Below are 57,671 nucleotides of genomic sequence, written 5' to 3'. Positions count from 1 at the left end.
GCTTTGGTCATTGTACCTAAGGGATCAGTGACAAAATTTGCATCAGCATTAGCATTAGCTACTGCCTGACTATTCCTGGCAATTGCCAGAGTTTGGGTATCAGTTAGAGTAAAAATATCTACAGGAGCGTGACTGAAGTTATCCAAATTGACCCAGGCTTCAGATGTAGCTAGAGTTGCAGCTAACGTTGGTGTCGTAGTCACACAACAGCTTGTTACTACCGGAGTAACGATGAGGGAAAATCGTTGAGCAAGAACTTGACTAAATTTCATCACATTTATCTTTCCTGTGCGATCGAGTTTCAAGAAATCGCAAATTGCTGACTCAGGGCAACAAAGTCACGAAAAAATTGCGAATCCTAATGAATCGGCAATAAAACCAATACAAATCAATCATTTGTATTATTACACTAAACTGAAACTGTGTGTAGTGCAGGTCGGGTGTGAGATGTGGGGAAAATATCAGCACCACTACAGCAAAGTAGGTTGGGTTGGACGATAGCGAAACCCAACAGGCTCTCCCTGGGTTGGGTTACTCAAAAAGAATGCTCCGCCTACGTTCCAAGAACCCAGCCTACAAAGGTAACATGCTCCCGATGTAAACGTCTGGGACGAATTCTTAACAATGAGATTACCTGGTTTTAAATCAGTACGGATAATATTTATATCTAGAGAATAGTCATCTGAAATCGTGAGATGCCAGTTTGAGCGATAAGTGCATTTGCTTATTCCGCTAGGGATACATTTGCATCAAACGGAGTCAACTCCTTTTAACGCCAAAGCAAGCTGTTCAGCCTTCAAATGACTGATTCAGATTCGCCGTCAAGACCTAGGTGCAACGTCTTTGTAATTATGTACATCAACTCATTCAGACAATCATGGCAACCCGAAGTGGTAAGAGTCGCTTTGACAGAGTGGATGGGCAAAGGTTTGACTCGCTATTTTTTGATCGGGGTGGCGGCGGCGTTCTTTTGCTTTGTTGGTGATAGTTATCGACCCGTACAGGCAGAGGCGGAAAGCATCGTTGTTGATATGTCTGTATATGGTCAAGTTGAGTATGGAGACTTTTTCGAGCGGGCAGAGACGATTGCCAGCGACGAAATTCGTCGTCAATTTAGTCAAAACCCCGATCTTGCAGACATTCAGGTTGTGGTTGTCGGCGATCGCAACGGCGAACTTGTTCCCATTCTCACCACTACTGTGTCTCGTACTCAGTGGCAAGAAACTCCCCGCGTGAGTGTCTGGACTAAGCACTATCATGCCTCATACATGCTACTCCAGCATCATCAAGGGCAGCCGACAGAAACAGTGGCAAAAACTCCTGTTCGGGCGACTATCGGAACTCAACGTCCGAGTTCCCAAATTGATCAAGCCTTAGATGAAGGTCGTCTGACTGGGGCAGAGGCACAGGACTATTTAGATGAATTGAATTAGTGATTGTGATGTTTGGCAAGTTAGGTGTGACCGTTCACTGACACCAGAACATCTTAACGTTTCCCGATTGAGAAGTGTAGCGTCTTGCAAGGGAAACCCTTCCGGTTTGAAACTGGGCTGACTTGACGTGGCTGAGTTCAAGCCTAGAGCAGTTTTCAGTTCACAAGCGTTACCGACAACAGCGTCAATACAGATTAAGAGGAGAGTGCAATTGATTCACGACAACAGAAGCAGCAATAAGTCAAGCAATCGTCCGTTTCAGGACGTACTCCAAGCCAGAATGTCTCGGCGAAACGTACTCGCTCGTAGTGCAGCGCTGTCAGCCACTGGCTTCTTAGCAGCGCTGGCTGGCGATCGCTGGTTAGATCGAGGTGCGGCGGCGGCGATGACTCAAGGGTCTAGAACCGCTGCAACTCAAGGAGTTGGTAATGCGATCGCCAAAGCTCCAGGCAGCCGTTTGATCAACTTTACACCTGTTCCTGCTGTTAACGGTACAGGACCCGTACCCACCGTTTCAGAGGATTACCAGTATGACGTGCTGATTCCCTGGGGAACCTCGATTCAGCCCGGTGGTCCAGAATATAATGGTGACCCGACTACCCGCCCGACGGCTGCCGAGCAAGCGCAACAAGTTGGAATTGGTCACGATGGTATGTGGCTGTTCCCGATTGGAGATAGTAATGACCGGGGCATGTTGGCGATTAACCACGAGTTTGGTACTAATCCACATGTCCTTGGCAAGCGGACACCGGAGAGTCTGGAAGATGTGCGCCTCTCTCAACATGCTCACGGCGTATCCGTCGTTGAGATTCAAAAGATCAATGGCAAGTGGCAACGGGTTGGCAGCCCGAATGCTCGCCGCATCCATGTCAATACACCCGTAACGTTTAGTGGATCCGTTGCCAATCATCCACTGTTGCAAACACCAGCAGGCAATTCTCCAAAAGGTACAGTGAACAACTGCGCCAATGGTCACACTCCTTGGGGGACTTACCTGACTTGTGAGGAGAATTTCAACGGTTACTTCGGCGCTACAGGTAGCTGGACACCCACGGAAGCCCAAAAGCGCTATGGCTTCAGTACCCAAGGCTTTGGCTATGGCTGGTACAACTTTGACCCGCGCTTCGATCTCTCAAACCCTAGTTACAAAAACGAAGAGCATCGCTTTGGCTGGGTGGTCGAGATTGATCCCATGGACGCTTCTCAGACGCCCGTAAAACGGACGGCATTGGGTCGGTTTAAGCACGAAAATGCCGAGCTTGTCGTCGGACGAGGCGGTCGTGCTGTGGTATACATGGGCGATGACGAACGCTTTGACTATATCTACAAGTTTGTTTCAGAAAGCAACTGGCGATCAATGCGGGCACGGCGTATCAGCCCCTTAGACCGAGGAAAGCTCTATGTCGCCAAGTTTAATGATAATGGCACGGGTGAGTGGCTGGAACTCACCATTAATAATCCAGCTCTGGCGGCTCAGTTTGCCGACCAAGCTGAGGTGTTAACCTTTGCCCGTCTCGCTGCTGACACCCTGGGTGCCACGCCGATGGATCGTCCGGAGTGGATTGCTGCTGCTGCCAATGGTGATATCTATTGCAACCTCACGAATAATACCCGCCGTCAAGTTCCTGATGCTGCTAACCCCCTGGCACCTAATCCCTTTGGTCACATCATCAAGTGGCGAGATAGCGACAACCACGTCGGCACTACGTTCACCTGGGACATCTTTGTTCTCGCTGTCGATACCCACGATACCGAGAAAAGCGCCTTTGGTAGTCCGGATGGTCTCTGGTCTGATCCCGATGGCAGGCTGTTTATTGAGACTGATGGTACTCAGCCTGAAATCAATGGCGTGAAACCGAATGACCAACTGCTGGTTGCTGACACAAACACGGGTGAGATTTGTCGCCTCTTCACTGGGGTAACGGAGTGCGAAGTAACGGGTTTGACCAGAACCCCCGATCGCCGGACGCTATTTGCCAACCTTCAGCATCCGGGTGATGGTAATCCAGATTTGACCAACTTCCCGGCATCCCAAGGTAGCGGCAAAATCCCCCGTGATGCAACGGTTGTGATTACTCGCAAAGATGGCGGTATCGTTGGTTCCTAAGTTGGCACGCTCCTCGTATTCTGGTGAGCAGTGTCCACCCTACGGTAAAGGGTTGTGGCGCTCCCCCTAATGGCTGGAGCGTGCCATTCGTCCTAAGTTGGTGTAAGGTTGGGGGTTTTGTCAACTCCTGCTTAGCTTAGGGCGATCGCAGACAAAAGTTGTTCAACAGTATTTACAATTAGGTGATTTTATGAAACGCTTAGCTCTTGCTGCAACAGTGGCGTTAGGTTGGGCTGCACTTGCTGCACCTGCTAATGCTGCACTCTTTAGCTGGGATATTGAATATACCGGCTGGTGGGAAGAGGATGGCGGCGGCTCCATTTCGGGTACTATCTTCGCCGATGAAGACGATGCGGCTGATGGTATTGTGTCGGCTGATGAGTTGAAGGCTTGGGAATGGAACTGGAGTGGAAATGATGCCGTATCCGCATTTTCCATTTCTTCTGAGGAGGAGGGTGCGACAACGGATTTTGAGCCGAGTTTCTACGTGAATGATACTCTCAATCAGCCCATAGGAATGGATTTCGTTGATCCAGACAATCTCGACCAAGGCTCCTTTATTTCCGGTTCTGGCAATGAGCTTCTCGATTTGCAGGCTTTACTGGTTATTTCGTTTATGGATGGCGTTGAGTCAGTCTCCGTAGGAAATCCTACTGCAACAATTGGAACTGTGACTGTTTCAGAGCCTACTCCCGTTCCTGAACCCGCTACCGTTCTGGGCTTACTTGCTCTAGCAGGTATCAGTACGGCGACTTTTAAACGTCACAAACAGGACACTTAACTCAAAAACTGGTTGGAAATCCCCAAATAAGAACGAAGCAAGTTGGGTAACTTCACATCGGGTACTTCTTACCTGCTTCAAGGTGTTCTTTCGCCCAACGTTGAGGCGAAAATAAAGAAACAAAGCCCCTCCCAGTATAGTTCTGAGAGGGGTTTCCAGTTTTTGCAGCAAGCCCTAACTAGGGCAAATTTTGCCAATCATTAAGTTTTATAACAAAAGACACTAGATATATCCGTTACTGCCCCCTTACATTATGGGCAATTAACAGGACTTGATATAAACTTCTGGGAGCTGAAACCTTTGATCTGGAGACCCATTTATGGCAGCATCATCTTGGCGTCAAGGCTGGGACATCACTGACGAAGAACGAGAGGTTTACAGGAAACGTTCTCAGGCGTCGAGTCGAGCCAAAGCCAAAGCTGTCCGGGGTGAGGGACGAACACCGATTCATCCGATTAATGTACCTCGGCTCAATCCAGACGACCTGATGCCACAATTAGCCAGTAACGGCTGGCGATCGCTCTCTTTGTTCAGTGGTGGTGGCGGTTTAGACCTAGGCTTTGATCGAGCTGGATTTACCCATGTCGCATCCTACGATATCTTACCTGAATCTGGTGTTACCTTGAGGAACATTCGACCAGAGTGGACTGTGTTTGGGGGGGAACAAGGAGATGTTACCCAGGTAGACTGGCGAGACTATCGGGGCTTAGTTGACATAATCCATGGCGGTCCACCCTGTCAACCGTTTTCTGTCGCTGGTCGTCAGCAAGGAAAAGAAGACAGCCGGGATATGTTTCCAGAATTCATCCGGGCTGTGTTAGAAATTGAGCCAATTGCTTTCGTGGCGGAAAATGTTACAGCATTGGTGGGCAAAAAATTCAGCTCATATCTTAAAGAGGTTGTTGAACATCCCCTGCGTCAGAACTATACGCTAATTCGAGTTATCCTCGCAGCGCCATCCTTCGGAATTCCTCAAATGAGAAAGCGTGTATTTTTTGTGGGGTTTCGTCAGGAAAAAATGGCGTCAAATTACCAGTCCCCTCTCCCCACCCACAGTTGGCATCATTTGCCTACGGATAAAGTTAAACCTCATGTTCAGCTAGATCTATTTTCGCTCCTCGACCCGTCTGAAACGTTACAACCTTGTATGGGCGTGCGTGAAGCATTAGGACTACCTGATATAGGATTTGATGCGTTATCTCCTACCATTCGCAGTTCTCTCACCGGTCCCCGTCATACCACATCAGTGTTGAGTAGTGTTTCCGCGCAAAAGATTTGGGAAAAACTACAAATTTGGCCCAATGGAGTTGCTCTCAATCGAGAACAGGCGCATTTATTTGTACCAGATAATGGTCACTTTCGCTTATCTGTACCTGACTGTGCAATTTTGCAAGGCTTTCCTCAATCCTGGTCATTTGATGGTGCTGTTTATAAAGCCCTAGGTCAAATTGGCAATGCTGTTCCCCCACCAATGGCGTATAGAGTGGCTGTATCTATTGCTCAAGCTTTATCGTCAAGAACTTCCGCTACCAATTCCCGCAGACGCTGAGCATGATTTTCGGTAATCCGTTCCCAACCTTGAAAATAAGACGCCGGAATGTGAGGATTATTTAAGGTCGAACCTCTCTCGATTAAATAGCGACATCTATCCTTTAAGATAGCAAGCATTCGTTCAGGCGAATAGCCTTGAGTTAAGTCCATCTGGTTACGATATTGCTGGATGGTATACTATTTCTTTTGCAGACGACGAGCATCTTCAAGGGTATAAATCTGTTTTTGCCCCAGAATTTTGTAAAGCACATTAAAGGTTAGTAATTCAGGGGCAAGCTGAGCGAGTTTGTAGTCAGGTAAGATGTAAGATTCTTTTTCATGAATCCATTTTCCCATGGCTTGGGGAGAACCGTAAAGCCAATAGTTTAATTTTGCGCCATCCTTATTGTAGAAACCAAATAACCAGTGTTTATCTTGCCACTTTTGAATATGAGTTAACCCAAAATCACGAACAGTTGTCACAGAAGAACTTGTCGTTGATTTTAATTCAAAGGGGATATAGCGTCCATTGAAATAAAGAACAGCATCTGTACCGTTGCGAGTTGCTTTGGCAGGTTTCTGGAGTTGAAAGAGAGTGATCAGTTCGTTTTCTCGACGATCATCTTGAACCGTCATTTGAAAAATTACCGTGGTTGAGAACATGGCAAACGCCCGGATTATTCACCTAGCCACCCACGGCATACTCGATGAAATCTGGGGATTAGGGAGTGCGATCGCATTAGCTCCCTCTACTAACGATAACGGTTTACTTACGGCAGATGAAATCCTCACCATGAACCTCAACGCCGAATTGGTTGTCCTCAGTGCCTGCAATACGGGTCAAGGTCGAATTACCGGGGATAGCGTCATCGGTTTATCACGCTCCCTTATTTCGGCAGGTGTACCCAGTGTGATTGTATCCCTGTGGATAGTGCCAGATGCCCCACAGCCTCCCTGATGCAGGAATTTTATCAAAATCTACAAAACCAATCCTGACAAAGCCCAAGCGCTGCGACAAGCCATGCTGACGACAATAGCAAAACATCCTCATCCCAGAAACTGGGCAACCTTTACACTGATAGGAGAAGCCGAATAACGCATTATTCCTAATTTTTGCCCCATGCTACCCGTTAACCAAACCGAATCCATTATCTTAGATCTCGTCCACCCCTTAGACTCCCAGTTAGACAGCGAAATTATCGACCTATCCGCCGCCACAGGTCGCATTTTGGCTACTCCTGTAACCAGCCAATTAGATTTTCCCCACTGGGATAATTCGGCGATGGATGGTTATGCGGTGCGCTATGCTGATGTGCAGTCGGCTAATGAACAGCAACCAATGCGTTTAGAACTTGTCGAAGAGATTCCTGCTGGCTATCAACCGCAAAAAACCATTGCACCCGGACAAGCGGCGCGTATCTTCACCGGTGCATGTATGCCCCAGGGCGCTGATACGGTGGTGATGCAGGAACATACACAGCGCCAGGATAACCAGGTTTTAATCTTACAAGCCCCGAAACCGCAAGGTTTTGTGCGTCATCAGGCATCATTTTACCGTGCTGGAGAACCCCTCTTAGACGCAGGAATTCAACTGGGTGCGCCAGAAATTGCCATCCTCGCCGCCGCCCAATGTACGGAACTCACTGTCTATCGCCGTCCCAAAGTCGCGATTCTCTCCACGGGGAATGAACTGGTTACGCCGTACCAACCCTTGCAACCGGGTCAAATTGTCGATTCTAACCAATACGCCTTAGCCGCTTGGGTGACTCTCTGTGGCGGAATTCCCAAGGTACAGGGGATTATCCCCGATAAACCGGACGCCCTGAAGCAAGCCATTGCCCAAGCGATTCTAGCCGCCGATATTGTTCTCTCGACCGGTGGCGTCTCTGTGGGGGATTATGACTATGTAGATGAAATTTTAGCCCAACTGAATGCTGAAATTCATATCCGTTCGGTTGCAGTCAAACCCGGTAAACCGTTAACCGTGGCGACGTTTCCGCCTCCGAGTCAGGGGAATAAAAAAGGCTCATCGCATCCAGTCTTATATTTTGGTCTACCCGGAAATCCAGTCTCGGCTTTAGTCAGTTGTTGGCGATTTGTGCAACCTGTGATGAAAAAGCTTTCTGGTTTACCAATGCAACAATGGAAACCTAGGTTTATCAACGCCATCTCCTGTAGCGAACTCAAATCTGATGGGCGTCGAGAATCCTATTTGTGGGGTCAGCTTCAATTAGTTGAGGGGAAATACGAATTCAATCTGGCGGGTGGTAGTCACAGTTCGGGTAATTTAATTAACTTAGCCCAAACTACGGGTCTGGCGGTTGTACCCGTTGGTCAAACCTTAATTCCAGCCGGAGAAACGGTGCAAGTTTTGTCAGTGGGCTTGTAAGAATCCTTTAAGATGGGGCGGTTGTAGACGCGGAGCGGCTTCCCGTAGGGTAACCGCAGCTATACAAACAAAACCCGCCTGCGCGGGTTTACATTTGCCAATTTACTCTTTCTCTTCTATCTTCTGCCTTATTTATAAATTATGAATGTCAAGATATCGCGAGTAAAAAGCCTCATTAATTGTAATTTTGGTAGTGGCGTGGCACACCTTAATTGGTGGATTAGCATTGTAGGGGCGCAAGGACTTGCGCCCAGTTTAAACGTCAAATCTATTCCACAATTTTAGTAACGCACCAACCAAGGTGGTGCGTTACGGCGCATGAGTGTTCTGTGGGAAATAAAAGTGAATAAAAAACTATGCGCCTAACGCACCCTACACCAGTGCTAATCTATTTGTTCCAGCCGAGGGGTTGTTCAATCTCCAATTCATCAACTTTGGAAATCTGCTCACCCGGCTTGTTCACAATCTGCACGGTACTGGCTTGCAGTCCTTGTTCACCTTCCTCGGCAAAGAACCGCACACCTGTACCGATACTTAAGCGGTCAAAGTCATCATGGAGAACACTATTGCGGTGGAAATAGACTTCCTGACCTTCCACGGTTTTGAGAAAGCCGTACCCTTCTTCGGGAAATAACTTGGTAACGATTGCTGTCATTTCCTGAGTAGGATGAGACTTAACCTCATTCCGTTGCCGTTCGCTAAGTTCGATAAGCTGGCGGCGTGCCGACTCAAAGGCGTTACGGATCACGGTTTCTACCGGCTGGTACTGCGTTCCTTCTCCCGGATTTTCGACCACGGCAAGTTCGTGACCTGGTGGTACGGTCATATCGATTCGCACCCGATAGGGGGAACCGCTATTTGGTTGCTTGTGTGCCTGTTCAATCGCAATGCGGCAACTATTAATGTGGTCGCAAACCTGCTCTAACTTATCGACTTTTTCCCGGACTAATGTATCCAGGGCGTCGGTTTTTGGTACATCCCGATAGGAAATTTCTAAGGGAAGTTGCATAAATTATCAGTCCTCAATTCAGCTATTGCTGCTATTTACAATTACGCACGGACTGCTTGGGGCCAAAGTTCTTTAATCTCGGCGGGTAGAATGCCGATGATGTCTTCGATTTCACCCGTGGAAACGCGGTTAGACATAATCTTGAAAACAGCGCGTGCGATCGCCTCAGCATCAACGTTCGGTTCGATGGTTTGGAAGTATTCGCTGATGTGGCTCAAGAATTGGTCTTTAGTGCGTTCCTTACTGGGGTTCGTTGCTGGTTTCCAGTCTTCGTAGTAAAACCCAGTCAGTAGGATGGGCAACTGAACAGCCAATTGAGCGGCTTCGTCTACCATCAAGCGATCGCGCAAAGCGTGCAATGTTACACGCAATCCCTGGAAGGCTCTATGTTTGTCCTCCCAGCCTAGTTCTGCGGCTACATCATTGACCCAAGTATTGGTTTTTTGAACGGTGGTGTCAAATGCTGGTAATCCTGTCATAGACATATAATATCCTCCTGTATTTTATTGGTATTCAGGTGTCAGAGGTCTCTATTGCTATGAACCTCTGCAACATCACTGTAATCAGGTTAACAAAGGGATCGGGTTCAGGTTTTCTATCAAATTACATAGATTTGTCCTAGAAGGATCGGATGATTTTTATTAAAAAATTGTCGCTGCCTTTGCCTCTTCCTTAAGATTGATTTACAGCAGATTTCAGGTTGATGAAGTACAGCCTTAAGCAAGATCCCCGACTTCTTGGAAAAGTCGGGGATCTGTCTGTGTAATCAACCGACTACCCCCTGGTATCTGCTCTTTTGGTGGAGTCGGTTCGTCTTCGACTCTTACCCCATCCTTCCGTGTTGGCAAAACAGCCAAACTATTGCCCTTGTGGGTTCCTGCTGGTAGCCGTTCATCGGGAGAACCTGGATTGATCGGCGGTTCGTCTACTTGGATGACGTTTTTTTTGATTAATAATAAATCCTGTCCAGCTTGAGGGTGAAATTGTAACATCAGGAAACGTTGATGAGGTTGAATGCCAATGACAGGCTGACTCAAAACAGTTCCCCAAAGAATTAGGTTTAATACTATGCCAACCTGAGTATTCATAGATAATGTTCCTGACTCAACTCTAATCGCTTACGTTGAGTTCAGAATAGTTGGCAGAACTTTCCTTATGCCAACTGTATCCTCTAGAGGCTGGACGGTGGTGATTATCTCAACTAAACAGTTAGGGGAAGATGTCAGACTTAGGGGATTCCCCTAACTTTTTGAATAAAATAGAAGGAATAGGGAACAGGGAACAGGAAATGCCTTTGCCAGTAAGTCTTTATAGCACTACGCATTAAGGTTAGGACAAATGAAGAAAAATTAAAATCGCTCAATCGCTTGTCAGGTAAGCGTTTTTCTTCACTATTGCCCATGACACACCGAGCGAAGCCGAGGTGTTGCCTATTGCAAGAAAGCCTAGCGCGTAGCGCTATAACTCAAACGTTTTCCAGCTACCAACCTAACGGAATGATACTGACTTAAGGCTATTTCTGCGACGCTGCACTAGGATACCTCGCCTTTTGCTCAATCTGTGCGCGACACCATCACGGGTTCTTGATAAAGGGGTACAGTAAATGTCACAGTTGAACCTAAGTTTTCTCCCATGCTGAAGAAATGTACAACACCGCCCATGGTTTCCACTAGCTTTTGGGAAATAGCTAACCCTAACCCGGTTCCCCCGTAAGGACGATTGAGTCCACCATGCACCTGGCTAAAGGATTGGAAGAGTTTGTCTTGCTTATCCAAGGACACCCCAATTCCCGTATCCGCTACCCGCACTTTCACATGTCCAGGAAATTCCTGTCCTTGAAAATGGACTTTCTTGCGAATGACTTCGGCGCTGATGGTAATTCCCCCTTCATCGGTAAATTTAATGGCATTCCCTACCAGGTTTAGCATCACCTGTAGCAACCGTTGATAGTTCCCATACATAACAATGCCATCGTAGACGGCGGGAATTTCCAGGGTGAAGCTCAAATTCTTGTGATGGGCTTGCTGCGCGGTAAAATCATAGACCTTATTGAACAGATACTCTAACTCAACTGGACTAAACTCCAGCTCCATTTTTCCGGCTTCAATCTTGGCGATATCTAAGATATCGTTGATGATGTTGAGCAGATGTAAGGCACTATTATGGGCTTCCTGGATAAACTCTCGCTGTTCTTCTGGATCATCCGCCATCCCTTCCAGAATCAGCTTGAGAAAGCCAATCATCCCATTTAGGGGCGTCCGCAATTCGTGAGAGGTGCTAGCCAGAAATTCACTCTTGAGGCGGGACACTTCTTCGGCTTGTTCTCTGGCTAGTTCCAGTTCTTTATAGAGCGTACCATGAGCGATCGCGGTTCCCACTTGTTCGGCCAACTCCCGCACTAGCTCAATTTCCGCATCACTCCACGGACGGTGGCGATCGCACTGTTGTAAACTAATTAAGCCATTGGGTTCATCTTTATAGGACGTGGAAACCACCAGCAGGGATTTTTCTTGAAACCGACTCGGGGCGATTTGGTCAACTACAACGGGTTCGGAACTCCACATCGCTTGTTTCATTATCAGTTCCGACTCCAGTTCCAGCGTCATCCCCAACATTTCCTCTAATGAGTCTTGGCGATACTCCGCTTCCACCTTGACATCAATGTAGTCGGGTTTGTAGGAACAGATAATACAGCGACTGACTTGTAAAGCTTTCCCTAAACTGTCTACCGTTTGTTGCCAGATTGTATCTAAGTCTAACGTCCGGCGAATCCGGCGGGCAATTTGGGTGAGTAGTTTTTGATTGGGATCGACACTTAACGGTACCAGCGAATCGATCACTTTTTGCACCGAACCCTCAGGTAATAGATGACCTATCACCCAAACCTGAGTCGCCTGACCGTCTGCTTGTAAAATTGGGCTGATCACCAGTTCAAAGGGAAAAACGTGATCGCCATAACAGAAGTCGTGGATACAGCGTTCTGGGGTGCGGTTGTCTAGAATCCGCTGGATTCGATCCCGATAAGCATCTAGAGCAATGGGATGAAAGGTTTCGTTGAGGGGAACCCCAATAACCTGTTCTTGAGTTAATTCATACTGCTCGGCTTGTCGCCAATAAAAGGAGTGATACTGACCTGATGCATCTTGGCTACACATCAGCTCAACCTCTAACTCCTGCAAAAAGCTTGACTTGCCTTGTGCAGTAGTAGATTGCATAGTGGTATACCCGAATCGAGGATGGTGGAAATCAGCAGGAGCAATCATCTACAAGAAACCTGGAAACTACAAGCAGCGAAAGGATTAGCGCTCGCACCAAGACAGACATAAATGCAACCCCTTAACGCCCTGGAGCCTCAGGCGAACGATTAAAGCGACGAACCTCTTGGCTCTTAATCGTTCCATTCGCCTCGTGGCGGTACTGGTGGATTTCGTCTCAAGGTGCGGGTTAGCTCATCATCGCGATCGCGCTCTCCTCTTAGCCATTGACGAATGGCTGTTTCTATCACCTTAGACGGATCATTGGTTAAGTGTTTGATTTGGTCTAACAGTTGAGCATCCATCAGGATAGATATTTCTTCCTTGTCTGTTGAATGCTCTCGATGGACGGCATGATTATTCATTGTCATCAGTGTTTTAGTCTTCCCCTACACTACATTTTACGACAACTTGCTCTCTTGCCACCTGAGATTCGTGACGTACTTAGCCCCAAAAGGTTCTCTGGAGTTAGAGTATCAGGAGTATTGTCCCCATTTTTGGAAGAAACATTAAAATACATTAAGAGCCATCCATTCCGTGTTGCCAATTTTTTTTGTCACCCGATAATTCTATGACTGATGTTCCTGTCTCTCGCATTCGCAATTTTTCCATCATTGCTCATATTGATCATGGTAAATCCACTTTAGCCGATCGCCTCTTACAGACAACCGGGACGGTGAGCGATCGCAACATGAAGGAACAGTTCCTGGACAACATGGAATTGGAACGGGAACGCGGGATTACCATTAAACTGCAAGCCGCTCGCATGAACTATCAGGGGCGAGATGGTGAGCAATACGTTCTCAATTTGATTGACACCCCGGGTCATGTGGATTTCTCCTATGAGGTTTCGCGATCGCTGGTCGCTTGCGAGGGCGCATTGCTCGTGGTAGACGCCTCTCAGGGGGTTGAGGCTCAAACTCTGGCAAATGTTTATTTAGCCTTGGAGCATGACCTAGAAATTATTCCGGTTCTGAATAAGATCGACCTCCCAGGAGCAGAACCCGAACGAGTGATCTCAGAAATCGAAGAGGTCATTGGTCTCGATTGTAGCGGAGCCATCCTCGCATCGGCAAAGGAGGGTGTTGGTGTCAATGAAATTTTAGAATCCATTGTGCATCTGGTTCCTCCTCCCCAAGACACCATCAATCAGCCCCTGCGAGCCTTGATTTTTGATAGCTATTATGACCCCTACCGAGGCGTCATCGTCTATTTCCGGGTGATGGATGGTACGGTGAAAACCGGGGATAAAGTTCGCCTAATGGCATCCAAAAAGGAATATGAAATTGATGAACTGGGCGTGCTATCACCCACACAAATCCAGGTTGAGCAACTACACGCCGGAGAAGTGGGATACATAGCGGCGGCGATTAAAACTGTAGAAGATGCCCGTGTTGGCGATACGATAACTCTAGCAGCTGAACCGGCACAGACGCCCTTACCGGGTTACAAGGAAGCCAAACCCATGGTGTTCTGTGGCTTATTCCCCACCGACGCGGATCAGTACGAAGATTTACGCGAAGCCCTGAATCGTCTCAAGCTTAATGATTCGGCTCTCAACTATGAACCGGAAACCTCCAGCGCCATGGGGTTTGGTTTCCGGTGTGGTTTCTTGGGCTTATTGCACATGGAAATTGTCCAGGAGCGATTAGAACGGGAATATGATTTAGATTTAATCATTACCGCCCCGTCTGTGGTCTATCGAGTCACGAATATGGATGGGGAGGTTTTGGAAATTGACAACCCCAGCTTACTCCCTCCACCCCAGCAGCGGGAGAAAATTGAAGAACCTTATGTTCGCATCGAGATGATTACCCCAGAAACCTATGTGGGGACGCTGATGGAACTGTGCCAAACGCGGCGGGGTGAGTTTAAAGATATGCGGTATTTAACCCAAGGGCGAACCACCTTGGTGTATGAATTACCTCTGGCGGAAGTCGTGACTGACTTTTTCGATCAACTCAAATCGCGATCGCGGGGTTATGCCAGTATGGAATATCAGCTTATTGGGTATCGGGAAAACACGCTGGTTCGCCTCGATGTGTTAATTAATGGTGATCCAGTCGATTCCCTGGCAATGATTGTTCACCGTGATAAAGCTTACTCTGTTGGTCGGGCGTTAGTGGAAAAACTCCGGGAATTAATTCCCCGTCACCAATTCAAAATTCCCCTGCAAGCCTCAATTGGTAGTCGGGTGATTGCCAGTGAACATATCCCTGCACTACGGAAAGACGTACTCGCTAAATGTTACGGAGGAGATATTAGCCGCAAGAAAAAATTGTTACAGAAGCAGGCAAAAGGGAAAAAGCGGATGAAGTCTTTAGGTACAGTTGATGTGCCTCAGGAAGCATTTATGGCAGTATTGCGCCTCGAACCCCAGTAGGAAAGCTGGGGGATCTGGGGAAGCTGGGGTTGTAGAGACGCGCCATGGCGCGTCTGGGAGCTGGGGGAGAAGCAATTAAATTAGAGCTTATCCGAGGAGTATTGATGTCCATCTAAACAGTGATGATTTCCTTATTCCTTATCACCTTGCCATCTGCCTCTGCCATCTGCCTGCTGCCTTTCTTCAGCCAAGGGCTGACAAAAGCCAAGAGCAAGGATTAAATTGGATGGTTGAGGGTGCATCAAGATGAAAATGCTCAAAACTCTACGCTATCCCGCACGTTTAAGCCAAACCCATGTCAATCAAATTTAAGCATCTAACCGCTTCAGGTCAATTACTAAGTGCAGCTTTTTTAGTCATCATGCTGAATAGTTGCGCTCAGACTTCTTCAAATGAAATAGACTCCTCTTCTGCCTTAAGCAATTCCACAGAAACCAGTCAAGACGTAGCCTCTAACGCTGATGTCACCCCGCTTTGGTCAGATAGCTTTGCCGCAACGGATTGGCAGCAATCTTGGCAGCTTAAAAGTGAGAAACAATGGGGTTTAGAAAATAGTGAAGTGATTAAAGACGCCGACGGCAGATATGACCAAGTTCTGCGGGTGAAGTATCCGGCGGGTTCAGCGAGCCCTACAGTTTCTCGAAAAAATGATGCTCCGTTAGGGGGTACACAGTTTTATGCGGATTTAGGTTTACCTGCTAAAGAATCCCTGCGCTTGAGTTATTATGTTCGTTTTTCCGACGACTTTGACTTTGTTAAAGGGGGGAAATTGCCAGGACTTTATGGGGGTGACGGTGCTAGTGGCGGAAAAACGCCTGATGGAACCGATGGGTTTTCGACGCGCTTTATGTGGAGACGCAATGGAGATGGGGAACTGTATGCCTATCTACCCACAAGTGAAGAATACGGCTCATCAATTGGTCGGGGAAATTGGCAATTTATCCCTGGAACTTGGCATCATATTCAGCAAGAAGTTGTCCTCAATGAACCGGGTCAAGCCAATGGTCGGGTTAAAGTTTGGTTGGATGGAAACATGGTTCTAGATGAGCAAGGATTGACATTCCGTACCGTTGAAGACCTTAAAATTGATGGTATATTCTTCTCCACCTTTTTTGGTGGCGGTGATCCTTCTTGGGCAACTCCAAAAGATGTGTATGTCGATTTTGCTGATTTCTCGGTTTCAGAGGTGAACGAGTAGGGGACAAGTTTATTCAAAGTCGCCATATCACGAGAGTTTGGTTACTTGTCCTGATTCGGGTAAGCGATCGGGTTGAGGTGTTTAATATTACCATGGGTATAGCGTTTCCTGATCGGGTAAGTTACATTGCCTTGGGTGCAAGCTTTTATTTGCGACATGGGAACTGCTAGAAAACAGACTAGGTAGGATAAAAACGATGGGAACTTTATTTGAACTACCTGTAACGTTACCCAATCATACTCAGCTTCCTGAGTCAGATGGTACTTTTGTGAAGAACTTTCAAGAACATCCTCAAAGTATCCTGTTGACCGATGCGATCGCCCCCATTTTGCAACACCTTCACCCAGATGGGCAATACTGTATTGGTCAAGACTGTGGTATTTACTGGCGCTTGACTGAGCCGCCAGAACGGGGAGCCGAAGCCCCTGATTGGTTTTATGTTCCCAATGTACCGCCAACTCTTGACGGTCAGATGCGGCGTTCTTATGTTCTTTGGCAGGAAATTGTTTCTCCCCTAATTGTGTTGGAATTTGTCTCTGGGAGTGGTCAGGAGGAACGCGATCGCACTCCTTTCGCGGGTAAGTTTTGGGTTTATGAACAAGCTATTCGTGTACCCTTTTACGGCATCTACGAAGTGGCGAGAGGTAGCCTAGAAATTTATCATATGCTGAACGGGCGATATAGTTTACTACCTCCCAATGAACGGGGACACTACCCAATTCCGCCTCTACAGGTAGAACTCGGTATTTGGCAAGGTTGCTACAAAAACGTGGAACTTCCCTGGCTGCGCTGGTGGGATAACGAGGGTAATTTGCTCTTGACAGGGGAGGAACGAGCTGAACGCGCCGAGCAGGAGAATTTGCGCTTGCGGGAACAACTCAGGGCATTAGGTGTAGATCCGGAAACGTTGCTATAAGTCCTTTTCGGCGTATTTTTTAACCAGGAAGGCGCGAAATGTCGTCAAATGCCAAAAAGCGAAAGAAAAAAAACTTTGCTAGCTTTAATACCACAGCAGCCTTCAAGCAATTAAGCCTAACTGAATTATTACTCTGGCAGGTTGACAGCCAACCTGTTGCACCCAGTCCCTTTTTCCAAGAACGCTGGGCTAGATTACAATGTTTTGATTTACAAAAGTATGAAGAATCTAAAAAAATAGTGATTGATGCAATTTGTGAAGAAGCTATTCAACCCTATAAGAAGTTGAAAATATGGAAAGGGGCGGATCTAGACTCTGATATAACCACAGGAAATGTTGATTACTTGATTACTGAACGTAAGGCGTATATTGAATCTCCTTATCTCTGTATTGTTGAAGCCAAAAAAGATGACTTTGAGCAAAGATTAGCTCAGTGTTTAGTAGAAATGCAAGCGTGTTCCTGGCAAAATCGCCAACGCGAGCAGGAGATTGATGTGTTTGGAATCGTTACCAATGGAGATGGTTGGCGGTTTTATAAATTAACAACTGAAGGTGAGGTGTATGAAACATTACTCTATGGAATTGCTCATCTCGACGAGATTTTAGGGTTGCTGCGCTATATTTTTCAGCGATGTGAACAACATTTGTCTTAAGGTAGACTAAAAACAATACTATAGCCAAGGAAATAGTCAAATGCTGGATGTCCGAAACTTTTATAAGGCAACGAATCCGAGCAAAACTCTAGATATCACGAACATACAGGATCAAAAATACTACACTGATTTTTCAACAGTGCGTGGGGGCAAACTTATCGAAGAGTTACTCGATAAAATTACATTTTTCTCGGCTGACGAGGCAACCTGCGATTTGTTCACTGGACATATCGGTAGCGGCAAGTCTACTGAGTTGCTGCGCTTGAAGGCTGAGTTAGAACGGGAAGGGTTTTATGTGGTTTACTTTGAATCCTCTCAAGACTTGGAAATGGGAGATGTTGATATTAGCGATATTTTATTGGCGATTGCTCGTCAAGTGAGTAAAAGTCTGGAAGAGGTAAAAATTAATCTCAAACCTAGCTATTTTACTAAACTATTTCAAGATATTGGTGACTTTTTGCAAACACCGATAGAGCTATCAGCCGAGGCTGAACTATCGTTGGTTATTGGCAAACTGACGGCAAAAACTAAAGAGGCTCCGAAACTCCGGGATAAACTGAGGGACTATCTAGAACCGCGTACCAGTAGTGTTCTCCAGTGTCTTAATCAGGAACTATTGACACCCGCGATCGCAGCCCTGAATCGCCAGGGAAAAAATGGGCTAGTCGTGATTGTGGATAATCTGGATCGTGTCGATAATACTCAGAAACCTTCCGGGCGTCCTCAACCTGAATACCTGTTTGTGGATCGGGGAGAACAGTTGAGCAAATTGGGTTGCCATGTCGTTTATACGATACCCCTGGCGCTGATTTTTTCCAATGATGCTGAACGGCTCACTGAACGCTTTGGCGGCGATCCCAAAGTGTTGCCTATGGTGTCAGTGCGGTTACGGGATGGTAGCGAATGTGCGGAAGGGATGAAACTACTGCGTCAGATGGTGTTAGCTAGAGCGTTTCCAGATTTTGATCCACAGCAGCGTTTACAGGCAATACCAGAGATATTTGATAATCCGGAAACCTTGGATCGATTATGTCACGTTAGTGGCGGTCATGTCCGAAATTTGCTGAGGTTGCTGAATCGTTGGATACAACTAGAGAAACAACTTCCCCTGTCGCGGGAGCGTTTGGACGATGTAATTCGAGAACGTCGTAATCAGTTAAGCCTGCGAATTGATGACCAAGAGTGGGATTTACTGCGTCAAGTGGCACAAAGTAAGCAGGTGAGTGGAGACGAAAACTATAACAGACTGATTCGCAGTATGTTTGTATTTGAGTACCGCGATCGCGATGGGTCTTGGTTTGATATCAATCCCATTTTGCTAGAAGCTAAACAACTTCAGCTATGAATGAGCTATACCAACCTGATGAAAGTGCTGACTACGAGAACTCCTTGGCAGATTTAGCCTGGGCAATTGAGTCGTCTTTGGGTGAATTTTCGCTAATTTTGGCACGCTGTAATTTTGTCAGTTGGCAAGCCCAGATGGTGCAGCAACTGCAAGGGTTAGTCAGCGTGAAGATTCGCGTTATCCAGCTTCAAGCATCGGTTAAGCGGCTCTACCAAAGGATTCAGGCGGAATTGGGGGATGAACAGCCTGCTGCACTGATGATATTGGGGTTAGACGCCGTTGAAGATATTGATTACCTCCTGACGGCGGCGAACCAAGTGCGAGAAGAGTTTCGCAAAAATTTTCATTTCCCCATCGTCTGGTGGGTGAATGATGAGGTACTGCAAAAGCTGATTCGATTAGCCCCAGATTTTGAGAGTTGGGCGACAATAACCGAGTTTGCGATCGCATCTGACACATTGAGTGATTTTCTCTGGAAACAGATGGAGCGGGTGTTTACGGCGGTTCTAGAGGCGGGTGGGAGTGAGTTTCTGTCTAATGAGGCGATTCTGGGTACGGGTTATCGTCTGGAACTGGATTCAGCCAGCAGTGGTTTACACCTCAAACCCAGTCTTAATGCCAGTCTACAGTTTGTTTTAGGGCGAGCTGACTACGAGAGCGATCGCATTGATCAGGCGTTAACCCGATATCAGCAGAGTTTGCAGTTTTGGCAACAGGGAGGAGACAGTACCAGGAATTCTAAATTGAGAGCCGGACTCGTGTTATTCCATATCGGATTATGCTATTGTCGCCAAGCTGAATTAGAACGCCGGGAACGTCAGCATCATTGGCAAGAAGCGCTACGGTATTTCCAGCAGGGGATGGAGGTGTTTGAATCTCCAGAGTTAATGGCTAAGTTCATTAATCAATCGGCTCAAGTGTTGCAGCACTTGGAATCCTGGGATGAACTACAACGGTTAGCCGAGAAGTCCATCACCCTACATCAAACCTATGGGACTTTGGTGCTATTAGCTCAAGATTACGGCTTTTTGGCAGAGGTGGCGTTAGCGCGGTCAAAGGGGCAAAATGCCCATAAGCTGGCGCAGCAAGCGTTACAACTTCTGGATCAGGTTCCTATCCAGCAACGACGGCATCAGGGTTTATACTTATTACTCTTAGGGCGATCGCAGCAGCAGCTTGGTCAATTGGATTTGGCTGTTCGCAGTTTGGAACGTGCCAGAAGCGGAAGTCATGCCCAGGATAACCCACCGCGTTACATTCAGATTTTAGAACAACTGCGATCGCTTTATTTTGAACAAGGCAATTACCTCAAAGCCTTTCACGTTAAGCAAGACCAGCGTTTGATTGAGCGACAGTATGGATTTCGGGCGTTCATTGGCGCGAGTCGCTTGCAGTCTCCGGTAATCGAGTCCATCCCCTCGGAAATTACGGCATCTGGGCGTCAACAGGATGTCAAGCGCTTAATTGAGCGAATTAGCAGCACTCAGCACAAGCTCACTGTTATTTATGGTCAGTCCGGTGTGGGTAAAAGCTCGGTGTTAGAGGCTGGGTTAGTCCCAGCACTTAAACAGCAGGTGATTAACACTCGTGATCCTTTACCGATCTATATTCGAGTGTACACCGATTGGGTAAGGATGTTGGGTCAGAATTTGGCGAAAGGTTTGGGGGAACAAGAGATAGAAACACCATTGATGGAGTCATTAACTAGGGAAGGCGATTCAGCCGCTATTCTTGAACAGTTACAGGATAATGAATCCAGAAATCTGCTCACAGTGCTAATTTTTGACCAACTAGAAGAATTTTTCTTTTCCTGGCAAGACTCAGATCAGCGACGATTATTTTTTGAATTTATGCGCGATTGCTTAAATGTGCCCTTTGTTAAGGTGATCTTATCGCTACGGGAGGATTACCTACATTTAATCTTGGATGGATGTCGCCGGACAAAGCTGGAGGCGATTAACAATAATATTCTCGATAAAGATATTCTCTTCTATTTTGGCAATTTTTCACCGGATGATGCACGAGCCATTATCTACAGTTTGACCGAAAATTCTCAATTCCACCTAGAGACAGCATTAATTAATCGGTTAGTTAAGGAGTTAGCCGCAGAAGTGGGTGAGGTGCGTCCAATTGAGTTGCAGGTGGTAGGGGCGCAGTTACAAACCGATAGCATTACCACGTTAGAGAAATATCATCAGGTTGGTTCTAAGGAGAGATTAGTCGAACGGTATCTAGAGGAGATTATTCACGATTGTGGTGATGAGAATAAAAGTACGGCTGAGTTAGTCTTATATTTGCTCACTGACGAGAATGGCACTCGACCCCTGAAAACTCGTGGGGAACTAGCAGCGGATTTAACTCTAGCCGATAATTTAGATTTAGTGTTAGAGATTTTGGTGACATCGGGCTTAGTATTTGAGATTCCCGAATCTCCAGCTAACCGCTATCAATTGGTTCATGACTATCTGGTTGAGTTTATTCGTCAGCAGCAAAAAGCGGAAAACTTAGCAGAATTGAAACGGGAAAAAGAGCAGCGATTACTTGCTGAAGCCCAGCTTAAGCGGGTTGAACAGGCGAATCGTATCTTGGAGGATGCTAAACGAAAAGCAACACAGCGAATTCAGACCAGTTCTACAGTTATGGCATTCTCTATTTTGGGATTAGTCAGTATCAGTGTCTGGGCAACTCAAGCAAGTGTCAAATTAAACGATAGCCTGACTCAAATAAACCAGAAGGAAATAGCTTTAACTAAGGCAGATGAAGAAAGAAAAGCCGCTCAACTCGAGACCCAAGAAATACAGCAAAACCTACAAGCGGCTCAAACCAATCTTGTTCAAGTTACTCAAGACGTACAAAATAAATCTTCACAACTCAAAAAAGCAGACCGAAAAGAAAAAGAGGCACAACAAAGACTGAAAATTGCCACTCAAAGAGCAACGGAGGCGGAACAAGGATTGCAACAAGTCACTCAAAAAGAACAAGAAGTACGGCAAGGACTGCAAAGAGTGACTCAAAAGGAGAAAGAGGCACGACAAAGACTACAAACCGCGACAAAAGAAAAGACAGAAGCCCAAGCAGAGGCAGAACGCGCCCAGCGAGAACAACAACAGGCAGAGAGAGCCTTTGAACAGGCTCAAGCGAAACGTCAGCAAGCCGAAACTGAGTATAACCTAGCCCAGAAAAAACTGGATGAAGCGGAAGTAGGTCGCCAATTAGAGCAAGTTTCAACACTCGCTTTGCAACAGTTTCAGTCGGGAGAACTTGCCGCGTTACTGGCTGTCATGAGAAGTGGGCGAGAATTACAAAAGCTGGTGCAAGATGGTCGTTCACTTCAAGATTATCCGGCTGTTGGTCCAGTAAGGGCGTTACAGTCAATTTTGGAGAATATTCGGGAACGAAACCAGTTGCAGGGTCATCGGGGTTGGGTGATGAGTGCGAGTTTTAGTCCTGATGGGAAATATATAGCGACGGCTGGAGAGGACGGTATTGCTAAACTTTGGAGTTCATCAGGACAGTTAATTAAAGAGTTAACGGGGCATCAGGATAAGATTTGGTCTGTGCGTTTTAGTCCTAATGGACAATACATCGCCACAGTCTCTACCGATGGCACAGTAAAACTATGGGATATTTCTGGACAATTAATTAAAGAATGGAATACCAATCAAAGCGCCATCTTGAGTGTAAATTTTAGCCCAGATGGGCAGTATCTCGCTACAGCAGGAGAAAGCGGCACAGGAATTCTTTGGAACTTGTCTGGAGAACAAATAGGTGAGCCTTTTGGGGAGCATCAAAATAGTGTGACTAGCATACGTTTTAGTCCTGACGGGCAGCAGATTGCGACGGCTGGGGAAGATGGCACGGTTCAACTCTGGAATCTATCGGGGCAGAAAATTAGTGAGCTATCGACAACAGGTGATAGTCAGGCAATTTTCAGTGTCAGTTTTAGTCCTGATGGACAATATCTTACTACTGCTGAAGAAGACGGCATCGTCCGACTCTGGGATTTATCTAAAAAGCAGTTTGTTCGACTGACAGGTCATCAGGGGTTGGTTTTGAGTGTCAGCTTTAGTTCAGATGGCACGTATATTGCCACAGCAGGAGAAGATGGTACAACTCGACTTTGGGATCTATCTGGACAGCAGATATCTGAACCGTTTAGGGGTCATCTGGGGGCAGTTCTTAGCGTTAGTTTTAGCCCCGATGGACAGCAAATTATCACCGCAGGTAGCGATGGGATTGCTCGACTGTGGAACGTTTCCAAGCCAAAAATTGCCAGATTCGATTCAGAATTTACGACTAATCAGAATGGAACTACCAGTATAAATTTTAGTCCTGATGGGCATAAAATAGTTACGGCAGGAGTAAATGGGACTATAAAAATTTGGAATTTGTCGGAACAAGAAATTTATCGATTTAAAGCACATCAAGGTACTATTTGGGATGTGAGCTTTAGTTCCGATGGAAAGTATATTGCCACAGCAGGAGAAGATGGCATAGCCCGACTTTGGAACTTTTCCGGAGAAGAGTTAGCCAAGTTAGACGGTCACTCCGGATGGGTCACAAGTGTACATTTTAGCCCAGATGGAAAGTATATTGCCACAGCAGGAGAAGATGGTATAACCCAACTTTGGAACTTTTCCGGAGAGGCGTTAACTAATTTAGATAGTCAGCAAGGACGGATCTTTGCTGTACGCTTTAGTCCAGATAGTAAGCAAATTATCACAATAGGGGAGGACAGCATCGTCAAGGTTTGGAACCTCTCTGGTCAGCAAATTCAAAAATTAGAAGGTCATCAAAATGCAATCTTAAGCCTGAGTTTTAGCATGGAAGGAAACTACATTGCAACAGCATCAGCAGATGGCACAGCAAGACTTTGGAATTACAATTCTGGACAGCAGATAACTGAATTTAAAGGTCATCAAGGGTGGGTTAGCAGTGTCAGTTTTAGCCCAGAGCTAGAAATTGTGACAGCAGGGGAAGATGGTACAGTGAGACTCTGGAACCACTTTGGGCAACCCATTGCTAAATTAAAGGGAGATATCGGCAAGATTATGAGCGTAAGTTTTAGTCCAGATGGACAGCGTATTGCTGCTGTGGGAGAGAATGGTAGGGTAAAGCTATGGCGTCTTGAACAATTTGGATTAGATAAACTCTTGGAGCAAGGCTGTGATTGGCTTCAAGATTATATTGTAACTCATCCAGAATTCTCAGAAGTATGTTTAAACAATTAATAATTCAAGTCATTGAGATTACCAAGGGCTACCAATCATAGTAAATGCTGCCCAGTAATAAGGATGAGTGAAAGATTTATTATCTTGATCATTTAATCTGGGAGGTAAAGGAACAGGTTGTCTAGTTCCCCATAAATTTCCCCCTTCTAGGCGCACATCCCCGTGCAGCATAGCAAGCTGTGCTTGTCGTAAGGCTTCTGCTTTAATCGGAGCTGTTTGCAATTGCCGATAAAACTCGATCATCAGTGCCATTGTTCCCTCATCGCTAACATACCAAAGACTTGCTAGTACCGACTTAACACCTGCTTGTACTGCTAATCCAGACAAGCCCAACTCCACTTTCTCATCTCCCACGGCAGTGCGATCAGCACTTAGCACCAATAGTTCTATTGGTGAACTTCGATTACTCCAATTTAATTCGCGCAGTTGATCGAAGCGCAATAGCTCATTCCATAGTAATATATAGGAATCTTCTAAAGATCCAGGTTGGAAATCACTATGAGTAGCTAAATGCACAATTGATGCATCTTGGCTTTCTAACTGGAGAGAGGGGAGGGTAACTTTTTCATTCAAAAAATATTGTCCTCCTCGCAACTCGACAATAGTTTTAACTTCCAATGGAACAGAAGGCAGAGGATTAAGATTTAGGGACTTAGCTAGTTCACTAGATTCAGAAATACCCATAGCTAAAACAGGAGCGTTTTTAATGTCAACATAATCTGTATTTGTTAAAGATATGCTTGGTGTTAAACCAAGACTATATTTCTCAACCAAAAATTTTTTACCATCATGCAGTGCCGCAATTGGCAGAGAACGTAAGTCAGCATCCATGATGAAGGTAATATTCTGAATACCTTGGGTGTTTAATTCTTCGTCCAAAGGAGCCATCAACCAATTATAGAGTTGTTGAGCTGGCTGCAAATACCCGGTAGTCCTTCGTAGGATGGGGTTAGTAATTGATCTTCTTAATTTTGTTGCCTCTGTTGTTACTACTTCGAGTGTCGCATTTAGTACCCGTTTGCGGATGATTTTCCCCTGATATGTCAGCAAAAAAAGTTCTATAACTTCGTTTTTGTGCTTGGTTTTTTCTATTCTTATTTCAGACAAATAATTGGGTGATAATTTAGCAAAAATAAAAGCAGGTTTCACACCAGTATCTTGTTTAATTTGGTTTAAGATTCTTACATATTTTACTATTTCACTATTTTGAAATTCTGTTGGGTATTGGAATGAAACTTCACTCTCAATAGCAGGCTCTACTACTCTGAATTCTCTAAGCTGTAATCGCTCAAATAGACTTGCATTAGCAATATTTGATGAGCTATGTTCATTAAATTGAAGACGATTACGAATAGGGTCAAATGACTCAGTGACTCGAACAATTAAAATACTCTGACCTAATTCAGTTCCTGCTCTCAGGCTAGCTTCAACATTCTCAAATAGTGGGTTAGCCCGTAGTAACAGTAATTCGTCTTCCAATTGAGTGACATTGAGAGGTGTGCCAGTACCACGCCGCAAGCGGCTGCGGATATAATCTTCTTCAATCTGTCGTGTACCTTCAACCTGAATCTCTTTCAAACTTCCTTCAATAACCCGAATTTCCGCAACTCCTTTGTCTAGAGATTCTTCAACGATAACTGCTCTGGAAGTAATATAGCCTTGTTCTATGTACAGTTGGGAAATGGCATCAGCAACTCTTCTAAGTTCTTCGATAGTCACAGTGCGTCCTTCCACCAGTTCAATGATTGGTTTAAATTCCGCTTCACCAAAGATGGTGCTACCAGTAACTTCGATTCTCTGAACTTGAATAAGTTGCTGATCTTGAATGGTAACGAGTGAATCTGATACCGATTGAGCCAGCAGCGCCTGCACCTGCCCCGCAGCAATAACACCCACAAGGGCAAGTGCAACTAGAAATAGATTTATTCGTCTGACCATAGAAGTGTCTACGGTGTAGGATTATTCTCTAATCCTAACTCGACTTGTTTCTAACTTAACCTACCCCATAGCTATTCTTTGCAGACTGGAAATGGGAGCAGCCCTGTGCGCTTACAACCACGATTTATTGGTAAAAGTGTGCCAGTAGAGTAAGCTAGGAAAAGAGTCAAGTCCTGCCAGAAAGACTATCTCATGAGTATTCCAGTTGAATTTCTAGCTACAGCTCCACCCCTACGATGGGATGAAGCCGGAGGTATCCGTATTGGTCAAAGCCGAGTCACCCTTGACAGCTTACTCGCCGCCTACCACACTGGCTCCACTCCCGAAGAGATTGCTCTCCAGTACGATGTGCTTCACCTGTCAGAGATTTACGCGGCTATCACTTACTACCTCACCCATCGCCAGCAAATTGATAACTACTTAGAACAACGTCGCCAAAAAGCTCAACAGCACAGACAGGAACTGGCTCAAAACTATAACTTGGTTAATCTGAGGCAACGTCTCCTTACTCGCCATCAATACCCAATGAGTTGATATCAAGTGCGTCTTTTGACTGACGAAAACTTTAACGGAGCCATATTGCGTGGGCTGATCAGACGATTGCCCGGACTTGATGTAGTCCGTGTGCAGGATGTAGGGCTGATGCACGCTGATGATGCAACCATCCTTGAATGGGCTGCCAACGAGAAGCGCATCTTGCTCACTCATGACGTAGCAACCATTACCATGTATGCTTATGATCGCATCAATCAGGGTCTACCGATGCCTGGAGTTGTCGAGGTTATCGCGACGGCTCCGATTGGACAGATTATTGATGATTTAGAACTCTTCATTCTGTGTAGTCAGCCTGAAGAATATGAAAATCAGATTCTTTTTATTCCTTTTTCTTGAAAGCTGTCTCTGGCAACACATACTCGACAGTTACATCCTCCGTATTACGCAGAATTAAAGCACGATCGCTACTATTTGATAAATCAAGGTTTCTCAGCGAAGACTCTACTACGTTTTTCAAAATTACACTACTAATAGCAGATATATCCTCAGTTGAGTTGGATGATTTTTCTCGGAGTGTAAACCCGCTCAAATGTATATCCTGAATCCGATTCTGATTAGACTCTGCTTTTTCGGTCAAACGATGCTCACGAGGTCGAATGACCAGAACAGCTTCTGTATCAGGTTTACTGATATGCGCTTGTAAAATCGTTCGCCGCATTCCTTGCCCTTTAATAATCGTGTGACTGCGATTAATTTCAATGGGATAAAATAAATCAATTTCACCAATGGGTAAATTAATCTGTACTGGGTCTTCACCAGACAGACGATTAATTAACGCCTGGAGGGATTTAGCATCATCTTGACCATCATTGGGAATAATCCCATGATCAATCGCTTCAATAATTTGAGGGGGAACCGATTGACTCATCGCCCAGCTACTATTTGACCATAAACCTGCCACATCTTGTAAGGGACTGAGAAGGCTGGCAAACCAACATAAAATAATCACAAAACCAAATAACTGGGAGACATAAAGAAAACGAGACACACTCACTTTAACCAACCGTTCCAACCCCGATCCGGCGGCTGAAATACTTTGATTTCCTCGGTTTGACCACTTTTGTTGAGCAAGGTTCATCTGAGTCCAGATTTTGATAATACAGGAACTCCACTGGGCGATTAAAAAGACGGGTAAATGAATCGGTTTCAGCCGAGATTGTCGTCCCCAGAAAATGATGGTTAAAATTATCGGTCGAGTACAAAGAATCCAACATAGAATTAGTCCAGCGGCTAACCAATACCCTTGAACTAAACAAATTGATAACGAACCCGGCGTTATTAGAGTCGTCCAGTAACTAATCCGTTGATCCAGGAGACAGTACCACATAAACCATCCCGCTTTACCTGGACCCAAACCGATCGCGCGATCGCTGTTCCGCAGCATATTCCCATACCAGCGGCGCATATTCTGGTAAGCGCGATCCATTAATGACCCAGAAATCGTCTCAATGGAATAGACAATCACATCGGGGATATACAACATATCGTAACCCCGACGCAGTAACCAATACCACGTCGTTTTATCGTCGCCGGAGAGGAATTTAAACTGTCCCCACAACCAATCATCCAACGTATCCAGTTCTAACTGATCCGCAAATGTGGGATGCAGCGCCGCCTCCGCCCGAAATAGGGAAAAGCGTCCTGTCAAACACATCACTTTTTGCGACAGGGACACCGAACACATTTGATAATGACGCTGGGATAGGCGTAAATGGAACCACTCAGAAAATAGATACGATCCCTCAACAATGGGTAACTCATCTGTTGTCAGCGCCCCCATTTTGGGAAATAGGCGAAAAAATGGCAAACAGCGACGTAAGGTTCCAGGTGTCAGTTCAGAATCGCCATCCATTAAACCAACAACGGCATTTTGGGGTAGATTTAAACGCGCTAATTCTCGTAATCCATCCGCCATGGCTTTGCGCTTCCCTTCCCCGGTTTGTACCATTTGGATTAGGCGAATACAACTGAGTTCCGGATCAACGGATTTAAGTACCTTTAAAATGGCAGCATTTTCTGCATCACTGCTACTGGTAACCAGCAGTGTCAGGGGATGAGAGAGGCTTTGGGCTTCTTGGGCGATGACTCGGAAGACTCGTTCCGTGATCCAAGGTTTTTCCTTATAGGTTGGGACTAATAAGCAAACAGGCGGTAACTTATCCAGGGGAATGCGATCGGCTTGTTTGCGCCACCGGGGAAAAACCCAATGTAGATAAATCCGAGAACGAATCACTTGCAGCGCCCACCATGACCATCGCCAAATGCCAATCAGCCCCATACTAATTAAACCGGATATGCCTAATAGGTCTAATTGTTCTGGGTTACGCAGCAGGTAGAAGCCAATAAAACCGAAGGCGGAAAGACACAGCAGGGCGAACCAATTGAGATAGGACGAGATGTTTTGCCAACGAAATAATCGAATCATATAGCAATCCTATGTGAGTCGTGTCCAAAAATCTGATAATTTTCGGGAATGGGCAATGGGCAATGGGCAATGGGAAAGAGTTTCAATGCTTTTTTCTATTTTTTTATTTTTCACAACCTATTTAGAATTGCTATAGAGTTTTGGGGTGTAGAGACGCTTCCAAAGCGCGTCTTTAATTGTGTGTAGGGGCGAATTTTACTATTATCATTTGTCACCTCACCTAGATGTAACTAAACCCGCCCTGACCGAGTGAGATTACGGTTATCATGTTTTACCTCACAAAAGATGTAACTAAACCAAGACTTACGCAGCCACACCATAAGTAGTCGGACAAAAGAAAACGGTACTGTATTAAGTTTGGCAAATCGTCCTCAAACCCTTACTGTTCCCTGTTCCCTGTTCTCTGTTCCCTAATCTCAACCGTTAACTTTAATTGTGTCCACCCACTTATATATTGGTTAAGGTGCGTTACGCTACGCTAACACACCCTACCTATAGAGCCTTTGCGTAAGTCCTATAAACCTACAATCAAGGGAATACAGACAAAAAAAATTGAGATATAAATCCCAATTCAACGATTACCAAAAAGTTTCTTAGGAAACGTTAGCCTCGCTGCTTGTCCCAATCCACAAAACTGTTGGGAATTCTCATGTTGCGGTGGTGGTGGAATCCGCACAGTAATCCGCGTCAACGGTTGTCCTACTAATTTAGGCGGAATCGCAGGCTGTAGGGCTTGAACCTGGGTCAACTTATTAAGCTGCTGCATATTACTAATTGGCTGAATCAGGTCAATTTCACCCTTGACAGTTTTTGCATAACCTGCTAATCCTACAGTCACAGGTTTATCGGTATTAATTGAACTAGCTTGTTCAGCACTAACCACGGTTTCTACCCACAGATTATTGCAATCAAGCAACGTAACAATTGGTTCTAACTGATTAACCTGTTCGCCTTGTTCCCGTTCCGCTGTGTAGACAACACCCGCAAAGGGGGCTGACACATTTTGCACTTTCCGTTCGCTTTGCAGTTGTTTGAGATCGTTGACCAGAGAAGGAGCATTTTTTTGGAGAGACTGACTGTTATTTAGCTGCTGCTTGAGTTTAGCCAATTGCGCTTCCATCGTATTCACTACAACCGATTGCTGTTGTATCGTCTGCTGCAAACTAATCCGTTGATCGGACAGAACCCCGCCCATAATATTATTGCGATTACTGCGAGCAATACCCGCTTGGGCAGCATTGACTGCCTTTTGCGTCGCATCCAAGACAGATTGGGCTTGTTGGACTTCTGCTTGTGCCGATTGCCAGACTAAGCGCAACTGATCCGTTTCCTGTGCGGATACACCCCCTGCTTCTAATAGGGTTTGATACCGTTGGTAATCTAATCGGGCAGCTTCAGCTTTTGCCTGTGCCGCTTGAACTACAGCTTGCTGTTCTTTAATCGACTCTAAGCCCAGTTCTACATCCACTTGGCGCACCGCCTGATCTCGACGTTCTAGCTGCTGTAACTGCGTTTTCAGTAATGCTAGGGACTGTTTTGCCGATGCTAGCTGAGTTGCATTCACCTGAATCTGTCCTTGTAATTCGAGACTTTCAAGCTGATTGCGGATTTGTTCTTGTTCTTGGGCACGTTCTAGGCGGAGTAGGGCTTCTTGTTCTTGGGGACTGGGTTCTTGGCTAATCCGGGCGAGAAGTTGTCCTGATTTCACAACCACCCCTGGCTGGGCGTAAAATGCTTGAATATTTCCCGTAGTTGGCGCTTGTAGCCGCACAATTCGCCCGTTAATCGTGCTACCGTCTACAACTAAGTGACTGAGGCGATAGCCAATGGAGGCAATCCCCACACCAACTGCCCCTAATCCCAGCACCACAAACCCCGTTCCCACCAGGAAACGCCAGGATTGAGTAGATTTTTGGACTTCAGCCGTGGGTGAATCCTGTTCCTCCTCTGGGCGAACCAGTTCCGTCCAATCGGGTGCTGGACTAGGGGTTTTAAGATGGTGTCCTTGGACTAAATCAATCCCGACTTCTTCGACGAGTGATTGGGTAACCGCATCGCTGACAAATTTAGCCGCCACCTGACTCAGCGCCTGAATACCTTCGAGAATGGCTTTGGTTAAGACACGACTACTCGGTTCTGTTTTTAGGCGTTGGATCAGTTGACCATCCACTTTTACCAAATCAACCGCTAGTTGTTGACATTGAAACAGCGTTAATTCGCGACTGGCAAAGTTATCCAGAACGATCGCACAACCGAGACTTTTGAGTTCGCGGACAAATGCCCGAATTGTGGGAAAATCTTTGGCGATGGTTGATTCGGTTAGCTCAAAACTCAGTTGCTTGGGGTCAACTCCTGACTGATCCAGGAGGGTTTCAATATATTCGATTAGTTCAAAGTTATTTAATCCCTCTCCTGAAAGATTAATCGACAAGCATCGATCCGGCTGTTCCGCTAAGAGTTCTATCGCCTTGCGAATGACGGCGCGATCAGCCTTTTGCAGTTGTCCTTTATCCGACAACGTGGGTAAGAATTCCTGGGGTAAGTGCAGATTTCCGGCTTCGTCTCGCCAACGTAGGAGTATTTCATTGTGTAATACCGCACCAGTCTGAGTTTGATAAACGGGCTGAAACCACAGTTCTAATTTCCCGGTACTGAACGTATCAGTTGGAGCGAGGACAGACTCTGGTGAGTTTAAAGTCTCTAGCAGCATAAATTATGTTCAAGCAGGTAGATACAACTCAAGCACCGAAGTTAATGTCTCTGACGGCAAAATTGCCAGAGGATTGCTCAGGGAAACCTCCCAGCAACGTTGTGCCAGGTTACAGCCTCACTTCGATCCGTGAGGATCGAGCGACAACCTTTGAGCCAAAATAAATTTGGCAGTTTTGTTAGCGAATCAGCTAAAACTTTTGAGGTATGGCACGTCAACGCTCAAATCCTGCACCCTAAACCGCGTTCGTTTGCCTAAGATCTAGTTGTGTTAAGAAAGTTCAACCAATATCATAACCACAGGCAAGAGCGATTGTCAGGGGTTGGGCGTTGAATTTGTCTCAATTTCACGTCCTGAAAGGAATTAAGCGATTTTAAGCATGGCGAAGACTTGCCAGTATGAGTTTCAATGTAACATGGTAGAGCTTGCTACTTTACCGCACTAAAGCTTACGCGATCGTTACTATTCTGAAACACCTATGAGAATTCTAGTTACAGGTGGTGCTGGTTTTATTGGTTCCCATCTCGTTGATCGGTTAATGGAAGCAGGTCATGAAGTTCTCTGTCTGGATAACTTCTATACTGGCACCAAGCGAAATATCGTCAAATGGCTGAATCATCCTTACTTTGAACTGATCCGCCACGATATTACGGAACCGATTCGCGTCGAGGTTGACCAAATTTACCATCTGGCTTGTCCGGCGTCGCCAATACACTATCAGTACAATCCTGTCAAGACGATTAAAACCAATGTTATGGGTACCCTCTATATGTTGGGGTTAGCCAAGCGGGTAGGGGCGAGATTTTTATTAGCTTCAACCTCGGAAGTGTATGGTGATCCGGAAGTTCATCCTCAACCCGAAGAATACCGAGGAAATGTTAATCCAATTGGACCCCGCAGTTGTTACGACGCTGAAACTGAAATTTTAACGGAAAATGGCTGGGTTCCTTTTCCCCAATTACAGCCCGGAGTGCGAGTGGCGACTCTTAATCCCGATAATCAAGTCGAGTATCACGTCCCGGATGAGTATATTGTGCAGCCTTACGTGGGTAATTTGCTCCGGTTCGCCAATGCTAAATTCGATCTGTGTGTAACGCCAAATCACTGGATGTATGTACGCAGTAAAACCGGAAAATTGCAATTTTTGCGTGCGGATGAAGACCGACATTGGCATTCTTGGCGTGTCCCTACCGGGGGTGAGTTTCAGGGAGAAGAACCAGAATGGTTTGAACTGGGAACTGCACCGGAAAACGCGAAGGTTAGCATCGAGCGAATTCGGATGGATGATTGGTTAGAATTCCTCGGTTACTATATTTCTGAAGGCTGTGTTCATGTCCGACGACGAGGACGAGTTGTCGGTGGACGTGACTATGAGGTGGCTGACTATAACATCCTGATTGCCCAAGAAAATCCAGAGGGTCGAGCTAAAATAACCCACTGTTTAAACAACCTCGGCTTTAAGTTTTTCTCATCAGATGACCACCAATTCCGGATTTGTAGTAAACAACTGGCGGAGATTTTATGTCCTCTGGGTAAGTCGGGTGATAAATATATTCCGCGCCAGTTTTTATCGTTGTCCAAGCGTCAGTCGCTGATTTTGTTTAAGGCATTAATCATGGGAGATGGTTCCCAGCGCGGAGATGGCTATGTTTATTACACGAAATCAAAACAACTGGCTGATGATGTCCAAGAGTTAGCCATGCGTTGCGGTTATGCGGCGTCTGTTGTGTCTCATGCTGTAGGTCGTGATTTATATCGGGTGAATATTCGACCGATAAAAGACGCTCATTTAGTCACCCCAGAGCCATTTCGATATGCTGGCAATGTTTACTGCGTTAATGTGCAGAATCATGTGGTGTGTGTACGTCGCCATGGACGAGTTGCATTTTGCGGCAACTGTTATGACGAAGGGAAGCGAGTGGCGGAAACACTGGCGTTTGATTACCATCTGCAAAATGGTGTAGAAATTCGGGTCGCCCGCATTTTTAATACCTACGGATCTCGGATGCTGGAAAATGATGGGCGTGTCGTGAGTAATTTTGTGGTGCAAGCGTTAAAGGGTGAACCCCTAACGGTGTATGGCAAGGGTTCACAAACTCGCAGTTTCTGTTATGTGTCGGATTTAGTTGAAGGATTAATTCGGTTGATGAATAATGAGCATACCGGACCGATTAATCTGGGGAATCCGGATGAGTATACAATTTTACAACTGGCTCAAGCGGTGCAACAAATGGTCAATCCGGATACAGAAATTATCTTTAAGGATTTACCGAAAGATGACCCGCAACGTCGCCGTCCGGATATTACGAAAGCGAAGACGTTATTGGGTTGGCAACCGACTATACCTTTACAGGAGGGGTTAAAAACGACAATAGCAGATTTCCGCGATCGCTTAACGGCTGAAGGGTATTCCCTGGTTTCCGGTTAAGCGACTACAGTATTAACTCAAGGGGATCTACTAGCACACGAATCAATCCGCTAGATAGCCCTGAGTCTTACCATCTACCAGAGAGGATCAGCTCATGCGTGTTTGTGTTATTGGTACTGGATATGTTGGCTTAGTAACCGGGGTGTGCTTAGCCCATATCGGACACCATGTTATCTGTGTGGATAACAATGAAGAAAAAGTCAAATTAATGAAATCTGGACAGTCGCCCATCTATGAACCGGGATTATCTGAACTGATGCAAGCTTGCAGTAATGCGGGCAGTTTGGAGTTTACCTCAGATTTGGCGAGGGGTGTCGCTCATGGCGAGATTTTGTTTATTGCGGTGGGAACGCCAGCATTACCCAATGGTGAAAGTGATACTCGCTATGTGGAAGCCGTAGCCCGTGGGATCGGCAATCACCTGAATGGGGGCTATAAGGTGATTGTGAATAAGTCAACGGTGCCAATTGGTTCTGGGGATTGGGTACGAATGATCGTCATGGATGGTGTCGCTGATCACCAGAAGTCCTCTGGAGGTACGACGTCAGACACAAGCGTTGAGTTTGATGTGGTGAGTAATCCGGAGTTTTTGCGGGAAGGATCAGCGATTTATGATACCTTTAACCCCGATCGCATTGTGTTGGGCAGTAATAGCGATCGCGCTATTTCGATGATGCAGGAACTCTATGCGCCGATTGTGAAGCGGGAACCTGCTGAAGATAAATCCCTACCCCCGGTTCCGGTAGTGGTGACGGATTTGAGTTCAGCGGAAATGGTCAAATATGCCTCCAATTCCTTTTTAGCCACCAAAATTAGCTTCATTAACGAAATCGCCAATATCTGCGATCGCGTGGGCGCGGATGTGACTCAAGTCGCCCAAGGGATTGGGTTAGATACTCGCATTGGGGGTAAATTCCTGCAAGCGGGGATTGGTTGGGGCGGTTCCTGTTTTCCCAAGGATGTCTCCGCCTTGATTCATACAGCGGATGATTATGGGTTCGATGCTCAACTGTTGAAAGCAGCGGTAAGTGTCAATCAACGTCAACGTTTAATTGCGGTGGAAAAACTCCAGCAAGAACTCAAAATCCTCAAAGGGAAAACAGTGGGATTGTTGGGATTAACCTTTAAGCCGGATACCGATGATATGCGCGATGCTCCCGCATTGATTCTGATTGAAAATCTCAATCGGTTGGGCGCAAAAGTTAAAGCTTATGATCCGATTATTTCATCCAGTGGCATGAGTCACGGTATATCTGGTGTGCAGGTAGAAGGTGATCCCGATCGCTTGGCAGATGGTTGTGACGCTTTGGTATTAGTCACCGACTGGGAACAATTCAAGAGTCTGGATTATGGCAAGATGGCGAAGCTGATGCATAATCCCGTGCTTATTGATGGTCGTAATTTCCTTGATCCTAACGTGCTAGAAGACGCTGGGTTCCGCTATGTCGGAGTTGGGCGTTGACGGCTCCTCCTGAAGGGGTGTGGGGTGTGGGGTGTGGGGTGTAGGGTGTAGTGGCGTGGCACACCTTATTTGATGAATTAGAATTACGCCCGGAAACCGTAGGGGCGCAAAGACTTGCGCCCGATTCAATGGTCAAATCTATTCCACCATTTTAGCTGTGCCACGCCAGTAGAAAAATTGAACTCTATTAGAACACCACGGCTTTGTGCAGCAAGCTCTAACTACCTTTCCGAAGAGCTTGTCATCCCTCCAGCATTTTGACCCTTCTAGACGCTGGATGGAATCTGGTTGGTAGGGGCGGGTTCAGGGATTAATAGGGATTTTTTTCCCTAGTTTAGAGGTAAAACCTACCCTTTTTTTTAGGGTGAAATTTTTTCTTCCATTAACGAAAAATCTCCTCAATCTTCCCACCTCTGCCTCCTCTTTATTATTCTTTCATCAGCGAATAGTTGCACTATAGTAAATCGATACGCTAGCCGTCAAGGTCTTCCAGGCTTTCAATCGTTACAGTATCTACCCCCTTGGCAAATTCTTTCAATATGTTAAAACTGAGAAGTTAAGACGTAGTTGTAGAGGAATGCTCACTGGCAACTCCAATTCCCCAAAGGTTATGGAGCCTCTCTCAACAGACGTATTAAACTAGATATGGGCTGGTGATTCATCCCAGGCTGAATGAAAAATTACAGCGTAGGTAACCCATCGCCAGATTAGCTAAAAATTATTCAGGGGTGCAATTTTTGCTCTAAAAGCAAAAAATCCGTGAAAATACGGTCTACAAAATGAGTACCCATTCGGTAAAGTCAAAGTATCTGCATCTGTTATAGTGCTGCACCAGCCAACACCGTTAGCTGATTGAACCTTTGATAAAAGGAGGTTGATGAGAACGCGATCGCTGTTTCGGCAACGAGCGCAGGAATAGTCACTCTAGGCTTCGGGCGCTCAATGCCTTGTACCTTTGAGTGAAATTACTAGGGGACGGATTCAGGCTTTGCCCAAACCGTTCTATTTACAGCTAAACGTTTCTCGAATTAACGCCCTTGAATTGTTTAGTCAACTATCATTGACTCGGCAAAATTTTCGGGTGAGGATTAGTTCGTAGATGAACGGTTGCGCCAAGAGTACCCTAAAAAAATATGGTGGGAATTGACCTGTCAATTTTCTGGAATTCAGACGTAACCGAGTGGTTTTAGCTAAAGCAGGTGGATGTTTATAATCAAAAAGCGTCACTGGCTATCCTCCATTATCTATAAGACAAGATTCAACCTTCATTCAACCAAGGTTATATGAATCGCCAAGGACTAATTCCTTTGCTAAAGTGGCGACAGGGTGCAGGGCAAACATCAATCGGTCAAACGAACTCCGGTAATGAACTTAATAGTCCCTGATTCTCAACGATTCGGCTTGCTTAAGCCGCTGCTATGGATTAATCTGCTTAGTATTGGATCACTTATTGTTTTCTGGACGCTAGGATTACTTGAAATTAAACCCGCTCAGGCGACTCTACCTGGCTCAGAAGTCGCCAATCGGCAAGATATTGGAGAAGAAAAACCGTCCGGTGATTTCCAATTATCTCTGAATCAAGCCGATCGCCTGCATAAATCGGGTTCTGAACTAAACGAACATCCAGATCCAGCGTCCGTCTCTGCCCAAAAGGTGGAGTATGTCTCAAGACGAGATACTACTCTATCGACAAGCCTGAATTCTAACCCTTCAGTCGTAGCTGTTGAAGCCAATGCTATAGCGGCGAAAACGAATGAAACGCTTGACCAAACCGTTCCAGCGAGACACGAGGAACAACAAAATAACCACAATAGTTCTGCCCCCATCGATAGGGCAAAAGATAGGGGAACAGCAAGAACAGAAGAGGTAGAAACTAGAACATATTCCAACCGTATTGCTTCCGCCATCCCCAATCCCCCGATTCAAGCCAGTCTATCAACTCAGTCGGGTTTATCAGAACTCGCTTTAAACTCTGCTCACCAACCCTTGACGATTCAGGAAGACCCTCTGACTCCCGAATTGTCCTCTGATCAGAATTGTCACGATTCAACCACCTGTAACCAACCCCTTGCCATTGAAACCTCAGTCCGGTTTAGGGATACCTTCGACGTAAAGGTGGCGCAGCTTCCAACTCTGTTACAAAATTCATCTCCCCTCCCTGTACCGACAAACTCTATTCCTCTGGGTTCTACGGGATCTAACTCAGGACAGCTTCCTGCCTTTCCCACTCTCATTTCACCGAATGTGCAACCCCAGGGCGTGAATCCCTACAGCCAAACTTGGGGACAGCCCTCTTCCTTTACTCAAACACCCAACACCATCCCCACGCCCAGTACTGGGGCGGCGATGAATCCCAACTCCTATACCCAAACTTGGGGACAGTCCCTTTCTGGAACCCAAACGCCTACGGTTATTCCTATGCCCAATGCTGGGGCGGCTATGGGTAACAATCCTTATAACCAACCTGGGGGACAGTCCCTTTATGGAACCCAAACGCCTACGGTTATTCCTATGCCCGGTACTGGGGCAGCTATGGGTAACAATCCTTATAATCAACCTGGAGGACAACCCTCGTATTTTGTCCCCACTCCTAACTTTATTCCTGTGTCAACTCAGGGCTTTCCTGGGGGAGCAAATCCTTACAATCCAGGGGGGGGACAAGTTCCTTATCTGCCTCAACCTGTCATCTTAGTTCCTGTCCAAACTATGGGAATGCCTCTAGGAGGTAATCCCTACAACCCAGCCGGGGGACAAGTTCCTTATCTGCCTCAAACCTTTATCCTTGTGCCAGTACAACCCATGGGAGTCCCGATGGGGGCAAATCCTTATAACGTTGGCGGGGGGCAGGTTGCTTTCATTCCCCAAATGCCCCAAGTTGGGTCAATGCCACCCACTCAGACTCCAGTTGGGTTTAATCCCTATAATCCCGGTGCAGGACAGTTTTATTCCTTACCCCAAAATCAAGCCGTCCAATCCGTACCGATTAACCAAAATCCGCAAAATTTTAATGGCTATAACCCAGGTGTAGGACAGTTTTCCTATCTACCGCAAAACCAAGCCATCTTACCTGCACCTGTTAATCCCAATTCCCAAAATTTTAATGGTTATAACCCAGGGACAGGGCAATTTTATGCCTTACCGCAAAACCAAGCCCCTTTACCTGCACCCGTTAACCCAAATTCCCAAAGTTTCAACGGTTATAATCCAGGTATAGGACAGGTTTCCTATTTACCGCAAAATCAAGCTCCTTTACCCGCACCTGTTAACCCAAATTCCCCAAATTTTAACGGCTATAACCCAGGTGTAGGACAGGTTTACGCCCAGCCGTCAACGCAAGCCGCATTACCTCCACGGGTTAATCCCAATGTCAATCCATTGAATGGGACGAATTCAGTCGCACAGTCTCCTTTTGTCTCACCCAATCCAGGCGTTGTACCCGGTACTCCTAACCCAAACCTGCCCCCTCCAGTGGCGACTCCGGCTCCAGAGTTTGACCCAACTCAGCCCAATCAACCCCCCTCTTCCCTGCTACGCAGTACAGCATTGCGAGATCCTACCCTACAGTTTCAAGGAAGCTATGTGGTACAGGGTGACTCCTCTGTGGCGCGGGCGCGGTTGGCTGGCGTCTATCCTCTAACTCCCAAGGCGCTATTTGCTGCTACGTTAGATTTAACCAGCGAAGATAGTGGTTTAGCCGATTCTCCCAACCAAGGATTAAACATTAATGAACTCTATTTTGCTACCGCTCCGTTTACCGATTTGCCGAATTTGCGTTTTGTACTCGGTCAACTCGATTTAACCTCTTACTTTGATCGCAATAGCTTTGCTAAAGATGGCGTCACCCATTTCTTTAATCCGGTTTTTCAAACCAATCCAGCCTTAAGTGCCACCGGAATTTCTTCTCGTCCTGGCGTCTTGGTCAATTGGACATTAACTGACAATATTGAAGCGAAAGCGGCGGCGTTTTCATCATCGGGAAGTATTGGTGATTTTGCCTTAGATGGATTTGCTGGAGAAGTGGGTTTGCGCTATGGCAATGGCATTATTCGCGGCACCTATGCCACCGATCGCGACGCGGGTTCAGAGACAGGATTTAACGAAATTTTCTCCATCGCACGCGGGGACAATAATTTTGGACTGGAAGAAGATGATCGGGAAGAGGCGTATGGTCTCAATGCTGAATACTTTATCCCCGATTGGAATATGGGAATCTTTGGTCGCTATGGTCGGTATATCAACCGAGAGATTGACGAAGCCGCGACGACCTATAGTTTTGGCGTTAGCTTTTTGGATGTATTTACCCAAAATGATCGCCTAGGTTTAGGCTATGGGCAGGAATTATCAAATAATCAAGGAGAAGAAAATCCCGACGTTTTAGAACTATTCTATGATTTCCGATTTTTACCTAATCTCCGTCTAGGATTTACTATCCAACAACGGAATAACTTCTCCGAAACCGATGTCGGTGTCCGCTTAAAAACTGAATTTGATGTGATTCCCATAGATTGAAGAGAGATGAGGAAGCAGGGGAAGCAGAAGGAGCAAATAACCAATGACAAATGACGAATGACAAATGACAAATGACAAATGACGAATGACGAATGACGAATAACAAATGACTAAACTCATTGGATTAGGACTAGCTGGATTAGCCATTAGCGCACCGATGGTGTACACCATCCCGGCTGTTCGTGCCCAAACCGTACCCACAGCCGTTCGCCAAGCCTTTTCACTGCTGAGTCAAGGACGAGTTCAGGATGCGATCGCGGCATTTGAGGCAGCGGTACGGCGCTATCCGGATTCCTTGGATGCCAAGTTAGGGTTAGCGATCGCTCATCGACGACAGGGGAATCTTCAGCAAGCCTGGAATGCTTATCAACAAGTATTGGCACAAGACCCCACCAATGAATTAGCCTTAAAATCGGTGGGTCTATTCGGAACCTATCGATCAGAATGGCAGGTTCAGGGGATTGAAGCCCTCACGACATTGCTGAATCTCAATCCCAACGATATCGAAGCCCGTGGTTTGCGAGCCCAACTCTACGGCTTTCAGCAACGGTTTGCTGAAGCTTTGGCGGATTATCAAATTGTCCTACAAGGAAATCCCCCGCCCAATATTCTGCTTGGGGCGGCGGAAACGTTTACCAATAGCGGTAACCCGGAACGGGGATTGGAACTGTTTAACCGTTATCTGGCGACAGGCGGACAAATTACTGGGTATCCCGCCCTCGCTTACGCCCGCGCCTTACGAGAAACCGGAAATCCGGCGGCGGCTGTCCAGATTCTGGAAGGACAACTGCGATCGCCCCAACTCCTCTCTGATCAACAATTAGCCATCTTCACCCGAACGGCTTTATCCCAAGCCTATCTCGCCAATCAACAGCCAACTGAAGCGTTAAATGTCTTAACCCCCCTACAAGGGAATCCTAGTGCAACGTTACCCTTAGCACGAGCCTTGAATGAGATTCGCAATCAAACGGGTAACCAAGCCCTAACCCAACAAGTCGCGAATTTGTATCGTCAGGCGCTCGATCAAACCCCCAATCCCGAACCCAAACTCTTGCGGGAAATTGCTGATGTTTTTAGTGGGTTACCCAACGAACAGCAAACCGCTCTGAATCTCTATCGTCAATTAGTCAGTTTACAACCCAATGACCGCACTCTTTTAGTTAAACAAGTCGCCTTGGAACGGGAACTGGGGTTAATTTCCGAAGCCGAACTCAAAGCCCGTCTATTAAGCGCCCTGCAACCGCTCCCGGCTGATCCCAATGAACGCCAACTCATCGCCCAAGCCTTAGCCGGGATTGAACCCCCAGGACCGGAATTATTACCCATTTACACCAATCTCCTCCAATCTGGTGTCAACGTTCCTTTCTTAAATTTCCGCATCGCCCAGATTTTATTGGAAAACGATAACCTCGCCGGAGCAAGACAGGCGTTAGCCGCTTATGCAGCTACCCCCGCAGGCGCGGAAGACTTAGCCCCCCAATTGTTAGCCGCAGAAATTGAGCGTCGGGAAGGAAACTTAGAAGCCAGCGCCCAGCGTTATCAGGCTTTAATTGCCAGTAATCCAGCCGAACGGGATATTCTTAATGCGGCGATACGAGGGCTGGCTAATGTGCGGCTACAACAAAATCGTCCCACGGAAGCCCTCGGTGTATTTGACCAGTTAATCGCCCGTAATCCCCAGGACACGACACTGCAACTAGCGCGTGCTAACCTAGCCTACCAAGCCGATCTGATTTCGGAATCTCAAGCCCAAGCGGTTCTCAATTACTGGCTACAGACTCAACCTGCCACCAGTGCGCCGCCAGAACTATTTACCCTGGCGGGATCATTACCGCCATCTCCTGAACGCGAGGCACTTTATAACAGATTGCTACAGATTGATCCCACGAATTTGCCCGTACAAATCCGGTCAATTCAGCTTATCGCCCAACGCAGTCCAGAACAAGCCAGAGTTAGAGTCGCGCAATTAGTCGCCCGCGATCCTACTAACATCCGCAACTACTTCTTACAAGGACAAATTGGTCAAGCGATCGATGATTTAGAACTCGCGGAACAAGCCTATCAGTTAATTTTATCCGCACAACCAGCTAATCAAGAGGCATTATCAGCTCTAGCTGGCGTTCGATTTCAACAACGACGATTAGATGAAGCCAGCAATCTCTATTCTCAAGCCTTAGCCCTTGACCCGAATGATCAAGGAATTCGCCAAGCAATGATTGGACTGAAACGAGTTCAAGACTATCAGCTTGAGGCTTTAGCGGATTTGGAAGCGATGCAACTTGAACAACTTCAACAAGGAGGAACGTTAGATCCAGAATTATCGAATCAAATGCAACAAATTCAGGAAGACTTTTTACAACGACGAGGATTTCAACCCCCATGGGAACGGTTCTAGTTTGGCGCGTTATTCCCTATTCCCTATTCCCCATTCCCCATTCCCCATTCCCTATTCCCTGACAAATGACAAAGGACAAAGGACAAAGGACAAATCACTGGGTTCGTAGTAGGCACTTTAGTGCCAGAAGCGCTAAAGCGCTGACTACAAGCATGACTACAAGCGCTCTGTTACTGCTGTTGAATCTCACCAGTTGTGTGTCCATCGAATTCTCCGAACCTGAACAGCCGGAAGCGTCTGTATCCCCTTCCCAACCCTCAGTAACGGCTTCCCCCGTGGCTGATTTTCCCGTTTTATCCCCATCGCCGCCTATCCAGGATATACTCGAACAAAGCTGGGTCATCTACAGACAACAATTCATTCAAGAGGACGGACGAGTAATCGACTACGAAGCGAGCGATCGCTCCACCTCAGAAGGACAAGCCTACGCTATGCTCAGGGCTGTATTGATTAATGACCCAACCACATTTGCCCTCACCTTAGAGTGGGCAGAAGATAACCTGCATCGACTCACAGAAACAGGCGAACCTGAAGACAATCTTTGGGTTTGGCTGTGGGGTCAAGATGATGAGGGCAATTGGGGTGCCATTGATCGAAATTTTGCCAGCGATGCTGATATTGATGCGATTACCGCATTAATTTGGGCATACCGCCGCTGGAATCGCCCGGAATATTTAGAGTTAGCGCGAATCAAGTTGCGCGATTTGTGGGAATACTCCACCATCGCTGGACCCGATGGCAAGCGTTATCTCCTTCCTGGACCCAAGGAAGCCTTTGTCCCGTCGCCATCGACTATTTATCTGAATCCCTCCTATCTCGCCCCTTATGCGTTTCGCCTGTTTGCTCAGGTTGATCCCGAACGAGACTGGCTGAGTTTGATAGATAGTAGCTACTACGTCTTGGAAAACTCCTCTAAAGTTTCGGCGGTTGGGTTACCGAGTGACTGGATTGCTTTGGATTTACAGACCAATCAATTTCAGTCCATACCCTCACAAAGCAAACTGAAAAGCGTCTATAGCTTTGATGCGTATCGCGTCTGGTGGCGAATCGCTTGGGATGCCGAATGGTTTCAATCGACGGAGGCGTTAAATTATCTGGAAACAGCAACCCAATACCTTGAAGATCAATGGCAATCGTCCTCTCGCTTGCCTGCTCGAATTAACCTCGATGGAGAATCTTTGGTCAAATACGATGCCACCTCCCAATATGCCATGCTTTACCCAGCTATGCGCTTAATCAATCCGGCTATAGCTGAACAACTATTGGAGCGTAAACTTCTACCGCAATACAATCAGGGAATTTGGGATGATGAATCTGCCTACTATACCCAAAACTTAGCCTGGATCGCCCTAGTATCACCTGACCTGGTAAAGAATTCGCAATTTTTTCAATCCCAGCAGCAGTTTTCCAGAAACGCAATAAGGAAATGATACAGAGGTCGATAACGTCTGTCAAGGCTTGAAACCGTTAAAAATTTATTCGTAAGCACGAATAATCGCATCTTATATCAGGGTGGCATCGAGTCGAATACCGATTCAGAGGACTAGAAAAATGTCACCACCGTTTCTACAAATGACCGGGTTCAGTCAACCTGTTACTCGTTGGACTGAAGCGGGAATGCTATCTACAAACACGCCTAATTCTAGTGGATTTCGTTAGTCAACGATGTGGCTGGCTTGCCATCGTTTAGGGCAAGTTTGTCCGTAAACCCTTACGACGTACAAATGACCAATGACCAATGACCAATGACTATCTCCACCGTTAACTTGAATTTTTCCCACCTACTTATTCCCAAATTCCAGATAGTTGGAATCGCATAATTTAGTTCCCAAGCAATACTAACTGGGCATTTCCATCAACCGTAAGAGTTCTCCTATGAAACGCCTGTTTCGTCACTCCCAATCTCCAAATCCTTCCACCCATCGCGGACGTCAGCGCTCCACCCGTGTATCTACAGGAACGCGACTCGGATTGTTGCTTCTGTGTAGCGTTTTAGTCGTCGGTCTAGTGATCACTACTAACTTTGCCGTCGCTCAAAGCGACAGTAGCCTGCAAGAGCAGGAAGATCAGCTAATTCGCGAATATACCCTACCCACCACGCCCCAAAAGGAACCTGTTTACAAACCCGCTCCGGCGGCTCCTCCGAAAAAATCCACATCACCAACACGCAAGCGAACGACGCCTGCACCTAGTCAACCGCCGCCGCAGAGCCAGCCCACTCGTTCAGCGCCGACATCAACCGAACCCGAAGAACCTGCACCCGCACGTCGTTCTCCTGCACCCTCCTCACCCGATCGCGAGGAAGAAACGGCAGAGGCTGAACCCCTACCCACAGGCGAGTACGTCCTGCAATTCAATCGCTCTCCCATCGTCGGCAACCGCTTCCGCTTCCGAGGTGTGTATTCTGAAGCTCGACTCGGTTTTACCCGTCCCCGGGGCTGGAAAATCCAAGGGGCTAAAGCCCTAATTCGTTTCCAGCATTCACCCGCCCTGATTGCCAAAGACTCCAATCTCACAGTCCGAGTGAATGGCACGAGTGTGGGTTCAGTCCCCCTCAACCGCCAACAATCGGAAGTTGGCAGCGTCCTCTTCAACGTTCCATCCCGACTGATTCAGGACTATAACGAACTGACGATTGTCGCCCGACAAAGTAATGACGAAGAATGTAGCGATCCGGGTGACCCCACGCTTTGGACAGAAGTACTACCGGATTCAGAATTACAGTTTGAATATCAGCCTCAACCGATTCCGCTCAACTTTAGCCGCTACCCCTATCCTTTCTTTGACGACCTCAGTTTAGATACCAATCGCATTGCTTATCTTCTGCCCAAGGTTAACGACACCTGGTTAACCACCGCGTCTCGCTTTCAAGCGGGATTAGGCAGAATGGCTGAATTCCGTCCCATTGATACGGAAATCATCAACGATTTAGAGGATATAGAGTGGGGTCAACGGTTGGTCGTTATTGGCACACCCGCCGACCAACCCGCCTTAGCGGATTTGGATTTGCCTTTTAGCATCAGTGGCAACCAAATTTTAGATGGAAACCAAGTCGCTTTACCCAGTGACGTAGGTATCTTAATGATGACCACCACCTTAGATGGGGGGGTTCCCGTTTTAGTGGTGACAGGCAATGGGGCTGACGGTGTTGCCAAAGCTGCCCAGTTTTTAGTCCAGCCTGACAGCCGTAAATTTGGCACAGGTCAAGCTGTATTAGTGGATAGTCTCAAACAGGTAGACACACCATCACTCCGGAATTGGCCCGGTTATTTACCGGAAGAAAATTCCTTTACCCTCAGCGAAATTAAAACCAAAGAAAACGGTGATCCGTTCCAAGACATCACGGTACGTGGGTCAGCGGCACCCCCGATTCCAATTGATTTTCGCGCTTTGCCGGATGACCAATTTACGCGGGGGAGTTCTATGACCCTGCGTTATAGCTATAGTCCACAAATCAATCCCCGTACCTCGGCGGTAGAAGTCCTACTGGATGGCACGTTTATCGGTGGGGCGCGATTGACTTCAGAAGACGGCGCTACCCGAAAACGATTAAAAGTGGATTTGCCCCCGCATTTAATCAAGCCTGATTCCCAACTGGAAGTGGCATTCCGACTCAATCCCAGAGAACCGGGTGTATGTGGTAAAGTCACCGACCAACAATTGACAGGAACCCTCCATGCAGACACTAGCTTCAACCTGAACCGCCAACAATCGGTACAACTCCCCGATTTAGGACTGTTCCAGGAAGGTTATCCCTTTGCTGCACCCCAGGATTTGTCCAGAACCGCGATTGTGGTGTCGGATTCTCCAAGTAATACGGATTTGCTGACGCTGTTAACGGTTAGCGAACGTCTGGGACGACTGAGTAAGGCTGATTCGGTCAATCTGGATGCCTATACAACAACAACGTTGCCTACTGAAGTCCGCGAGGGACACCATTTGGTGGGAATTGGTACCAGAGAGCAATTTCCCTTCCCAGAGGTGTTTGATGGCAGTGGTTTCCGCTTACAGGATGCTTTTTCTCGCCAGTGGAATCAAGGCAGCATTCAAGCCTTACCAGATAACGAAGGCATGATTAAGGAAATCATGTCACCCGATAACAAGGAACGGGTGTTATTAGCGCTAACTGCACAGACGGCGAATGGGTTAGAACGAGTGCGGCAGGTGATTAGCAAAGATCCCTGGTTCTTCCAACTTCAGGAAGACACGGTATTGATCAGCAGCAATCAGCAAGATGCGGCTAGCTATGACCCGGATGCCTACACATTGGAATTCTTAGAACGTGCGCCCTCAACAAGTCGGATTGAAAATACCGGACTGTTGAGTAAGGTGTCGCGCTTTATTCAAGACAACTGGTTCTTCTTACCGGCTGGCATTTTCGCGATCGCGCTGCTGATGTATGGGATTTCTCAGTTCTATCTCAAGCGGCTTAGTGATCAAAAGAGTCATTAGTCATTGGTCATTCGTCCTTTGTCATTCGTCATTAGTCATTCTCCCTCATCTCCCCCTGCTTCCCCTGCTCCCCCTGCTCCCCCTGCTCCCCCTGCCTTCTACCTTCTTGTTCACTAACCCCACACCGTTGATATGTCCTCGTTTTCGTCTAAATTCCAGCGATTTCGTCCTCAACGCCCCTTCGCCACTGACTGGCTAGTTGATGTTCTGCCTCGGTTTTTTGATCGCTCACTAGAACCCATTGGTTTAAGCCATTTGAAATGGCTGGTTCTGTTTCTTCTGGTACTCTCGATTCCCCTCGTCATTACCCCGCTCAAGGTTTGGCAGCAGGGTGTTGTCGCCGTTTTGCTTTTGGCGATCGGTCAAGTGGTTGTGCGGGCGGAAACCCGAGTTTCCGATAAACAAATTAGTGAGTACTACCACTTATTTTTGGTCTGGTTGAGTTTAGTGACCACTGCCCGCTATCTCTACTATCGCCTCAACTACACGCTCAATTTTGATACCTTTCTCAATGGCTTATTTTGTGTACTGCTGTTGATCGCTGAACTGTATGCCATCCTGACGCTCGTTCTGGCGTATGTTCAAACCTTACATATTCAAGACCGTGAACCCGTCGATTTGTCGGCATATCCGCAAGACCAGTGGCCCAAGGTGGACATCTATATTCCCACCTACAACGAAGACGTGGAAATTGTCCGCAAAACGGCAATCGGTGCCATGGCAATCGACTATCCGGAAGACAAAAAAAAAGTGTATGTTTTAGATGATGGTCGAGCCGAAAAATATAAAGCCCGTCGCGAAAGATTGCGGAAAATGTGCGAGGAAGTCGGCTGCATCATGATGACGCGGGATAATAACGAACATGCCAAAGCGGGGAATATTAATACCGCGTTTCGCCGCACGAAGGGCGATTTGGTGATGATTCTGGACTGTGACCATATTCCGCTGCGAGATTTTCTTAAAGATACCGCCGGCTTCTTTTTTGATCCAAAAGTCGCATTTGTGCAAACACCCCACTGGTTTTTTAACCCAGATCCATTTGAGCGAAATTTGCGTACAGATGGCAGAATTCCGGTTGGCAATGAACTGTTTTATAAGGTACTGCAAAAAGGGAATGATTTTTGGAATGCGGCTTTTTTCTGTGGTTCAGCAGCGGTAATTCGTAAAGAATATGCCCTACAAGTGGGTGGGATTGCTACGGAAACGGTGACTGAAGATTGTCACACGGCATTCCGACTCCATTCTCTGGGATATAAGTCGATTTACTACGACAAAATCATGATTGCGGGTCTCGCCCCGGAGAACTTTTCCTCCTATGTGGGTCAGCAAGTCCGGTGGGCGCGAGGGATGGCGCAGATTCTGCGGATTGAAAATCCGGTGTTCAACCGTAAGCTAAATTTGACGATTCCCCAGCGGATTTGCTATTTCAGCGCCACGTCTCACTTCTTCTACGGCTATCCCCGACTCATCTATGCCCTCGCGCCGACTCTGTTCTTATTGTTTAGAATCAACCCGATTCAGGGTTTGGGATTAGAAACCTTGGCGTATGCATTCCCCCATATCCTCCTGTCCCTCAATGCTAACTACATTATTTATAAGCATGTGCGCTTTTCCTTCTGGAATGAAATTTTTGAATTTGTCATGGCATTCCAGGCGGGGTATGTGACAACGATGGCGTTAATTAATCCCAATTTGGGTTCTTTTAACGTCACAGACAAAGACATGACCCTGGTTAAACGGGAATTTAGCTTATCAAACTTTGATTGGCAGTCTGTACGGGGTCTCTTAGGTGTAACAGCTTTTGTGCTGCTGGCGTTAGGGTCAGTTCCCTTTTGGTTGATCCTGCGTCCAGAGGATACAGAAGCGGTTTTGGTTAACGCCTTGTGGTGTATCTTTAACATGGTTTTATTAATGGCAGCATTACTGGTTGCCTTTGAACAACCCCAAGAACGCACCGCCCACCGCTTACGGCGACGCCTGGGGGCAACGGTTTACAGCTATGACAAAAGTTGGAGTGGCGTGACTCTGGATGTTTCGGAAACCGGAACTCGAATGATCTTAGAAGTTGAAGGTCAACCCAACTTACCCGATGAAATTGAAGTTGAATTAGTGGGCGATTATGGCGCAAGGGTGATTATGGAGGCTCAGATTGTGGTGGCAAAGTCTGTCAATGATCATCAAATGGAATTGGCGGTTAAGTTTATTAATGTCACCCAAGCCCAGCGAGATAATTTAACCTTGGTGACGTATTCTGATGTGAAGGAATGGTATTCACAAACACGGGAATATGTGGATAAACCGTTGCAGTCCTTAGGATTTTTGGCTACAGGTCTTTTTCGTGCCTTCCAGGAATTTAACGTGGAGAAAGGGGCAGGAAAAGTCCGCAAACGGGTTCAAGCTTCAGCTCAATTGTTTTGGGAAGGGGACTTTTATTTGGCAACAGTGACCGCAATTGGGGCGACAAGTTTGCGATTAGAACTCGATGATTCTATTACATCGAATGCTAAATTACTTAAATCTGATAATTTAAAGAAAATGCAGCAAGAAAAACCCTTAGTGGGCTTGCTGTTAAGTCAAGACGCCATGAGCCAATCCCGGGAGCGATTTTTAACCCAAATTCTCTCGTTAGAAATTCTGGTTCCAGGCGATAGCAGTAGTTCTTCGCCGAAGAAAATTGCGCTAGAATTAAGTTTCCCTGAGCAATTTAAGGATCGGCAGGCGGCTAAAATTAAGGAGCTAGTCAGAGTCTTGCATTGATGATATAGCATTTCCCAAATAGTCTTGATGAGTTTCAGTCGATTCCGGCGGCGCTAAATTCTCCTGTTGCTAAAGCTCTTTATCGTCTTGCCAACGGCGTTTCTCTTGTTCAAGTTGCCGCAATTTATCCTGATACCGATACTCCATTTGATCGTTGAGATAACTCAGAACTAACTCGGCATTTTGAGCCGCTGTTTCTTCTGTCTTTTTCCGGCTTTCCTGTTCTTTTGCCTCGAACCAAGCGACGAAATCCTGCATATCTTTGTGCAAGAGCTGTTCAACACGATAGGCAAAAATCGAATAAGCATCGTTGTAGGATTCAAACTGGCGGTAGAATCCCGTCAGTCGCAGGAACTGCCTGCCCTCAATCTTCATCTTTTCCGCTATATTGCGAAAAAGTAAGGATTTTATACCATGAGCGAAAAATTGTTCAATAGCGGCTGAAATGACTACGGCTTGACTCAACCCAAACGCTATCCAGCCGACAATGTCCTGAATCTGAGAATTAGAGTTTTTGAATGCCACCAACGCCGGTACGATGGCACCACCGATAATCGTCAACAGCCTCAGGAAGTCGTAGCGCTTTTGTGCCTTGGTCGCCCGTTCCTCCAGCCACAGCACTTGATCCAGCCACTGGGTTTTTAGACAATCTTTTTTTGGGGGTGACAAGTCAGTTTGATTGATTAAGTCACTCAGGTGTTTCCTAAGATATTGACTGTAAGAGTTATTTTCGTTAAGATAGCCCAGAGCTAACTTGACATTTTGAGCCACTGTTTCTTCGGTCTTTTTCTGGCGTTCCTTTTCTTTTGCCTCGAACCGAGCGACGAAATCCTGCATGTCTTTGTGCAAGAGCTGTTCAACACGATAGGCAAAAATGGAATAAGCATCGTTGTAGGATTCAAACTGGCGGTAGAATCCCGTCAGTCGCAGAAACTGCCATCCCTCAATCTTCATCTTTTCCGCCGTATTGCGAAATAGGAAAGACTTTTTACCATGAGCGAAAAATTTAGCGGCTGAAATGGCTACGACTGTACTCAACCCAAACGCTATCCAGCCGACAATGTCCTGAATCCGAGAATTAGGACTTTGGAACGCCACTAGCGTCGATACCATAACACCACCAATAATCGTCAACAGCCTCAGGAAGTAGTAGCGCCTTTGTGCCTTAGTTGCCCGTTCTTCCAGCCACAGCACTTGATCCAGCCACCGGGTTTCCATAAAATCTTTTTTCAGAGGAGGTAAGTCGGTCTTTTCGATTAACCCACTCAACTTTTCCCGAAGTTGTTGATTATAAGAGGTCTTTTTTGCCACGTTCTATGCCTTAATCTGTAAGCGCCCCTTACCCGTATTGATTCGCACCCCATCTGAAGGCAATTAATTCCGGTCAAGACAGCACCTGTCCAATCCGATGAGCCAGTGCTGCTGCATCTTCCCCTTACCGACTCACCAATTGCTGAATCACAGAGGTTTGTTGTTCAATTACCGTGGTTTGCTTCTGAGATAAAGCAATTAAAGACGTAATTGACTCTTGCTGCACCTCATTTATCGTTTGCATTTCTTTGATCTGCTCTTTAAGTTCCTGAATCGCTTCCTTGAGTTCCTGAACTTGAAAAAAAACTTCTTCTGTGGGTTCCATACCTTAACCAATTACCGCCTTACCTTTCTCAACATACTTAGAAAAAACATCCCAACCGTTATAGCCGCCATTCACCAATTTTCTGACTTTACGCCAATCTCCCACTTTTGCGGCAGTGGCGACCCCTCTATCTTTGAAGTAACAAGCTAGTATCTTAGCAGAAATTTCCGGGTCTAGAGCTAATTCAGGATTATTCTCCAAATCAACCCCCAATTTTTGCCCATACGTGCGATAATTGGCTCTCCCTGTAATCTGAATGTAGCCTCTACCGTGATACTTCGCCCCATCCCCTGGCTTCACATTCCCTAAATCACGGCGTCCTTCATAATGTTTGGTGAAATATTTTGGTCCACCAAACTCATTAATGGGCTTAAACCCGTTGGTTTCCACTCGCACCGTTGCCAGTAAACCAATTAGCACCTGCTTATCCAAAATGTCATAGTCTTGCAGTGCCTCCAATACTCCAGGTAAATATTTCTGGCTATCGGCTAGGGGACAATCCATTATTTTGGACGCTTGTTCGGGTGTAATCAGTTGGGGTACGGCGGGTTTAGCCGATTCACTATTTCCTTGACCATTCATTGATGCTTGTTTTTTGGGTTCTTCGGGTTCTTCTTCAAACCAAGCCATTGCGGCGGCACCTAGCGTGGGCAAGTCTTCGAGAGTAACCGGGGTAGTCTGGACGTCTTCCTCATTGGTTGCATCCGGTTCCAGCGGCGCTGAAAATTCACTTTGCAAAAGCTTCTGTTCTTCTTCCCAGCGGCGTTTCTCGGCTTCCCGCCGCAATTGCGCCTGATACTCCATTTGCTCGTTGAGATTGCTCAGCGCTAGCTCAGCATTTTGAGCCACGGTTGCTGCTGTCTTTTCCTGGCTGTCTTTTTTTTCAAACTGAGCGACGAAACCCTGCACGTCTTTCTGAATTAGCTGCTCAACGTGATAGGCAAAGGTGGCATAAGCGTCGTCGTGGGATTCAAACTCACTGTAGGGTCCAGCCATTTGCAGGAATTGCCAGCCCTCAATTTTCATATTTTCGGCTGTATTGCGGAATTGCTTATATTTTTCCCCATGAGCAAAAAATTCTTCCACGGCGGCGGAAACGGCTACCGCTTGACTCAACCCAAACGCACTCCAGCCGACTATTTCCTGGATTTTAGGATTCGGGCTTTTGAATCCCACCATGGCGGGAACAATAACACCACCGATAATCGTTAGTAACCTCAAAGAGTGATGGCGATCGCGTTCCTTGGTTGCCCGTCCTTCCAGCCACAGCACTTGATCCAACCAGCGGGCTTTCATAAAGTCCTTTTTCAAGGGGGGCAAGTCCGTCTGCTCGATTAAGTTACTCAGGTGTTGCCTAAGATATTGACTGTAAGAGTTCTTTTTTGCCACGTTCTATGCCTTGATCTGCAAGAGTCTATATAACAAAGGTGGGCTTAAGACATTATGAAATGACCCAATGAATAATTTAGTTTGAGCAACAAACGCTTCATGCAACACTCAAACCGGATCAGCGGTATACGTCTCAATCAACTTAATTTTTATTATGTCATAAAAAAAATTAAATTAGCATCAATCTCCGAATTACACTTATTTTAAAACCTCCGATTTCACCGAATCAATGTCAGCGCTTCTTCCCACCTTATTTGGAGGTAATTTATCCGGGCAACGCATCCCCAGGTCACGAAAGCATCTGCCCAATTAGATGAGCCAGTGCTGCTGCATCTTTACTCACATCAATAGCGTGCAAAAGTCCCGATGCCACTAAATCTGTGGCTCGTTCATCGGTTACCTCTCCCTGCAACGCGGCTGCCAATTTATCAGCCGTTCGTCCACTCCCGGCTAAGACAATCGCAGGTCGCTGGGCTTTCACACTTTGCGCCACATCCTGCCAGGTAATCTCACCACCATTCACCACAATCGTAACCGAAGGTAATCCCTTAGCTAAATGACTACCAATCTCAGATAACCAGGGGGATTCATCTCCCCAATTGCAGCCTGGAACTAAGACAAAGTGGGTGTGATTTGGCTCTAGCATCGCCGCATCAGCATTCATGCTTTTAACACCAGGAAGTATAACCGTGCCAATCGCGGCGACACCAAGTAATGGGAATGTCCCACGAATCCTTGTCCGCGCTTGACCAATAAATTGCATAATCCCTGCATCCGTACCCCCATCGACAACCACCACTCCCAGTTGTTCAGCCAGAGGCGCAATCACTTCGAGAAAAATGCGTCGCAAATCATTTTTGTCAGACTCACTAATCTTACTCGCTCCACCCACTAACGCCAGGGTAGGACGGGGTTGGTCAAGACCAAGCTGGTGCAACGCCGCCGCCAACGCCGTGGGACTGTGGACTTGAACAACATGGGCGGAGAGGTTATTGTTAAAGGTTAAAGTACAGGAGTTTTTCATTGAATTGACTCTAGAGAGAGAATATTTTAACCATCAGTTTAACCATGTCATCGAGGACAATGATCTTAAGATTAAGCCACGTCAATCCTTAAGAGCAACAAGGATAGGTTACTCCAGTGCACGGCTTAACCTGAGCTTCACGGCTTTTTCCTCTATTTAGTATTCCCAGTTGTTTGGTTATTTCACGAACAAGTCGCACTAATTTTTTCAATTTCTGCCAAAACAGCAGCGGTGAACCTGATTCTTGCTCAAGATGGTCGGAAAATCAACCGGTAGAGACCAAACATGGACGGTCTCTACATTTATTAACTGGCTAATACTTCTGTCCTCGTGTTCCAGTACTCAAATTTGGTGGTATCAATATGCTCAACCACGCCTCCTAAGTGACGTACCTGGTGAACCATGTCACCTGTACCTCCGGGCGCGTCACCGCCTTTACCGTTCCACAGAACAATCAGTCGCACCCGATCAATGCCATACATGAGGGTGGAATACAACGCCCAGCGATTATTGCGCTCGAAGGCATTATCCCCTATCGGCACGTCTCCCAATCGTTCCGGTTGCAGATTAAACGACACATTGGGGTGATTCTGAATTGTATAGAAACGGGATGTCCAGTTATCTCCGGCAAAACTAACGGATTCGGTAATAAACTGAGCTGGGGCAAAGGGCAGAAATACCTCCACCTTCATGTTCCGCTTTAAGCAGGCTTCGATAAACAAAATATCACCGCCACAAGCCGCACCGGGAGCAATTGCCAAGCAATTGGTACTGGGATTTAACTTATCCAGAGTCTCCTCAATTTTTTGCCGCGCCTCATTTTCCATGGCGGCGGGAAAACGTGGTTGTTCCCGTGTCGGACTATCAATCATGTGACCGGAAAAGAGGATCACTTGTGTGGGTTCTGGTTCGCTCTCATCAGCAATCATGGCGGTTTCATTGTTGAGACGCTCCAGTTCTCCTTGGATCACCACCTGTCCCGCTTGCACATACTCGGGACGGAACGAAAGGGCTGCCAACAGTTGCAGTTGATCCAGGGTGGCTTCGAGGGCAAATTTATTGTTCCAAAGCAAAGTTAGTGCCTTTTTATACGCTCGCGTGACTTGTTTCGGAACGTCGGCTGCCAATACCGCTAAATCTCCTAGGGAAACATACGCCCAGGCATCATTTTCATTGGTCTTCACTGCACTTTCCAGGCAGAATTGAACCGCCCCTTTGAGATTGGGCAACTGTTGCCGCAGGGCTTCTCCTTCGGCATCACTATCGAGATCACAATGCTGGACTAAATGATCGAGAAGGACTAATAAGGTTAGGGCATTAATCCCAGCATAATAGTGATTGTGATCCAGCCGATAGGCTTTGAGATAGGTATCAACAGCTTTTTTGAGTAAGTGAGCGGCATCATAGGCAGCACTCAACCGCTCCGAGTCATCGGGGATTTCTTTCCATTCATTGCGCCACATTTCTTTGTAAATGCGAGCTAAGTAACAGAGCGCATCAATATTATTTGGTTCATCCTGGAGCAATGACTCTAGTTTGACAATCCCTTCATCAAATTGCTTTAAGCGGCTGAGGTGAAAGGCTTCTTCTTTGCGAAACTCAGAATTTTTGGAATTGATTTTCAACCCTTGGCGATATTCTTTGAGCGCTAGGGCGTGATTTCCCAGATTTTTTAGGGCTTTCCCCGCTTCAGCCAGGGCTTCTTCTTTAATTAGGGGATTACTCACCTCTTCGGTTAATAACAAGACATCCCCAATCCGCTTTTGTCGCTGGGCAAGCACCACCCGCTCTTGCCATTCTTTGTATTCCTGCCAGTATCCGGTTGCCAGGGGTGTTTGCAAGGACTTGCGATCGGGTTCATCCAGTCCGGTTAAAATACTGAAAATTGGGCTATGAATGCGGTTTTTGTCCGACTCCCAGGTGGCACGCGCCATTTTCACGATCGCCTGCTTGTCTTTGTGTAAATACTCGGGGTCAGGACAACCGCTATCATCACAGTGATAAGGCAGAGTCCGGACATTGAAAATGTCGTAAGGCATGTAAGAGCGACCACATTGGATGTGAATCAAGCCGCGCTTCCGCAGGGCGTGGCGAATGCCTAATTCGTAAAACACGTTGGCATTATCAATGCTTAAATCTGCCAAAACTAGGTCAGCGAGCAATAGCTCCTGAAACATATCCGTCAAAATATCGCCGCTAACCATTTCTTCATCGGCGCGAAATGACTCAAATCCTGCCTCTTCTAACGCTGGCTTAATTAAGTTTCGATAAATGCTGTTAAAGTCAATCCAAAGCCCATCGGGTCCTTTTTTTCGTCCAAAGGGCATGACCACAAAGGCATGAGGTAATCCTTTTTTCGGCGGTTCCTGAGGCGGTTCTTCAACTTTTTTGACTACCTCCAACGTTACCGTTTCTTTGGGGGTTTGGGCGGCAACGGCTAGGGTTTCAACTTTGTTTGCTTCTTCTTGGAGTTCGACAATGGGTTCAATGAGTTTTGGCGCGGGATGTTTGAGCGCTTCTGTGAGTAAATCATCACTCGGCTCCAGCAAGGGGGTGGCAATTTGACGCCGTTCGGAAATTGGTTGACTATAGTAATTCCAGAGTGTATTTTCTGTCGCCAGCACGAGTTGAAAAAATTCCTCACCCGTCCGCTCTTTGGCGGTTAAACTTTGCCAGCGATCGCGAATCATGTTGAGAGCTAAAATGAGCTGGTTATTCGCATTCACGCGATCGTCGATTCGTCCTAGTTCCAGCCACAGGCTGAATGCTGTTGCCAAGAAGAGGGTAAACGCCACCCAGACACCGACATTGACCCCCAACACGGGTAACAATGCACTCAATCCAGCCAAGCTAAACATGGCAAATTGTAAGCGAGTGCGAGTGGTGTTGAGTTGGGCGAGTTCTTGGGTATACCGTTGCAGTTGCGCTTCTAAGCGATAATGCAAGTAATCTGGGGGCAGTAAATCACTAAAACCCGGATCACGACTTGGGTATTTGCCCATCTTATCCGGGGGAAGATTCCCTGTATAAGGTTGCAGCACTAAATCACTGCCAATACTATCAAATACCTGGCGTTGAATCGCTGTAACTCGTTCATTCAACCACTGGTGACGATTTTCGTGTCCCGGTAGCAATGTCCGATACAGATAGATCGTTTTGCGAATTTCCTCAGCACCAGCATTGAGAATTTGCCAATATTGTCCCTGTTGCAGGTTGCGACTAATCGCCAAAACGATCACATTGATAATCGGAACTAAAACTAAACCAATGATTAAGATTCGTCCCGGTGGGGCGGCGAGGAGTTGCCTATCTGTACTGGCGATAACCACCGCGAGGAATGTGGCGATCGCACTGAGCAAAATTGATCCACCCCGAAGACTCAAATATTGTCTATAAGTGATTGCAGCTTGGGTTTTAAGCTGGGCATATCGCTGCCATGCTGTTTCTAAAACTAAGGAGCGATCGCCATTGAGATCGTGTTCTATCATTACTTACTCGGCTTGATCCTACTGCTATCCTGTGACTGTTCGGAAAAAGAGAGACTAGCTCCACTACGCTAACATCTAGTTTTTAGGAATTACATCTTGACAGAATAAATAGAATATGGTGAGTTTTGATGGTTTGTCACGCCTTCAGCCCGAAACCCGACACCTGACACCCGACAATTTCTTCTTGTCACAGATAGGGTCAAAGATAGCAGTTTTATCTGGGGGACCAGCCCCCCAGACCCCCCGATGGGGGACGAGCGCCTCCCCCATACCC

General features: G+C 46.6%; 37 protein-coding genes and 2 pseudogenes (1 of these 39 running past the window's edge). 22 read left to right on the top strand and 17 right to left on the bottom strand.

Annotated features, from left to right (window positions below; all coding sequences use genetic code 11):
- A protein-coding gene (locus RIC07_RS23860; RefSeq protein ID WP_446396685.1) for a hypothetical protein crosses the window boundary here: on the bottom strand, positions 1-272 show its 5' end (the start). The gene continues 565 nt to the left of window position 1, outside the view; 272 of the gene's 837 nt are visible here — the first part of the coding sequence; its start codon is at positions 270-272; its stop codon lies off the left edge, out of view.
- A 579-nt stretch (positions 273-851) separates the two neighbouring features.
- On the opposite strand from RIC07_RS23860, the gene RIC07_RS23855 reads away from it, so the two are divergent.
- The 4 genes from RIC07_RS23855 to RIC07_RS23840 all read left to right on the top strand — a co-directional run bounded on the left by RIC07_RS23855 (position 852) and on the right by RIC07_RS23840 (position 5,870).
- On the top strand, positions 852-1,433 hold the full coding sequence (locus tag RIC07_RS23855; protein ID WP_446396684.1) for a hypothetical protein: 582 nt from the start codon (positions 852-854) through the stop codon (positions 1,431-1,433).
- A gap of 211 nt (positions 1,434-1,644) precedes the next feature.
- Entirely contained in the window at positions 1,645-3,540 is a 1,896-nt protein-coding gene (locus RIC07_RS23850) for a PhoX family protein (protein ID WP_446396683.1), read from the top strand.
- A gap of 190 nt (positions 3,541-3,730) precedes the next feature.
- Positions 3,731-4,321, top strand: a complete 591-nt coding sequence (locus tag RIC07_RS23845) for a PEP-CTERM sorting domain-containing protein (RefSeq protein ID WP_446396682.1) — start codon at positions 3,731-3,733, stop codon at positions 4,319-4,321.
- 319 nt (positions 4,322-4,640) lie between these two features.
- Complete coding sequence (locus RIC07_RS23840; protein ID WP_446396681.1) at positions 4,641-5,870, top strand: DNA cytosine methyltransferase; 1,230 nt, start codon at positions 4,641-4,643, stop codon at positions 5,868-5,870.
- Here the strand turns inward: RIC07_RS23840 and RIC07_RS23835 are convergent.
- A complete protein-coding gene (locus RIC07_RS23835; protein WP_446396680.1) occupies positions 5,822-6,022 on the bottom strand; it encodes a hypothetical protein in 201 nt (66 codons plus the stop codon). The genes RIC07_RS23840 and RIC07_RS23835 overlap by 49 nt on opposite strands.
- 27 nt (positions 6,023-6,049) lie before the next feature.
- A complete protein-coding gene (locus RIC07_RS23830) occupies positions 6,050-6,487 on the bottom strand; it encodes a hypothetical protein (RefSeq protein ID WP_446396679.1) in 438 nt (145 codons plus the stop codon).
- A gap of 25 nt (positions 6,488-6,512) precedes the next feature.
- Here RIC07_RS23830 and RIC07_RS23825 point away from each other — a divergent pair.
- Both RIC07_RS23825 and RIC07_RS23820 read left to right on the top strand, forming a co-directional pair.
- Positions 6,513-6,947: pseudogene (locus RIC07_RS23825) on the top strand (CHAT domain-containing protein).
- A gap of 24 nt (positions 6,948-6,971) precedes the next feature.
- Positions 6,972-8,240, top strand: coding sequence for a molybdopterin molybdotransferase MoeA (locus RIC07_RS23820; RefSeq protein WP_446396678.1), 1,269 nt, complete (start codon positions 6,972-6,974; stop codon positions 8,238-8,240).
- Between the two features lie 388 nt (positions 8,241-8,628).
- Here RIC07_RS23820 and RIC07_RS23815 read toward each other — a convergent pair whose 3' ends face one another.
- The 5 genes from RIC07_RS23815 to RIC07_RS23795 form a co-directional block, all read right to left on the bottom strand.
- Positions 8,629-9,249, bottom strand: a complete 621-nt coding sequence (locus RIC07_RS23815) for an HPF/RaiA family ribosome-associated protein (RefSeq protein ID WP_446396677.1) — start codon at positions 9,247-9,249, stop codon at positions 8,629-8,631.
- Positions 9,250-9,290: 41 nt separating this feature from the next.
- Positions 9,291-9,734, bottom strand: a complete 444-nt coding sequence (locus RIC07_RS23810; protein WP_446396676.1) for a DUF2267 domain-containing protein — start codon at positions 9,732-9,734, stop codon at positions 9,291-9,293.
- 231 nt (positions 9,735-9,965) lie between these two features.
- Positions 9,966-10,337 (bottom strand): hypothetical protein, encoded by a 372-nt coding sequence (locus tag RIC07_RS23805; protein ID WP_446396675.1) that lies wholly within the window; start codon positions 10,335-10,337, stop codon positions 9,966-9,968.
- 465 nt (positions 10,338-10,802) lie between these two features.
- Positions 10,803-12,512, bottom strand: a complete 1,710-nt coding sequence (locus RIC07_RS23800) for an ATP-binding protein (RefSeq protein ID WP_446396674.1) — start codon at positions 12,510-12,512, stop codon at positions 10,803-10,805.
- A gap of 125 nt (positions 12,513-12,637) precedes the next feature.
- Complete coding sequence (locus RIC07_RS23795) at positions 12,638-12,868, bottom strand: hypothetical protein (RefSeq protein ID WP_446375385.1); 231 nt, start codon at positions 12,866-12,868, stop codon at positions 12,638-12,640.
- A gap of 206 nt (positions 12,869-13,074) precedes the next feature.
- Between RIC07_RS23795 and lepA the strand changes: the two genes are divergently transcribed.
- The 6 genes from lepA (at position 13,075) to RIC07_RS23765 (ending at position 24,229) form a co-directional block, all read left to right on the top strand.
- On the top strand, positions 13,075-14,886 hold the full coding sequence (gene lepA / locus RIC07_RS23790) for a translation elongation factor 4 (protein WP_446396673.1): 1,812 nt from the start codon (positions 13,075-13,077) through the stop codon (positions 14,884-14,886).
- 295 nt (positions 14,887-15,181) lie between these two features.
- Entirely contained in the window at positions 15,182-16,084 is a 903-nt protein-coding gene (locus RIC07_RS23785; protein WP_446396672.1) for a polysaccharide lyase, read from the top strand.
- A 196-nt stretch (positions 16,085-16,280) separates the two neighbouring features.
- Positions 16,281-17,000 carry a Uma2 family endonuclease gene (locus RIC07_RS23780; protein ID WP_446396671.1) on the top strand — a complete coding sequence of 240 codons (720 nt, stop codon included), beginning with the start codon at positions 16,281-16,283 and terminating at the stop codon, positions 16,998-17,000.
- A gap of 38 nt (positions 17,001-17,038) precedes the next feature.
- On the top strand, positions 17,039-17,653 hold the full coding sequence (locus RIC07_RS23775) for a hypothetical protein (protein ID WP_446396670.1): 615 nt from the start codon (positions 17,039-17,041) through the stop codon (positions 17,651-17,653).
- A 40-nt stretch (positions 17,654-17,693) separates the two neighbouring features.
- A complete protein-coding gene (locus RIC07_RS23770; protein WP_446396669.1) occupies positions 17,694-18,998 on the top strand; it encodes an ATP-binding protein in 1,305 nt (434 codons plus the stop codon).
- Entirely contained in the window at positions 18,995-24,229 is a 5,235-nt protein-coding gene (locus tag RIC07_RS23765) for a WD40 domain-containing protein (protein ID WP_446396668.1), read from the top strand. Before RIC07_RS23770 ends, RIC07_RS23765 begins: the two co-directional genes overlap by 4 nt.
- An 18-nt stretch (positions 24,230-24,247) precedes the next feature.
- Here RIC07_RS23765 and RIC07_RS23760 read toward each other — a convergent pair whose 3' ends face one another.
- The gene (locus RIC07_RS23760; RefSeq protein WP_446396667.1) at positions 24,248-26,167 is read right to left on the bottom strand and encodes a CHAT domain-containing protein; all 1,920 of its coding nucleotides are present in this window, start codon (positions 26,165-26,167) and stop codon (positions 24,248-24,250) included.
- A 192-nt stretch (positions 26,168-26,359) separates the two neighbouring features.
- Between RIC07_RS23760 and RIC07_RS23755 the strand changes: the two genes are divergently transcribed.
- The gene (locus RIC07_RS23755) at positions 26,360-26,701 is read left to right on the top strand and encodes a DUF433 domain-containing protein (protein ID WP_446396666.1); all 342 of its coding nucleotides are present in this window, start codon (positions 26,360-26,362) and stop codon (positions 26,699-26,701) included.
- Between the two features lie 6 nt (positions 26,702-26,707).
- On the top strand, positions 26,708-27,058 hold the full coding sequence (locus RIC07_RS23750) for a DUF5615 family PIN-like protein (RefSeq protein WP_446396665.1): 351 nt from the start codon (positions 26,708-26,710) through the stop codon (positions 27,056-27,058).
- Here RIC07_RS23750 and RIC07_RS23745 read toward each other — a convergent pair.
- Both RIC07_RS23745 and RIC07_RS23740 read right to left on the bottom strand, forming a co-directional pair.
- Positions 27,042-29,147 (bottom strand): glycosyltransferase, encoded by a 2,106-nt coding sequence (locus RIC07_RS23745; protein WP_446396664.1) that lies wholly within the window; start codon positions 29,145-29,147, stop codon positions 27,042-27,044. The two genes, RIC07_RS23750 and RIC07_RS23745, sit on opposite strands and share 17 nt — an antisense overlap.
- 571 nt (positions 29,148-29,718) lie before the next feature.
- Complete coding sequence (locus tag RIC07_RS23740) at positions 29,719-31,857, bottom strand: EAL domain-containing protein (protein WP_446396663.1); 2,139 nt, start codon at positions 31,855-31,857, stop codon at positions 29,719-29,721.
- Positions 31,858-32,335: 478 nt separating this feature from the next.
- On the opposite strand from RIC07_RS23740, the pseudogene RIC07_RS23735 reads away from it, so the two are divergent.
- The 6 genes and pseudogenes from RIC07_RS23735 to RIC07_RS23710 all read left to right on the top strand — a co-directional run.
- Positions 32,336-32,771 (top strand): annotated as a pseudogene (locus RIC07_RS23735) (GDP-mannose 4,6-dehydratase); the annotation flags it as partial.
- Between the two features lie 194 nt (positions 32,772-32,965).
- Positions 32,966-34,285 (top strand): GDP-mannose 4,6-dehydratase, encoded by a 1,320-nt coding sequence (locus tag RIC07_RS23730; protein ID WP_446396715.1) that lies wholly within the window; start codon positions 32,966-32,968, stop codon positions 34,283-34,285.
- 94 nt (positions 34,286-34,379) lie between these two features.
- Positions 34,380-35,747 carry a UDP-glucose dehydrogenase family protein gene (locus RIC07_RS23725; protein ID WP_446396662.1) on the top strand — a complete coding sequence of 456 codons (1,368 nt, stop codon included), beginning with the start codon at positions 34,380-34,382 and terminating at the stop codon, positions 35,745-35,747.
- A gap of 1,365 nt (positions 35,748-37,112) precedes the next feature.
- The gene (locus tag RIC07_RS23720) at positions 37,113-40,256 is read left to right on the top strand and encodes a hypothetical protein (RefSeq protein ID WP_446396661.1); all 3,144 of its coding nucleotides are present in this window, start codon (positions 37,113-37,115) and stop codon (positions 40,254-40,256) included.
- A gap of 106 nt (positions 40,257-40,362) precedes the next feature.
- Positions 40,363-42,651 (top strand): tetratricopeptide repeat protein, encoded by a 2,289-nt coding sequence (locus RIC07_RS23715; RefSeq protein WP_446396660.1) that lies wholly within the window; start codon positions 40,363-40,365, stop codon positions 42,649-42,651.
- Between the two features lie 152 nt (positions 42,652-42,803).
- Complete coding sequence (locus tag RIC07_RS23710) at positions 42,804-44,081, top strand: glycosyl hydrolase family 8 (RefSeq protein WP_446396659.1); 1,278 nt, start codon at positions 42,804-42,806, stop codon at positions 44,079-44,081.
- 225 nt (positions 44,082-44,306) lie between these two features.
- Here the strand turns inward: RIC07_RS23710 and RIC07_RS23705 are convergent, their stop codons facing one another.
- The gene (locus RIC07_RS23705; protein WP_446396658.1) at positions 44,307-44,432 is read right to left on the bottom strand and encodes a hypothetical protein; all 126 of its coding nucleotides are present in this window, start codon (positions 44,430-44,432) and stop codon (positions 44,307-44,309) included.
- A 94-nt stretch (positions 44,433-44,526) separates the two neighbouring features.
- On the opposite strand from RIC07_RS23705, the gene RIC07_RS23700 reads away from it, so the two are divergent.
- Positions 44,527-47,103 carry a cellulose biosynthesis cyclic di-GMP-binding regulatory protein BcsB gene (locus tag RIC07_RS23700; RefSeq protein WP_446396657.1) on the top strand — a complete coding sequence of 859 codons (2,577 nt, stop codon included), beginning with the start codon at positions 44,527-44,529 and terminating at the stop codon, positions 47,101-47,103.
- 132 nt (positions 47,104-47,235) lie between these two features.
- Entirely contained in the window at positions 47,236-49,860 is a 2,625-nt protein-coding gene (locus RIC07_RS23695) for a glycosyltransferase family 2 protein (RefSeq protein ID WP_446396656.1), read from the top strand.
- 69 nt (positions 49,861-49,929) lie between these two features.
- Here the strand turns inward: RIC07_RS23695 and RIC07_RS23690 are convergent, their stop codons facing one another.
- From RIC07_RS23690 to RIC07_RS23670, 5 genes are all read right to left on the bottom strand, one after another.
- Positions 49,930-51,171 carry a DUF4231 domain-containing protein gene (locus RIC07_RS23690; RefSeq protein WP_446396655.1) on the bottom strand — a complete coding sequence of 414 codons (1,242 nt, stop codon included), beginning with the start codon at positions 51,169-51,171 and terminating at the stop codon, positions 49,930-49,932.
- Between the two features lie 124 nt (positions 51,172-51,295).
- The gene (locus RIC07_RS23685) at positions 51,296-51,496 is read right to left on the bottom strand and encodes a hypothetical protein (protein ID WP_446374791.1); all 201 of its coding nucleotides are present in this window, start codon (positions 51,494-51,496) and stop codon (positions 51,296-51,298) included.
- A 3-nt stretch (positions 51,497-51,499) separates the two neighbouring features.
- Positions 51,500-52,885 carry a DUF4231 domain-containing protein gene (locus tag RIC07_RS23680; RefSeq protein WP_446396654.1) on the bottom strand — a complete coding sequence of 462 codons (1,386 nt, stop codon included), beginning with the start codon at positions 52,883-52,885 and terminating at the stop codon, positions 51,500-51,502.
- 289 nt (positions 52,886-53,174) lie between these two features.
- A complete protein-coding gene (locus RIC07_RS23675) occupies positions 53,175-53,909 on the bottom strand; it encodes a hypothetical protein (RefSeq protein ID WP_006104787.1) in 735 nt (244 codons plus the stop codon).
- Positions 53,910-54,214: 305 nt separating this feature from the next.
- Positions 54,215-57,397 carry a TRAFs-binding domain-containing protein gene (locus tag RIC07_RS23670; protein WP_446396653.1) on the bottom strand — a complete coding sequence of 1,061 codons (3,183 nt, stop codon included), beginning with the start codon at positions 57,395-57,397 and terminating at the stop codon, positions 54,215-54,217.
- Positions 57,398-57,671 lie beyond the last annotated feature (274 nt).

Origin of the sequence: Coleofasciculus sp. E1-EBD-02 (genome assembly GCF_040218245.1) — a bacterium.
In the GTDB taxonomy this organism is placed as follows: Bacteria; Cyanobacteriota; Cyanobacteriia; order Cyanobacteriales; family Coleofasciculaceae; genus Coleofasciculus.
This window is presented reverse-complemented; position numbering and strand designations above follow the sequence as displayed.

Coding starts and splice junctions, on each gene's coding strand:
- RIC07_RS23855 (WP_446396684.1), top strand. CDS start 852: ATGTACATCAACTCATTCAGACAATCATGGCAACCCGAAGTGGTAAGA.
- RIC07_RS23845 (WP_446396682.1), top strand. CDS start 3,731: ATGAAACGCTTAGCTCTTGCTGCAACAGTGGCGTTAGGTTGGGCTGCA.
- RIC07_RS23840 (WP_446396681.1), top strand. CDS start 4,641: ATGGCAGCATCATCTTGGCGTCAAGGCTGGGACATCACTGACGAAGAA.
- RIC07_RS23835 (WP_446396680.1), bottom strand. CDS start 6,022: ATGGACTTAACTCAAGGCTATTCGCCTGAACGAATGCTTGCTATCTTA.
- RIC07_RS23830 (WP_446396679.1), bottom strand. CDS start 6,487: ATGACGGTTCAAGATGATCGTCGAGAAAACGAACTGATCACTCTCTTT.
- RIC07_RS23820 (WP_446396678.1), top strand. CDS start 6,972: ATGCTACCCGTTAACCAAACCGAATCCATTATCTTAGATCTCGTCCAC.
- RIC07_RS23815 (WP_446396677.1), bottom strand. CDS start 9,249: ATGCAACTTCCCTTAGAAATTTCCTATCGGGATGTACCAAAAACCGAC.
- RIC07_RS23810 (WP_446396676.1), bottom strand. CDS start 9,734: ATGTCTATGACAGGATTACCAGCATTTGACACCACCGTTCAAAAAACC.
- RIC07_RS23805 (WP_446396675.1), bottom strand. CDS start 10,337: ATGAATACTCAGGTTGGCATAGTATTAAACCTAATTCTTTGGGGAACT.
- RIC07_RS23800 (WP_446396674.1), bottom strand. CDS start 12,512: ATGATTGCTCCTGCTGATTTCCACCATCCTCGATTCGGGTATACCACT.
- RIC07_RS23795 (WP_446375385.1), bottom strand. CDS start 12,868: ATGAATAATCATGCCGTCCATCGAGAGCATTCAACAGACAAGGAAGAA.
- lepA (WP_446396673.1), top strand. CDS start 13,075: ATGACTGATGTTCCTGTCTCTCGCATTCGCAATTTTTCCATCATTGCT.
- RIC07_RS23785 (WP_446396672.1), top strand. CDS start 15,182: ATGTCAATCAAATTTAAGCATCTAACCGCTTCAGGTCAATTACTAAGT.
- RIC07_RS23780 (WP_446396671.1), top strand. CDS start 16,281: ATGGGAACTTTATTTGAACTACCTGTAACGTTACCCAATCATACTCAG.
- RIC07_RS23775 (WP_446396670.1), top strand. CDS start 17,039: ATGTCGTCAAATGCCAAAAAGCGAAAGAAAAAAAACTTTGCTAGCTTT.
- RIC07_RS23770 (WP_446396669.1), top strand. CDS start 17,694: ATGCTGGATGTCCGAAACTTTTATAAGGCAACGAATCCGAGCAAAACT.
- RIC07_RS23765 (WP_446396668.1), top strand. CDS start 18,995: ATGAATGAGCTATACCAACCTGATGAAAGTGCTGACTACGAGAACTCC.
- RIC07_RS23760 (WP_446396667.1), bottom strand. CDS start 26,167: ATGGTCAGACGAATAAATCTATTTCTAGTTGCACTTGCCCTTGTGGGT.
- RIC07_RS23755 (WP_446396666.1), top strand. CDS start 26,360: ATGAGTATTCCAGTTGAATTTCTAGCTACAGCTCCACCCCTACGATGG.
- RIC07_RS23745 (WP_446396664.1), bottom strand. CDS start 29,147: ATGATTCGATTATTTCGTTGGCAAAACATCTCGTCCTATCTCAATTGG.
- RIC07_RS23740 (WP_446396663.1), bottom strand. CDS start 31,857: ATGCTGCTAGAGACTTTAAACTCACCAGAGTCTGTCCTCGCTCCAACT.
- RIC07_RS23730 (WP_446396715.1), top strand. CDS start 32,966: ATGTATGTACGCAGTAAAACCGGAAAATTGCAATTTTTGCGTGCGGAT.
- RIC07_RS23725 (WP_446396662.1), top strand. CDS start 34,380: ATGCGTGTTTGTGTTATTGGTACTGGATATGTTGGCTTAGTAACCGGG.
- RIC07_RS23720 (WP_446396661.1), top strand. CDS start 37,113: ATGAACTTAATAGTCCCTGATTCTCAACGATTCGGCTTGCTTAAGCCG.
- RIC07_RS23715 (WP_446396660.1), top strand. CDS start 40,363: ATGACTAAACTCATTGGATTAGGACTAGCTGGATTAGCCATTAGCGCA.
- RIC07_RS23710 (WP_446396659.1), top strand. CDS start 42,804: ATGACTACAAGCGCTCTGTTACTGCTGTTGAATCTCACCAGTTGTGTG.
- RIC07_RS23700 (WP_446396657.1), top strand. CDS start 44,527: ATGAAACGCCTGTTTCGTCACTCCCAATCTCCAAATCCTTCCACCCAT.
- RIC07_RS23695 (WP_446396656.1), top strand. CDS start 47,236: ATGTCCTCGTTTTCGTCTAAATTCCAGCGATTTCGTCCTCAACGCCCC.
- RIC07_RS23685 (WP_446374791.1), bottom strand. CDS start 51,496: ATGGAACCCACAGAAGAAGTTTTTTTTCAAGTTCAGGAACTCAAGGAA.
- RIC07_RS23675 (WP_006104787.1), bottom strand. CDS start 53,909: ATGAAAAACTCCTGTACTTTAACCTTTAACAATAACCTCTCCGCCCAT.
- RIC07_RS23670 (WP_446396653.1), bottom strand. CDS start 57,397: ATGATAGAACACGATCTCAATGGCGATCGCTCCTTAGTTTTAGAAACA.